Origin of the sequence: Lentzea sp., assembly GCF_036380075.1 — a bacterium.
Lineage (GTDB): Bacteria > Actinomycetota > Actinomycetes > Mycobacteriales > Pseudonocardiaceae > Lentzea.
In genome coordinates this window covers 1-43469 of the sequence record NZ_DASVFL010000248.1, presented here as the reverse complement: position 1 = coordinate 43469, position 43469 = coordinate 1, and the positions used below count along the sequence as shown (strand labels likewise).

Annotated in this window: 30 protein-coding genes; 16 read left to right on the top strand and 14 right to left on the bottom strand. The window is 71.4% G+C overall.

Annotated elements, in window-relative coordinates:
* The first annotated feature begins 97 nt into the window (after window positions 1-97).
* The gene (locus tag VF330_RS27235) at window positions 98-12571 is read left to right on the top strand and encodes a hypothetical protein (RefSeq protein ID WP_330854529.1); all 12474 of its coding nucleotides are present in this window, start codon (window positions 98-100) and stop codon (window positions 12569-12571) included.
* A 19-nt stretch (window positions 12572-12590) separates the two neighbouring features.
* The gene (locus tag VF330_RS27230; RefSeq protein ID WP_330854528.1) at window positions 12591-13436 is read left to right on the top strand and encodes an XRE family transcriptional regulator; all 846 of its coding nucleotides are present in this window, start codon (window positions 12591-12593) and stop codon (window positions 13434-13436) included.
* On the opposite strand, the gene VF330_RS27225 is transcribed toward VF330_RS27230, so the two are convergent.
* From VF330_RS27225 to VF330_RS27195, 7 genes are all read right to left on the bottom strand, one after another.
* Complete coding sequence (locus VF330_RS27225; protein WP_330854527.1) at window positions 13437-14645, bottom strand: MFS transporter; 1209 nt, start codon at window positions 14643-14645, stop codon at window positions 13437-13439.
* 114 nt (window positions 14646-14759) lie between these two features.
* Window positions 14760-15386 (bottom strand): hypothetical protein, encoded by a 627-nt coding sequence (locus VF330_RS27220; protein ID WP_414675461.1) that lies wholly within the window; start codon window positions 15384-15386, stop codon window positions 14760-14762.
* 631 nt (window positions 15387-16017) lie between these two features.
* Window positions 16018-16473 carry an SRPBCC family protein gene (locus VF330_RS27215; RefSeq protein ID WP_330854525.1) on the bottom strand — a complete coding sequence of 152 codons (456 nt, stop codon included), beginning with the start codon at window positions 16471-16473 and terminating at the stop codon, window positions 16018-16020.
* 34 nt (window positions 16474-16507) lie between these two features.
* On the bottom strand, window positions 16508-17437 hold the full coding sequence (locus tag VF330_RS27210) for a D-2-hydroxyacid dehydrogenase family protein (RefSeq protein WP_330854524.1): 930 nt from the start codon (window positions 17435-17437) through the stop codon (window positions 16508-16510).
* 36 nt (window positions 17438-17473) lie between these two features.
* Entirely contained in the window at window positions 17474-18604 is a 1131-nt protein-coding gene (locus VF330_RS27205) for a lipase family protein (protein WP_330854523.1), read from the bottom strand.
* A gap of 91 nt (window positions 18605-18695) precedes the next feature.
* Complete coding sequence (locus tag VF330_RS27200; protein WP_330854522.1) at window positions 18696-19796, bottom strand: ionic transporter y4hA; 1101 nt, start codon at window positions 19794-19796, stop codon at window positions 18696-18698.
* A gap of 120 nt (window positions 19797-19916) precedes the next feature.
* Window positions 19917-20309 (bottom strand): SSI family serine proteinase inhibitor, encoded by a 393-nt coding sequence (locus VF330_RS27195; protein ID WP_330854521.1) that lies wholly within the window; start codon window positions 20307-20309, stop codon window positions 19917-19919.
* A 232-nt stretch (window positions 20310-20541) separates the two neighbouring features.
* Here VF330_RS27195 and VF330_RS27190 point away from each other — a divergent pair, with 232 nt between their 5' ends.
* From VF330_RS27190 to VF330_RS27180, 3 genes are all read left to right on the top strand, one after another.
* The gene (locus VF330_RS27190; RefSeq protein WP_330854520.1) at window positions 20542-21129 is read left to right on the top strand and encodes a D-alanyl-D-alanine carboxypeptidase family protein; all 588 of its coding nucleotides are present in this window, start codon (window positions 20542-20544) and stop codon (window positions 21127-21129) included.
* Between the two features lie 90 nt (window positions 21130-21219).
* Window positions 21220-21837: a TetR/AcrR family transcriptional regulator gene (locus VF330_RS27185; protein ID WP_330854519.1), complete on the top strand. Its 618-nt coding sequence runs from the start codon at window positions 21220-21222 to the stop codon at window positions 21835-21837.
* A gap of 73 nt (window positions 21838-21910) precedes the next feature.
* A complete protein-coding gene (locus tag VF330_RS27180) occupies window positions 21911-23329 on the top strand; it encodes a hypothetical protein (RefSeq protein ID WP_330854518.1) in 1419 nt (472 codons plus the stop codon).
* Between the two features lie 160 nt (window positions 23330-23489).
* Here the strand turns inward: VF330_RS27180 and VF330_RS27175 are convergent, their stop codons facing one another.
* The 3 genes from VF330_RS27175 to VF330_RS27165 are packed head-to-tail and all read right to left on the bottom strand — an operon-like array spanning window position 23490 to window position 26094.
* Window positions 23490-24149 carry a response regulator transcription factor gene (locus VF330_RS27175; protein WP_330854517.1) on the bottom strand — a complete coding sequence of 220 codons (660 nt, stop codon included), beginning with the start codon at window positions 24147-24149 and terminating at the stop codon, window positions 23490-23492.
* Window positions 24146-25285, bottom strand: a complete 1140-nt coding sequence (locus VF330_RS27170) for a sensor histidine kinase (protein WP_330854516.1) — start codon at window positions 25283-25285, stop codon at window positions 24146-24148. Before VF330_RS27170 ends, VF330_RS27175 begins: the two co-directional genes overlap by 4 nt.
* The gene (locus VF330_RS27165) at window positions 25282-26094 is read right to left on the bottom strand and encodes a CPBP family intramembrane glutamic endopeptidase (RefSeq protein WP_330854515.1); all 813 of its coding nucleotides are present in this window, start codon (window positions 26092-26094) and stop codon (window positions 25282-25284) included. Before VF330_RS27165 ends, VF330_RS27170 begins: the two co-directional genes overlap by 4 nt.
* A 361-nt stretch (window positions 26095-26455) precedes the next feature.
* Between VF330_RS27165 and VF330_RS27160 the strand changes: the two genes are divergently transcribed.
* The 8 genes from VF330_RS27160 (at window position 26456) to VF330_RS27125 (ending at window position 34951) form a co-directional block, all read left to right on the top strand.
* Window positions 26456-27427 (top strand): TerC/Alx family metal homeostasis membrane protein, encoded by a 972-nt coding sequence (locus tag VF330_RS27160; protein ID WP_330854514.1) that lies wholly within the window; start codon window positions 26456-26458, stop codon window positions 27425-27427.
* Window positions 27428-27469: 42 nt separating this feature from the next.
* Entirely contained in the window at window positions 27470-28285 is an 816-nt protein-coding gene (locus VF330_RS27155; RefSeq protein WP_330854513.1) for an IclR family transcriptional regulator domain-containing protein, read from the top strand.
* 66 nt (window positions 28286-28351) lie between these two features.
* Window positions 28352-29785, top strand: coding sequence for an amidohydrolase family protein (locus VF330_RS27150; RefSeq protein WP_330854512.1), 1434 nt, complete (start codon window positions 28352-28354; stop codon window positions 29783-29785).
* Window positions 29785-30921, top strand: coding sequence for a CoA transferase (locus VF330_RS27145; RefSeq protein ID WP_330854511.1), 1137 nt, complete (start codon window positions 29785-29787; stop codon window positions 30919-30921). Before VF330_RS27150 ends, VF330_RS27145 begins: the two co-directional genes overlap by 1 nt.
* Window positions 30908-31684, top strand: a complete 777-nt coding sequence (locus VF330_RS27140) for a citryl-CoA lyase (RefSeq protein WP_330854510.1) — start codon at window positions 30908-30910, stop codon at window positions 31682-31684. Before VF330_RS27145 ends, VF330_RS27140 begins: the two co-directional genes overlap by 14 nt.
* Before the next feature lie 3 nt (window positions 31685-31687).
* The gene (locus VF330_RS27135) at window positions 31688-32554 is read left to right on the top strand and encodes a dioxygenase (RefSeq protein WP_330854509.1); all 867 of its coding nucleotides are present in this window, start codon (window positions 31688-31690) and stop codon (window positions 32552-32554) included.
* Window positions 32539-33462: a zinc-binding alcohol dehydrogenase family protein gene (locus tag VF330_RS27130; RefSeq protein WP_330854508.1), complete on the top strand. Its 924-nt coding sequence runs from the start codon at window positions 32539-32541 to the stop codon at window positions 33460-33462. Before VF330_RS27135 ends, VF330_RS27130 begins: the two co-directional genes overlap by 16 nt.
* A 43-nt stretch (window positions 33463-33505) precedes the next feature.
* Window positions 33506-34951 carry an FAD-dependent oxidoreductase gene (locus VF330_RS27125; RefSeq protein ID WP_330854507.1) on the top strand — a complete coding sequence of 482 codons (1446 nt, stop codon included), beginning with the start codon at window positions 33506-33508 and terminating at the stop codon, window positions 34949-34951.
* Here VF330_RS27125 and VF330_RS27120 read toward each other — a convergent pair.
* Entirely contained in the window at window positions 34948-35847 is a 900-nt protein-coding gene (locus tag VF330_RS27120) for a S1 family peptidase (RefSeq protein WP_330854506.1), read from the bottom strand. The two genes, VF330_RS27125 and VF330_RS27120, sit on opposite strands and share 4 nt — an antisense overlap.
* Window positions 35848-36781: 934 nt before the next feature.
* Between VF330_RS27120 and VF330_RS27115 the strand changes: the two genes are divergently transcribed.
* Both VF330_RS27115 and VF330_RS27110 read left to right on the top strand, forming a co-directional pair.
* Entirely contained in the window at window positions 36782-37381 is a 600-nt protein-coding gene (locus VF330_RS27115; RefSeq protein WP_330854505.1) for a sigma-70 family RNA polymerase sigma factor, read from the top strand.
* Complete coding sequence (locus VF330_RS27110; RefSeq protein WP_330854504.1) at window positions 37378-38097, top strand: anti-sigma factor; 720 nt, start codon at window positions 37378-37380, stop codon at window positions 38095-38097. The genes VF330_RS27115 and VF330_RS27110 overlap by 4 nt, the downstream gene beginning before the upstream one ends.
* 1 nt (window position 38098) lies before the next feature.
* Here VF330_RS27110 and VF330_RS27105 read toward each other — a convergent pair whose 3' ends face one another.
* The 3 genes from VF330_RS27105 to VF330_RS27095 all read right to left on the bottom strand — a co-directional run bounded on the left by VF330_RS27105 (window position 38099) and on the right by VF330_RS27095 (window position 42329).
* On the bottom strand, window positions 38099-38527 hold the full coding sequence (locus VF330_RS27105) for a GNAT family N-acetyltransferase (protein ID WP_330854503.1): 429 nt from the start codon (window positions 38525-38527) through the stop codon (window positions 38099-38101).
* An 82-nt stretch (window positions 38528-38609) separates the two neighbouring features.
* Window positions 38610-40889 (bottom strand): proprotein convertase P-domain-containing protein, encoded by a 2280-nt coding sequence (locus VF330_RS27100; RefSeq protein WP_330854502.1) that lies wholly within the window; start codon window positions 40887-40889, stop codon window positions 38610-38612.
* Between the two features lie 141 nt (window positions 40890-41030).
* Window positions 41031-42329, bottom strand: a complete 1299-nt coding sequence (locus VF330_RS27095) for an MFS transporter (RefSeq protein WP_330854501.1) — start codon at window positions 42327-42329, stop codon at window positions 41031-41033.
* Window positions 42330-42475: 146 nt separating this feature from the next.
* Here VF330_RS27095 and VF330_RS27090 point away from each other — a divergent pair, with 146 nt between their 5' ends.
* Window positions 42476-43405 (top strand): hypothetical protein, encoded by a 930-nt coding sequence (locus VF330_RS27090; RefSeq protein WP_330854500.1) that lies wholly within the window; start codon window positions 42476-42478, stop codon window positions 43403-43405.
* Window positions 43406-43469: the final 64 nt, after the last annotated feature.

Below are 43469 nucleotides of genomic sequence, written 5' to 3'. Positions count from 1 at the left end.
CGTGCCCGGCGCTCCCGGCCAGCAGGCGCCGGAGGTCACGACGGTCGCCAAGACCGGTGCCGGCCTCGACAAGATCGACGGCAAGGTCAACCTGTGGGTGTCGGACTCCTCGACACTCGACAACGACCCCGGTGACGGTTTCAAGCCGGGCGACCCGAAGTCCACGCCGATCGCGGACTCCCCGACCGTCAAGGACCTGCTGAACCCGAGTCAAGCCCGGCCGAAGTCGCCGGAGTTCCTGAACGTCGAGGCGGTCGCGAACACGACGGAGCTGCGGGACCAGGCGGTCGACGCGCTCAACCGCGCGGCCAAGGGCGACTCGGCGCTCACCACGCCGGGCACCGCGTCACGCGCCCAGATCGACAAGATGTTCTCCCCGGAGAACATCAAGGCGAACCTGCAGCGGCTCATCGAGACCGGTGTGCAGGAGCAGGGCCTCAAGTACGACCGCCGCGTCACCGACCGCTCCGGCGCGATCGGCATGTCGGTGAAGCTGGGCGAGGCGAAGCTGGTGTCCATCTCGGACACCACGGGCTCCGACAACTCGGTCAGCGGCGGCTACAAGGCCGGTGAGTCGTCCACGACGAGCCGGTCGGTCGACCTCACCGCGGGCATCAACATCCCGGTGCGCCCCAACGTCACCCCGCCGCCCGCCGGCCAGCCGTCGAACCCCAGCGGGTCCGGTGGTGCCGCGGTCACCGGCAAGGTGACGCCGTGGTCGGACAGCAAGACCCAGTCGAACGAGATCGGCGGCAACGTCGACCGCGGCAGGACGACGCCGGGTGACGCCAGGACCGTGCTGGTCCAGGTCGACGCCGAGTTCACGATCGTCGGCGAGAGCCGCGCCGGGAACTTCGTGCACGGCGGCACGCCGAACGCCGAGGGCGTCACGGTCTCCATGCCGAAGTCCGTGTTCGTGCGGGTGTCGGAGGACGTCGCACGGGAGATGGGCGTCCTGCCGAAGGTCGCGCCGAACGTCCCGAAGCCCGACTTCCCGAAGATGGCGCCGCCGTCGACGGTGGCGCCGGGTGAGCCCGGCGCGCTGGGTCTGTCCAACGTGGAGAAGGTCCCCGACCTCTCGGCGGCGGTCAACGAGCTCACGACGAAGCTGTCCCAGAACACCAAGAAGTTCGGCAGCGACTCGCTGGTCCCGGACTCGGTGCTCAAGGACTCGATGAGCAACCTCCAGCGCATCGTCGACCTCAACTCGCCGTCGAGCGTGAAGGCGATGATCGACAGCGCCCTGGACGGCGGCGTGCCGCTGCTGGTGCACCAGCCCGGCACGTTCGGCAAGGACTCCTACCAGGTCACGCTGCGCGCCAAGACGGGCGAGCCGAAGTTCGACCAGGTCGTCAACGACGGCGTCGACATGAGCCACAACGACGGCGGCTCCCGCAAGGAGGGCGACGGCAAGGGCCGCGGCACGGGCTGGGGCGTCGGCCTGCGGGCACCGGGCCTGGCCTCGCCGGGCAGCGCGAACCCGAACGTCTCGGGCACCGCCGGTCTCAGCGCGGGCGCGAACGTCGGGTCCAGCACGAGCAGCTCGGTCACCACCTCGACCAGCGAGGCCTTCAGCCACAGCCGCACGGCGAGCGGACCGGCGGCGCGCTACAACGTGCCCGTCGAGTTCGAGCTCGTCGTCGAGAAGGGCACGAAGGAGGTCGCGAAGGCGACCAGCGTCGAGCAGGACATGGTCGTCCGCACGCACGCGGACAACCAGAAGGTCTCCCAGCCGACCTCCGGTCACGGGACGCAGCAGCCGTACATGTCGGCGGCGAGCAAGCGCGGCAGCGAGTTCGGCACGCCGGAGGCGACGTTCGCCTTCCAGCAGGACACCCGCGCCACGCAGCTGCCGTCCACCGCGTCGGTCGAGAACCTGCGCGGCGCCGGCGACCTGCGCGACGCCGCCGTGAAGGCGATGTCGGAGGCCGGCGCGGGCAAGGGCCTCACCGGCAAGGGCACGGGCTCGCTCAACAGCCTGTTCTCCACCCTCAGCCCGGAGAACCTCCAGCCGCACCTGCCGTCCATGCTCTCCGGCCCGCTCGACGTGCCGGGGCTCAAGGAGGCGGCGCTGACGTTCGGCCAGGACGCCGACGTCAAGGTCTACGCGAAGCTGGTGAACCCGCAGCTGGGCTCGCTCAGCGACGGCGTGAAGATCGAGACCCCGCAGACGACGAAGACCACCGACGTCTCCAGCGAGGGCAAGGTCGCCGACACCGCCGACGTGTCCGTGGGTCTCGCCCAGGGCAGCGCGGCGGTCAAGCAGGGCGCCCCGGCGGACACCGTCAACGTCGGCACCGGCGGTGTCGAGCTGCGGCACGCGAACGAGGACTCGTCCGCGGTCTCCGGCGGCCCGGCGCAGGCCGAGGGCGGCAACGTCAAGCCCGCGGACGCGTCGCGCACCGGCCTCGTGCAGTTCGACGTCGAGTACCGCGTGGTCGCGACGATCGGCGGCAAGACCGGCGTCGTCGACCTGACGGTGCCCGGCTCTGCCGGCGTGCGCATGCCCGCCGCCGAGGTCGAGACGATGCTGAACCAGCAGTTCAGCGACTCGTTGAAGGACGCCCAGACCGAGGTCAAGAAGACGGCCGACGACTGGCGCGAGGCCGAGAAGAAGGTCGACGAGGCACGGCACGAGGCGCAGGAGGCCATCAACTCCTCCGCCGCGGTGCTGGCCAGGACCGACCAGCCGCTCGGCGACGCCGCGACGGACCTGAACACGGCCATCGAGAACCACGTCAACGCCGAGGCCGAGCTCCAGGCGCGGCAGACGGCGTTCGACAACGCCGTGGCGGACGTGGCGGCCACCCGCGCGACGATCCAGGACCTGACGCCGCAGATCGCGTCGCTCAGCCAGGACGCGCTCACCGCGAACAACGCCCTGGCCGACGCCGAGATCAACGGCGCGCCGAAGCCCGAGCTGGACCGGCTGGGTCAGGAGGCCGACGCGGCGCACACCGCGCTGACCGACGCCCAGCAGCAGCTCGCGGACGCGCACGCGGACCTCGACGCGCAGCGCCAGGCCGCCATCGACGCCCGCGCGCAGCTCCAGGCGCAGCAGCAGGTCGTCACCGACGCCGACGCCGCACGCGCCACCGCCGAGGAGAAGCACAACGCGCTCGCGGACGAGCGGGCGCAGGCCGAGCAGACGATCAAGGACGCGGAGACCAAGCTCGACGACGCCCGCAAGACGGCGGACGCCGAGCAGAAGAAGTGGTGGGAGGCGAAGGCGGAGGCGGACCACCAGGTCGACGCCTACAACTCGTCCCCGCCTCCGGTGCCGCCGAAGCCGGCACCGCCGACCCCGCCCACGCCGCCGCCCGGTGACGCCACCACGCGCACCACGGCGGACGCGGACGCAAAGCCGCTGCCGCCCACGCCGCAGCAGCCGTCCGGCTCCACGCCGGAAGCGAACCAGAAGCCGCTGCCCCCGCTGCCGGCGGAGTCGTCGGTGGCGGAGAGCAGCCGCGGCGGCGTCGAGACCGGACAGCCCAAGGCGTCCGGCTCGCAGAACCCGTCCGGCTCGCAGAGCCGTCCGGCTCCCTCGGCCGTCACCCCCGGTGCGACCCCGCGGTCCACGGCGCCGACGACCGACGTCCCGTCCGCGGCCACGTCGCCGGTTCCGGGTGCGACGCCGAGCCCGAACCTGGACGACGTGGCCATCCCGAACGTGGCGGACACGTTCGTCGAGGACCTCTTCGACGAGCTGGACGCGACGGTCGAGACGGCGCCGCGCCCGCAGCAGCTGCTCGACGGCGAGTGGACTTCGCCGCAGGACGCCAGTGGTCCGCTGACGCCGCAACGGCTGCAGGACGAGTTCGGCATGCCGCGGCTCAACCAGGCGCGGTTCCAGAACCTCGCGGACCGGTTCAACCTCGTCTACGACGTGCGGCCGACCAACGCGGACTCCGTGCGGTGGCTGGAACAGGGCGCGGTCCCGAAGCCGAAGGACATCAAGGCCAAGACGATCAGCCCCCTCGACGTCCACCTGGGCGCGGACCCGAACACGATCGGGCTCGTGGGCTTCTTCGAGCCGCGGCAGCCGGACTGGGACTCGGTGCCGCCGGAGGTCCGCGACAGCGTGCGGCAGCGCTTCGAGAACCGCACCAGGGAGTTCGCCGAGCTGGGCCCCGAGATGGCGGACCTCGAGGCGCAGGGCCGGTACCGCGTCGAGAACGGCATCGTGCAGGCCGACAAGTCCGGCGAGTTCAAGCAGATCACCGGTGACCACGACGTCTACGACATCCGTCGTCCCGACGACGGCAGCTCGCTGAGCGTGGAGCAGAACGGGGACTACGACCTCAACGTGTGGCTGCTGACCCAGCGGAACATGGGCGTGCAGCACGGCGCCCACATGTACTGGGAGCCGCAGGGCGCGTTCCAGGAGAAGATCTTCAACGACATCGTGTCGCGCCACCAGCAGACGGCGCCGAACGCGGAGCCGTTGATCCGGTTCAGCCCCGGACAACCGCCGTCACTGGTCTTCGCCGACCCACCGCCCGCCACCACGGAGCCCGGGACGAGCTCGTCGCGGCCCGCTCCGGCGGACACCGACGCGCCCCGGCAGGTCAGGGGCGGTGGCGCGCCGCCCGCGATGACGCCGCCGACGCCCGAGTCGCACCGGGGCAAGGACGTCCTCACCGACGAGTCGTGGCGGCACGACCCGGCGAAGACGGCCGACTGGTTCGTCCCGGAGAAGCCGGCCGACCGTTCCTCGTGGGCGGACCGCCGCAACGACAAGGACGTGCGCACGGTCGACGTCGTCGTCCACGACGTGAAGACCGACAGCACCCCGCGCGACATCAAGTCGTACCAGGGCCTGATCGGCTACGACCTGCGCCGCATCGAGACGAGCCCCGGCAAGTTCGTGCAGGAGTACACCGTCAAGGTGCACGTCGACCCCGCCGCGAACGCCTCCCCCGAGCTCGTCGCGCAGGTCAAGGAGAACGCCCGCAACGGCGTGAACTCGTTGCTGAACCAGGGTTTCCGGCTCCCCAGCGGTGACCAGTTCCACGTCAACCTCGAGTTCACCGACAACAAGGCCGACGCGCACACCAGCGTCAGGGTCGACCCGGACCGCAAGGGCATCGACCAGACGCACTGGAACGGCGACGCCAGTCCCGAGGTGCTCGCCCACGAGACGCTGCACTACCTGGGCGTCCCCGACGAGTACAGCGACAGCTCGCGCGTGTTCCAGCAGCACGACACGAACTCCGGTGTGCACAAGGGCGACGGCGGCCTGATGGGCGCCGACATCCACCTGCCCGACCCCGGCGTGCGGCCGCGCCACCTGTGGCTCGTCGAGCGCACCGCGAACAGCCAGGTCATGGTCCCCGACACCCGGCTGGAACCGGCCGGTCCGGCCACGGTCCCGCCGCCGGCCGGGTGGACCCCGCCGGCCCCGTCGGCCGAGACCACGGCCGACACCGCCGACCAGTCCCACGACACCGCGAGGTCCGACGACACGGCGGCCGCGCAGCAGAACTCCGCGTGGACCGAGCCCGAGGTCCAGACCCGCCCGGTCCACCCGACGCCGAACCCGGTCATCCCGATGACCACCCTGGCCAACCCCCAGGTCGGCCAGGTCATGCCGGGCACGCAGGCGCTGCCGGACTTCTTCCAGGGCAACAAGGGGCTCGGCTCGATCGCCCCCAGCGACGTGCGCGGCGCCGCGAACGTCACGGCCGGCATCCCGAACCTCAAGCCCGCCGACGCCGCCCGCATCCAGCAGGCGATCAACGGCGACTTCGAGTCGTTCCTCGACAAGGGCCGCAACTTCCAGGTCAAGATCGGCAACACCTGGTACGAGGCGAACCTCCGCGCGACCATGCAGGCGCAGACCGGCGTCGACCCCGTCGCCGCGCCGACCACCAAGACGGACATGACCGCGCAGTCGGGGAACACCTCCTCGACCACGCACACCGTCGCCACCGCGAACGACGTCGGCGGCTCGGTCACGGCCAGCCAGGGTCTCGGCCCGTACGGCTCGCTCGGCGGCAAGGCACAGCTCGCCACCCCGGGGCAGTCGCAGGTGATGTCGTCGTCGCTCACCGACCAGCGGATCATCAGGGCCGGCGAGGGCACCACGACCGCCACCGTCGGGGTGACCTGGGACATCACGCTCGCCGACGCCAACGGCGGCATCCGCAACCTGCCCCCGGTCAGCGACGGCACGTCCGTCACGCTCCACGTCCCGAACGACCTGGCGACCATCACCGGCTCCGGCACCGGTATCAACGCCGACTCGGTGCCGGTCAGGAACTGGGGCGCGAAGGTCGAGCACCCCGCGCCCGAGGTCGTGACGGTCGACAACCCGGCGAAGGCGTTCAGCGACGTCTCCCGGAACCTGCACCCGTCGATCGTCAAGATCGGTTCGCCGGGCCGCGAGGCGCTGCAGAACTTCCTGAGCCCCACCGAGATCCGCAACAACCTCGGCGCGATGCTCGGCGGAGCGGCCGTGACGTCGCCGGACCTCGTCAGCCCGCACGCGAGCAAGGGCGCCGCGGTGCAGATGACGGCGAAGCTGTTCACGGCGGAGCTGGTCGGCACGCACGACAGCTCGGTGCTGCGCCTGCACGACACCGCGGCGCACAGCAGCGGTGTGTCCTCGACGACCAAGTCCGGCGGCGACCTCACCGGCGGTCTCGGGTTCAACGCGGGTCTGCCCAACGTCGTCGGCGGCCAGGTCGGCGCCACGCTCGGCTACTCGGCGCGCGTCGCCGAGAACGTCAACGCGGGCATCAACACCAGCCACAAGAGCGGCATCCAGATCAAGGGCACCACCGGCCTGTACAAGGTGCGCGCCGAGGTCGAGGTGGCCTCGCCGAGCGGTGCCCCGGTCACGATCCCCGTCACCACCTACCTGCGCCTGGGCCTGCCCGAGGCGGCGGCGCTGGGCCTGCCGACCCCGGACGGCACCAGGGGCTCGACGGTCGACGACAGCGGCAAGGGCACGAAGTTCGCGCCGCCGTACCTGGGCGACGCGCTCGCCACCGGCAACGCCAAGGTCGGCGAGTTCGAGGTCGCGGCGGAGGTCCAGGCCCAGGTCGAGGGCGCGCTGCGCGGCCTGCCCGGCTTCGACAAGTTCCTGCCGAAGTGGAACAACCCGGACGCGAACCCGCGCTCGAGCAAGGGCCAGCACTTCTCCGACGTCGCCGAGCAGCTCGCGAACCAGCGCAAGCTCGCCTCGCAGCTCTCGCCCGCGGCGCTGCGGACGAACATGGACAGCCTGATGGGACCGGGCGTCCAGGTGCAGCTCAAGCAGAGCGGCGCGACCAGCAACACCTACGTCAACGTCACCGTCAAGGCGAAGGTGACGAACACCGAGCACCTCGGCCAGGCCGACGCGCGCAACATCCGCGACGCCTCCTCGACCGGCCCGAAGCTCGACAGCTCCACGACCACCACCAAGGGCTGGAGCGCCGGCGTCGAGGGCAAGGTCTCGATCCCCGCCGAGACCAAGATCGCCAAGATGACGCCGACGCCGCAGCTCGGCGCGAAGTACAACCACTCGTGGTCGGACAAGACCGCGGCCGGCCCGACGGTCAACAGCACCTCGCTCAACATCGGCAGCCCCGACGCCCAGGTGTTCCGCGGCGACGTGGAGTTCGAGGTCGAGATCACCACGTTCACCCGGCCCCGCGCCTGGGTGCGCCGCGTGACGCCCGGCCTGCCCGGCCACCACGTCCCCGAGCAGCACACCGTGGCCAAGACCGGCGACGGCGGTCTCGCGCCCATCAGGGGCGGCGTCAACCTGTGGGTGTCCGACAGCTCCACCCTGGACAACGACCCCGGCAAGGGCTTCGAGCCCGGCGACCCGGACGTGGCGGAGCTGGACAACTCGCCGACCGTCCACGAGCTGCTGACCACGCCCACCGCGACGAAGGCGCCGGAGTTCCTGCACGTGGAGGCCGTCGCGAACACGACGGCGCTGCGCGACCAGGCCATCGACGCGCTCAACCGCGCGGCGGGCGGCGACTCGGCGCTCACGGTGCCGGGCACCGCGTCGCGGGCGCAGATCGACAAGATGTTCTCCCCGGAGAACATCAAGGCGAACCTGCGCACGCTGACCGAGACCGGCATCGCCGAGCAGGGCCTCAAGTACGACCGGCGGGTCACCGACCGCTCCGGCGCGATCGGCGTGAAGTTCGGGCTGAGCAACCCGAAGATCGTGTCGATCTCGGACACCACCGGGACCGAGAACGCCACCACCGGCGGCTACAAGGCGGGCTCGTCGTCGTCGACGAACCGGTCGGTCGACGTCACCGGTGGCGTGAACCTGCCGATCAAGCCGAACAACGCTCCCCCGCCCGCCGGTGAGCCCACGCCCGCCAGCGGTGCCGGTGGTGTCGCGGTGGCGGGCAAGTACACGCCGTGGGCGGACTCGAAGACGTCGTCGAAGGAGATCGCCGGCAGCCACGACCGCAACCGCGTGACCCCGTCGGGTGCCCGCACCGTGCTGGTGCAGCTCGACGCGGACGTCACCGTGGTCGGCGAGAGCCGCTCCGGCAACTTCGTCTACGGCGGCACGCCGCGCGCCCAGGGCGCGTCGGTGTCGCTGCCCAACTCGGTGTTCGTCCGCGTGACCGAGGACGTCGCACGGGACATGGGTCTGCTGCCCGACGTCAAGCCGGACGTGCCCAAGCCGGCGCTGCCGTCGATGGCGCCGCCCGCGACGGTGGCCGACGGCGAGCCGGGCGCGCTCGGCCTGTCCACGGTCGAGAGCGTGCCGGACCTGTCCGGTGTGGTCACCGACCTGGCGCAGCGGGTCAACGCCGCCACGACGAAGCGCTTCGGCGGAACGCTGCTGCCCGACTCGGTCCTCAAGGACTCGATGAGCAACATGCAGCGCCTGGTCGACTTCAGCTCCCCCGCGAGCGTGAAGGCGATGGTCGACAGCGCCCTGGACGGCGGCGTGCCGCTGCTGGTGCACCAGCCCGGCACGTTCGGCAAGGACTCCTACCAGGTCACGCTGCGCGCCAAGACGGGCGACCCGAAGTTCCAGGACGTCGTGAACGACGGCGTCGAGATGGAGTCGACGATCGCCGGGTCGACCAAGGCCGGCGAGGGCCAGGGCCGCGGCACCGGCTGGGGCCTCGGCCTCAAGGCGCCGGGCATGGCCGCGCCGGGCAGCGCGAACCCGAACGTGTCCGGCACGGCGGGTGTCGTCGCGGCCGCGAACATCGGCGGGTCCAAGAGCACCTCGGTGACGACCACGACGACCGACCAGTTCGGCCACCTGCGGGCCGCGAGCGGACCGGCGGCGCGCTACGCCGTGCCGATCGAGTTCGAGCTCGTGGTCGAGAAGGGGAACAAGGAGATCGGCAGGGCCACCAGCGGCCTGCAGGAGATGACGGTCCGCCTGCACGCGGACAACCAGAAGATCTCCGAGCCGACCACCAGCCGCGGCACCCCGCAGCCGTACATGTCCGCGGCGAGCAAGCTGCCCGGCCGGTTCGGCACCGCGGAGGCGACCGCCGAGTTCCAGCAGGACCCCCGTGCCACGCAGCTCCCGCCGCACGCGTCGGTGGAGAACTTCCGCGGCGCGAAGGACCTGCGCGACGCCGCGGTGAAGGCGTTGACCGACGCCGGGGCGGGCAAGGGCCTCACCGGCAAGGGCACGGGCTCGCTCAACAGCCTGCTGTCGACGCTGAGCCCGGAGACCCTCCAGCCGCACCTGCCGTCCATGCTCTCCGGCCCGCTCGACGTGCCGGGGCTCAAGGAGGCGGCCCTGACGTTCGGCCAGGACGCCGAGGTCAAGGTCTACGCGCGGCTCGTCGACCCCGAGCTCGGGTCGCTGAGCGACGGTGTCGCCCTGGAGAACCCGAAGTCGCAGGTCACGGCGACCAGCACGGACGCGAAGGTCTCCGAGACCGGTGACGTGTCCGTGGGTCTCGCGGCCGGCAGCGCGGCGGTCAAGCAGGGCACCGACCCGAAGGACACCGCCAACTTCCTGCCGAGCGGTGTGGAGCTGCGGCACGCGGGCGAGGACTCGTCCGCGGTGTCCGGCGGGCCCACCGACAACAAGGTGAACAACACCAAGCCGAAGGTGCGGACCGGTCTGGTCCAGTTCGGCGTGGAGTACCGCGTGGTCGCGACGGTCGGCGGCAAGACCTCCGTGGTCGACCTGTCGGTGCCGGGCTCCGCCGGGGTCCGCATGCCGGCGACCGACGCGCAGACGCTGCTGGGCAAGGACTTCGGCACGGACCTGGACGCCGCCCAGACCGACCTGAAGAAGGCGGCGGACGACTGGCGCACCGCCGAGGTCACCGTCGACGGCCGGCGGCACGACGCGCAGAAGGTGATCAACTCCGCCGCCGCGTCGCTCGCGAAGAACGACGCGGAGCTCAGGCCGCTCCAGGAGCGCCACGAGCAGGCCGCCGGGACGCACCGGACCGAGCAGGCGAAGCTGCCGGAGCTGGAGACGCGGGCCGACACCGCCGCACGGGAGGCCGCGGAGACCCAGAACGCGGTGAACTCCCTGGACTCCCGCATCGACGGCCTCAGCTCCAACGCGGTGGCGGCTCAGCTCGCACTGGACGAGACCAGGGCCAACGGCGGCGACGCCGACACCGTGCGGGCCGCCCAGATCGAGGCCGACGCCGCCAGGAACGCCCTCCACCGGACGCAGCAGCAGCTGCGCGACGCCAGGGAGCAGCTGAGGGTCGACACCGAGGCGGCTCAGGCGAGGCAGGCGGAGCTGGAGGCGCAGCAGCGGGTCGTCGCCGAGGCCGACACCGCCCGCGCCGAGGCGGAGACCGCGCACAACGAGAAGATCGCGCGGAACGCCGAGGACCGTGCCGCCCAGCAGGCGCTCGTCGAGGACGCGGAGACGCAGCTCGACGACGCCCGCCGCGCCGCCGACGGCAAGCAGAAGGACTGGTGGGACCAGAAGTCCGTCGTCGACCGGCAGATCACCGACTACAACAACACGCCGGCGCCGTCCACCACCACCGACACCACGTCGTCCTCCAGCAGCGACACGGACAGCGGGCACGACGCCCCGCCCAGCGGGGACGTCGACCGTGGTGAGGGCCCGTCGACCCGTCCGGCGCCGGCGAACCCCTCGGACACCGGCGGCGACACGTCCAGGTCGGGTGACTCGACCCAGGACGCCGACAACCACTCACCGGCACCGGTGCCGGACGTGGTGGTCCGCAGCCACCTCCAGGCACTGGCCGCGGACGCGATGCAGAACGCTCCCCAGCTCGCCAGGAACGTGGAGGCCGAGCTGATCAGGCCCGGCGCGTACCTGGACCACCGAGCGGGCCGGGAGCTGCTGCAGCTGTCGGTCATGCTCGACACCAGGACCGACGAGGTCGCCGCGCTGATCGAGCGGCACGGCGTCCAGGCGGTCGCGGACGCGCTCAACGCCCAGTTCTCCCGGCCCGTCATCGAGCGCGAGCAGTTCGCCGCGTTCGGCGACTTCACCACGCCGGAGCACCGGGCCGCGTTCGACGACTGGGCGCACCGCATGTGGGCGACGATCGGCAGCACGCCGACGTTCGCGAACAACCCGGCCCTGCTGACGGACAAGGTCTTCGACCACGAGAAGGGCTACAACCGCGCCACGAACTTCGCCCAGGACCAGGCACGCCTGGACATGATCGGCGCCCCGCCGCTGGAAGAGACGATCGCCGACAACCCCCTGACGGGGTCCGACGTGGCGAGCCAGGCCGAGTGGACGCTCCGGATGCTGACCACCTCCGAGGTTCTCCCGGAGAACACCGTGGTCAGCGCGGAGGAGTTCACCAGGGCCGCGGCGGACAACAGGGCGGCGCTGCAGACCGGGCTGGGCGTCGAGCTCACCGACGCGAAGATCGCCGAGCTCAAGGCGGCGCTGCAGGCCCTGTACGTCGTCGACGACGACGTGACGCCACCGGCCAGCCCCGTGGAGACGGCCGCGCCCGCGACGCCGTGGGTGACGGGGGCGACGACCGAGGTCACGACCCCGCAGCAGGTCACCGCCCCGTCGACGGGCACGTGGGTCCGGCCGAACGCGGAGCCCCAGGCCCGTCCCCAGCCGGCCGAGACCCCCGGGGCCGGTTCGTCCACCGGGCCGGGCACGCTGCGGGGCGACCAGACCGACGCCGTCCAGGCGCAGCTGCGGTACCTGCACGAGCAGGTGCTGGGCGGTCCGACCCCGCCGCCGGTCACCCCGAACGGCCTCTACACGGCCATCGGACAGGCCACGGGTCTCGACCCGGACGGGCTGCGCCGGCAGGTGGTGACCCTCGCGGCGACCCACCGGGCGGTGACGAGGGAGGTCGCCGACTGGACCGCCGACCGGCCGATGCACCCGAACCACCTGGGCGGCGCGCTGGTGGAGAGCCACAACTGGCACCTGCAGACCGAGGCCGAGAACACCGGCGCAGGCAACGCGCGTGACCTGGTGGCGCACCTGATCGCGACGCAGCTCAGCGTCAACGTCCGGATCCACCCGCCGTCGGGTCAGCCGGTGCTGGTGCGGCCGATGGGCCCGCCGTTCGAGGAGACCGTCGACATCGACATGGTGATCGCCGGCCGCCAGGTGACCTACCGGCCGCACCAGCCACTTCAGCAGGACCAGTGAATGGATTAGCGTGACCTGCGTGGACGAGTTCGCGGAGGCGCTCCGGACGGCGATCACGAACCGTGGTCTCGGTCTGGAGCGCCTGCGCGAGCACCTGTCGCAGAACGGCGTGTCGGTGTCGCTCGCGACGCTGAGCTACTGGCAGACGGGCCGCAGCCGGCCGGAGCGCACGAAGTCGCTGCAGGCCGTCGTGCACCTGGAGCACATCCTGAAGGTGCCGCCGGGGCACCTGTCCGAGCTGCTCGGACCGCCCCGGTCACGGGGCAGGCGGCTGCGCAGGGCCCCGGCGCCGCTGTCGTCGTTCTGGCCGTCCCCCAGGCCCGTCGAGCACGCGTTGCACGACCTCGACACGCAGTGGGACGACCAGCTCGTGCGGGTCAGCCAGCAGGACTTCGTGACGGTCGGCGCGGACCGCACCGAGCGGGGCTTCCGGTCGCGGCAGGTGCTGTCGGCGTCGATGAACGGTCCCGACCGCTGGGTCGTGATCATGCACGTCGACGAGCGCGACCGGCCGCTCCCCCAGGTCAGGGCGTTGAAGAACTGCATGGTCGGCCGGGTGGTGACGGACGAGCCGGAGGGGCTGCTGGTCGCGGAGCTGGTGTTCGAGCGGCCGCTGCTGCACGGCGAGAGCGTCGTGATCGAGCACGAGCTCGTGAACCAGGCACCGGGTCCGCTCGCGACGAGCTACGAGCGCAAGTTCCGCCTGCCGGCGCGGGAGTACGTGCTGGAGGTGACGTTCGAGGGCGACGTGCCCGCGTCCGTCCTCCAGCTCGCCGACGGCTCCGCGGTCGACCCCGGCCGCACGTTGCTGGACGTGGCGCTGGACGTGCAGCCGGGCGTGCGCGGCTTCCGCTGGACCTGGTAGCTACCTCGTGCTGAACCGCCGCGACGACGGGACGAGCGCGGCCGCGGCGGGCACCGCGAAGCAGATCACCGCGCAGGCGCCGAGCACCGCGCTGACGCCGAACGCCTCGATCGCCGGCGCGATGAACGCCAGCCCGACCGGCGCCAGGCCGTAGGACAGCAGGAAGTCGAGCGAGGACACGCGGGCGAGCTTGGACGGCTCGACCTCGCGCTGCACGGCGGTGAACCACGGGACGTTGAACAGCTCGATGCCGATCCCCGTGACGGCATAGGCGGCGACCACCGCGACCGGGTGCACCGGCACCAGCAGGACGAGCGGGATGAGCCCGTACAGGGCGAGCCCGGCGAGCGCGACCCAGCCCGCCGCCTTCGGCCGCCAGCGGGCGATCAGCACCGCCCCGGCCAGCGCGCCGATCGTGTAGGCGGTCGTGGCGGCGGCCAGCACGGCCTCGGTGCCGTAGCGGTCCCTGCTCACCAGCGGCAGCACGACAGCCGTGGCGGAGTAGCCCGTGGCGATGACGGCGGTCAGCGCGCCGAGCCCGGCCAGCAGCCACGGGTGGCGGCGTGCCTCCCGGATGCCGTCGAGGAAGTCCGTCGCGAAGCTCGCGCGGGTGGCGGTGGCGGGTCCTCGCCTGCCCTGGCCCCTGGGCGGGACGAGCGCGGCGACCAGCCAGACGACGGCCGTGGCCGCCAGCAGACCGCGTGCGTTGACCAGCAGAGCCGCGAGCGCGGTCAGGCTCGGTGCCACGAGCGTCGTCACCCTGACCGCCAGCGTGGTGGCCGCGTTGGCCTGCTGCCGTCCCTGCTCCGGCACCACCTCGGCCACCATCGCCTGGAACGCCGGCCGGCAGGCACCCTGGCCCGCGCCGACGACCGTCGCGGCGACGGCCATGAGCAGCGGGGATTTCCCCATGCCGAGCGCGATCACCGGTGTCAGGAGCGCCGCCGTCAGGCAGGACCAGAAGACCACGACCCGGCGGGGGTGGCGGTCGGCCAGCACTCCCGCGACCGGGACCGCGGCCAGGAACCCGACGGTTCGCGCGGCCAGGACGACACCCAGGTCCACGGCGGTGATCGAGCGCTCCAGCACCGCCAGTCCCAGCACGAACGGCATCGCCCACATCGCCAGGCCCGACGCTGTCGTCCCTGTCCACAGCCGCAGGAACGCCGTGTTCCGGAAGACGGACGTCGGTGCCTCTTGCTCGGTCACGGGCTCACTCCGGGGTCGGGGGCCCTGCCAAGATCCCACCTGGCCCCGCACAGCACAACGGACGGCCACTCCCCCGCGTCTCGCCGGGAGTGGCCGTCCGTTGTGGACGGTCGATCAGCCGATCTTCTCGATGCGCGCCCGGCGGATCAGGAACTTGCCGGGCTCGCGGACCTGCTCGAACGCCGCGTTGTTCAGCAGCGCGCAGCTGCCGGACACCGACGCCACCTTCACGGTGGTGGACTTGTTGTTGTCCAGGTTCGTGACCTTCAGCGTGGTGCCGACCGGGAACGTGCCGCTCGACGCGGCGGGCGCGCCGCCCTCACCGGACAGCGTGACGGTCGAGCCGACGCAGACCTGCTGACCGGTGGCGCCGCCCTGGTCCGGCGCGGGCTGCTGGGCAGTGGGCTGCTGCGCGGTGGGCTGGGCCGTCGCCTGGTTGCCGTTGCCCTGGTTGCCGTTGCCCTGGTTCTGGCCCTGGCCGGCGTTGGCCGCGCCGCCGTCACCCGCGCAGCCCGCCGCCTTGCGCCGCTGCTGGATGAGGTCGACCACGGCCTGGCGGTTCGCGATGCGGGCCTCGGACTGGGAGTCCGGGTTCGCCTTCTGGCCCGCGATGAACGTCAGGTTGTTCTGCAACGCCTTGTCCAGGCCGCCGCAGTCCTCGCCCGACGTCGCCGCCTGGCCCTTCTCCGGCTGCGCCTGGACGTTGCCACCGCATCCCGCCGCCGCGCGCCGCTGGTTGATGAGGTTCACCACCGCCTGCCGGTTGGCGATGCGCGCGTCGGACTGGGCGTCCGGGTTGGCCTGCTGGCCCGCGATGAACGTGAGGTTGTTCTGCAGGGCGGTGTCCAGGCCGCCGCAGTCCTCCGCCGCGTTCGAGTTCGTGCTGCTGAAGGCGAAGATGCCGCCGGCGACAGCAGCGACCGCGAGCATGGCGCCCGCGCCGATCATGACGGGCTTGCGGTGTCGAGCGCCCATTCTGTGTCTCCTCGGGGTGGTCCGTTCGGTGTGTACCGATGACTACGGGGAGGTCACGGAGAGGGTTCAGGGTGGACTCGAAAGTTCCTGCTTTTAAATTGGTTTAAGGTTCTGGGGCCGGCGGTTCCCGGCGAGTTCCAGCGTGGTCCTGTTGGGTGGTTGCGTGCCTGTTCCAGCGTGGGCGTGCACCCCCGGACGAAAGAGCGGGGTTCATCGCCGCTTCACAACCGGCCGAGCCCGAAAGGGGTAGCACCTCGCACTCGAAGTCAAGCCTCAATCGCACAAGAACGGGTGGGTTCACCGGCTCTAATCGGCGCACGGAAAAGACTGCTCGCCTTCGGCATCGCTTGAAGTGCCGGGGCGACAGCATTTGCGGAAATGCAGATTGCGCAGGTGGTCAGGCGGACTCGGCGACGCTCTTCAGGCGCTCGAGCGTGGCCTCGATGTTGCGCTGGTTGGTCACCGCGCGGTTCGAGACGCCGGTCGCCAGCACCGTGAGAGGTTTGTACCAAGCGGGCCTGCGGTCCCAGGTCGACTCGGTGACCCGGCAGCCCGTGCCGGTCGGTTCGATGTCGTACTGCCAGCGCGACACGGCCAGGCCGAGTGACTTCACCTCGAAGGCGAACCGCGTGGCATCGCAGTCGGTGACGGTCGCGGTGGTCGGCCACACGCGCCAGCCGCGTTTGTTGACGCCGCGGAACCGGGCGCCGATGCGCGGGCCGGCGGCGTTCAGCCACTTGCCGCCCGCGTACTCCTCGGCGACCCCGCTGAGGCCGCGCAGGTCGCTGACCAGCTCGAACACCCGTTGCGGGGTGGCGGCGACGTCGATGTGCGCGGAGGCGTCGGGTGTCATGCCGGCGAACTTACTACCGGTAGGTAATGAGTGGCTAGAGCTGCCGGATCGGTTCACCCGCGACGAACGCGTGGATGTCCTCGACGGCCTCGCGGAAGTACGTGCGGTAGTTCGCCTGCGTGACGTACCCGACGTGCGGTGTCGCGAGGACGTTCGGCAGTGTCCTCAGCTCGTCGGTCAGCGGCAGGGGCTCCACGTCGAACACGTCGAGGCCCGCGCCCGCGATCCGCCGCTCCCGCAACGCTTTCAGGAGTGCGGCGGAGTCGACGATGCCGGAGCGCGAGGTGTTGACCAGGAACGACGACGGCTTGAGGCAGGCCAGCGCCGCCGCGTCGACCAGGCCGCGGGTGCGGTCGCTCAGCACGAGGTGGATGGACGCGAAGTCGCTCTGCCCCAACAGGTCATGCAGGCTCGACGCCAGGCGCACGCCCTCCGGTTCGACCCGGTCCTGCGTCAGGTTCGGGCTCCAGGCGACGACGTCCATGCCGAACGCCGTGCCGATGCGGGCTACCGCGGTCCCCAGCTTGCCGAAGCCGAGCAGGCCCAGGGTGGCGCCGGCCAGGTCGACGCCGACGGTGCTCTGCCACGGGCCGCCCGCGTGGAAGGCCGCGTTCTCCACGGCCACGTGGCGGGCGAGGCCGAGGACCAGCGCCCAGGTGAGTTCGGTCGGCGGGGTTTTCTCGCTGCCGGTGCCGCAGACCGTGACGCCGTGGTCGCGGGCGGCGGGGAGGTCGATCGAGGCGTTGCGCATGCCGCTGGTGACGAGCAGTTTCAGGTGCGGTAGCCGGGCGAAGAGCGAGGCGGGGAACGGGGTTCGTTCGCGCATGACCACGACGCACTCGGCGTCCGCCAGTGCCGGGACCGGGTCGGCGAGGTGCTCGCGCACCACGGTCACGTCGAGACCCGACCAGTCGGCGTTCGCGAGGGCCACGCCCTGGTAGTCGTCCAGCACCACACACCTCATGGGCCGATCATGTCAGAGCGGCCGCTCCCCGCCGGGTCAGCAGTTCGGGCGGGTCGCCCTGCCCGCGAACCGGTCGCCGAGCCAGGTGAGCGCGGTCGAGCCCCACGCGCTGACGGCGGTGACGTGCCCGAGCAGCGGCAGCGGTGTCCACTGCACGTCGGCGCCGAGCGCGCACCACTGCGAGCGCAGCTTCTGCCCGACGCCGAACGGGATCAGCTCGTCCAGCGTGCCGTGGTAGAGGTAGACGGGCGCGGCGGGCCTCACCGAGCCGAGCGCGTTCTCCGCCAACCTCTTCTGCCACAACGGGTCCTGGATGACGTCCGGCCGGGTGGCCAGCGAGTTCAGCCGCGTGAACGGTGCCACCAGGGCGATCTCGGCGACGCAGGAGTCGCGGATCCGGTCGACGACTTGCCGGCCGCGGGAGTTGAGGACCGAGGACAGCGGCAGTTCCGGATAGGCCGTGGCGTAGCCCGCGGCGGCAGCGAACACCAGTCCCGAACCGGCGCCGCCGTCGTTGGACTTCGCCACCGCGTTCAGGTCGGCCGGCACTCCGCCCGCGGCGACGCCGACCACGTTCAGCGAAGGCGCGTAGGACCGCCACTGCTCGGCGGCGGACGACGCGGCCTGACCGCCCTGGGAGTAGCCGAACACACCGACGGGCGCGTCCGCGGACAGGCCCGGGACCGAGACGGCGGCACGGGCGACGTCGAGCAGGGCGCGTCCCTCCGAACGGGACACCGCGTACGTGTGGTCCCCTGGCGTACCAAGGCCTTCGTAGTCCGTGACGGCCACGGCCCAGCCCTGGAACATCGCCTGCGCGAGGAACGCGATCTCGACTTCGGTGCCGTTCTGCAGCTGCTGTGAGGGCGCGCAGCGGTCGGCCATGCCCTGCGTTCCCATCGCGTAGGCGACGATCGGGCGCGGGCCGTCGGTCCACGGCAGTGGCGAGACCAGCACCATGCCGGACACGACGTTGCCCTCGCCCGTCGCGGACGTCGAGCGGTAGCGGATGTAGTAGGCCTTCACCGGCGCGGGCAGCAGCCGCAGCGGCTCCGGGTGCCACGCCACCTCCCTGCTGCTGACGAGCTCACCCGGTGCGGCGGCGTGCGCGGGTGTGACCAGCGAGAACAGCAGCAGAACGGCGGCGAGCACGGCGCGGAGCGGCATCGGTGGGACCCCTTTGTGGTAACCGGCGTTACCGCAACTTAGGGCTGAACGTCGCAACGGGGCAATACGACGTTCGGGTCGACGCCGTGCTCTACGGGTTGACGGCCAGGAACAGGAACGCCGCCAGCAGGACCAGGTGCACGCCGCCCTGGAGGCGGGTCGCGCGGCCCGGCACGACCGTCAGGACGCTGACCAGGACCGTGAGCAGCAGCAGGATCATCTGCGTCGAGCCGAGGCCGAGCATCAGCGGGCCGTCCAGCCAGATCGTCGCGAGGGCGATCGTCGGGATCGTGAGGCCGATGCTCGCGATCGCCGAGCCGTAGCCGAGGTTGATGCTCGTCTGGATGCGGTCGCGCAACGCCGCCCGCGCCGCGGCGATGGTCTCGGGCAGCAGCACCAGCAGGGCGATGACGACACCGACGAACGACTGGGGGAAGCCGGCCGCGCGCACGCCCGCCTCGATCGCGGGCGACTCGATCTTCGCGAGGCCGACCACCGCGACCAGCGCGACGACCAGGAAGCCGAGCGAGGCGAGCGCGGCCTTGCCGGTCGGCGCCTCGGCGTGCTCGTCGGCCTCGATGACGCCGTCCTCGTCGACCGGGAGGAAGAAGTCGCGGTGCCGGACGGTCTGCGTGAACACGAACATCGCGTACAGGGCCAGGGAGGCGAGCGCGGCGAACACGAGCTGCGGGCCGGAGAACTCGGGACCGGGCGTGGACGTGGTGAACGTCGGCAGCACCAGCGTGAGGGTGGCGAGCGTGATCACGGTGGCGAGCGCGCCGCCGCTGCCCTCGGCGTTGAAGAGGGTCGTGCCGTGCTTGAGCGCGCCCAGCAGCAGCGCGATGCCGACGATGCCGTTCGTGGTGATCATGACCGCCGCGAACACCGTGTCCCGCGCCAGCGAGGACGCGTCGGGGCCGCCGGACACCATCAGCGTGACGATCAGGGCCACCTCGATGACCGTCACCGCGACGGCGAGGACCAGCGACCCGAACGGCTCCCCCACCCGCAACGCCACCACCTCGGCGTGGTGCACGGCGGCGAGCACGGTCGCGGCGAGCACCAGGGCGACCAGCGCGACGAGCACGCCACCGAGGTCACGTCCCCAGGTCAGGGCGAGCAGGAGCACGCCGAGCACGGGGGCGATGGTCGTCCAGGAGAGCAGGGGGAAGCGGGAGGTGGTGGCGGCCATGATCCAACCTTCGCACACCGGAAGGCCCATCCGCCATTCGGCGCAGCACACGTCCGCGGCGCAAAAGAATGTGGGGCGGGGCGCCCCTGCCGCGCCCCGCCCCACATTGATGGCCGGTGCCTAGAAATCGAACAAGGCACCGGTGTGCGCCAGCATGACGCACGAGTTCGGGTAGGTGTGCACCTCGTTCACGGGCTCACCGCGCCAAAAGCCGAACAGCGAGACCTCGACGGGCGCGTAGAGGAAAGTGCACGCCCTGTCGTCGGACGTCATCGCCCCGAGGTCGGTCCCGGTGGCGGCCAGCGTCGCGCAGGCGAGGGCCCCGCGCGGATGATGGTCACCTCGTCCGCAGGTCAGGACGGTCGCCCGGAAGGCGCCGCCCTCGACGTCGGAGTACCGGACCGAGAGCACGAGCGCGGTCGCCCGGTGGGGTGCCGGGGCGGCCTGCGCGGTGCCGGCGAAGGCGAGAAGGGAGACGAGCACAGCGGCGAAAGCGGTAATGCGGCCGGACATGAAAGCGGTCCTCCTGAGACCTCACAAAAGCGGGCCGGTTCTCGGCCGACGCAGATGTTGCCAGCACGTTTCACGGCGGCGAAAGGGGCCAGAATTCGTTCACCGATCACAATTCCCGCGCCCACTGGGCCGAATGGATGTGGTGCGTGACACGTTCGCCGGGACACAGCTGCAGACGGACTGTTACGGGTTGCTGACAGAGCCCTCCGCTCCAACCCGTATTATCCGATTCATGTCCAAGACCTCCAGACGCGTCGTGCTGGGCGTGCTCGTGATCGTCGCACTCGTGGTTTCCGCCGGCGGTGCGCTGGGATACCTGGGCAGATTGACGCTCGTGTTCGACCGTCATCCGGGAAAGGCGCTCGCCATCCTCGCGGAAGTGCCGGGACCGCCGAACGGACCGCCGTGCCCGATCGACGCGCGGTACTTCGACGAAAAGCCCGAGGGCCTGGCGCCCGAGGTTCTCAAGGCGTGGCTGGCGCTGCGCGCGAAGGCCTCTGAGCAGGGCGTTCAGCTCTGCCTGAACGACGGCAAGCGCAGCCGCCAGCAACAGCAGAAGGAGTTCGACGAGGCGGTGAAGAAGTTCGGCACCGAAGAACTCGCCTCGCGCTACGTGCTGAACCCGCCGGACCGTTCGATGCACGTTCTCGGAATCGCCGTCGACATCCAGCCGATCGAATCGGCTGTATGGGTCGAGAAAAACGGCAGCACCCTCGGCTGGTGCCGCCGTTACGAAAACGAGCAGTGGCATTTCGAGTTCAACACCCGCTACTCCACGAGCGGCTGCCCCGCACTCGAGCCGAGTGCGACCGGCAGCTGAAGGCCCGCGCACAGGTCTAGACGCCCGGAGTGCGCGGCAGGTTGCACGCACGTAATCTGGCAATCCCAGTTACCAGATGGGGGTACGCGGGTGGCACGGGCCTACGCCGGCATCTCACCGGAGCAGCGCAGGGCGGACCGCCGCGCCCGGCTGCTGGAAGCGGGCCTGGCGCTGTTCACGTCGACCGGCTTCACCGCCACCCGGATCTCGGAGCTGTGCACGACGGCCGGTGTCTCCACGCGCAACTTCTACGAGGAGTTCGCCTCGAAGGAGGAGCTGCTCCGCTCGCTGCACGACCTGGTCAACGCGACGGCGTTCGCCGAGGTCCGCACGGCGCTCGCCGCGCTGGACGCGTCGGACCTGGACGCGCGCGTCACGACCCTGCTGGACGTGTTCGTGTCGAGCGTCGTCGCCGACCCGCGGGCGGCGCGGCTCGCCTACGTCGAGGCCGTCGGGGTGACCGCGGAGATCGAGCGGCAGCACGTGCGGTGGGTGAGCACGTGGGCGTCGTTCATCGAGTCGGAGGCTCGGCGGGCGGCGGAGGCCGGGACTGCGCCCGCGCGGTCGTACCGGCTGACGGCGATCGCGCTGGTGGGGGCGATCACCGGGTTGCTGCGGGAGTGGCAGGCGCACGAGCCGCCGCTCGCGGTGGAGGAGATCGCGGCGGAGATCCGGGAGCTGGTGCTCGCGGCGATCACGCGCCGGTAGGGCGCTGGTCGCTTCGGGCGATCCCGCCGCGAACCGCCTCCCCCGTCGCCCCGGCCGTGATCAGCTACCGCCCGTGCGAACACTGACCAGGGTCGTCACGGCGGCAGCGGCTGTCGTCGCCTACGCGGCGTTGATGCTGGCCATCACGGCCGGCCAGGACCTGCGCGCGAGCGTCGGCTTCGGCGACGCCCCCGAGCGGTACGCCGCCTACCTCGCCGCACTGGACCGCCGGGACCTCGCCGCGGTGCGGGAGATCGATGCCTGGTTCGACGAGCACCGATCGGACGAGAGCACGGTCCGGGCGTCGTTCTCCCTCGCCACCGGGTCGGCCGAGGACGGCGACTTCGACCTCGCCCGCCGGTTCGTGGACGACGTGCCCCGCCGGCTCACCGAGGACCAAGACGCGCTCGACGCCGAGACCGCGCGGACCTGGGAGCTGGCCTGGCCGTGGCTGGTGGCGGCCGCACTCCTGGTGGTGGCGGCGGGCGTGCTCCTGCACCGCAGGCGGGCCGCGAACGCCGAGGTCGTCGCGCTGGTCAACCGGTTCGTGCCGAAGCGGCCGGCGTGGCGGCGGCCGGTGTTCACGGTGGTCAGCGGTGCCGGGTACGTGGTGATGGTCGCGGGCTTCCTGAGCGTCGTGGCGGCCACCCGAGCGCAGCACATCCCCTGGGGCGTCAGGGGTCTCATGGTCGTGGGCGGGTTCGCCGGGTTGGCGGTCGCGTTCTTCGTCCTGCGGTACTCGCGGCCGCGCTCGGCGCGGAGCGCGGCGCAGGCGGTCAGCTCCGACTTCCGCGAACCCGTGCTGTACCTGCGGGGTTTCGAGGACGACCGGACCGCCGCGGTGGTGGACGACCTCCCCGGCGCGCTGTCGTCCGGGTTGCTCCCGATCCACTCGCGGGAGGAGCAGCTGGTCGGCGCGCTCGGGGCGTTCGGGCCGGTGGTGGCGGTGGGCCGGCCGCAGGAGCGGCTGCCGCACCTGGGGGCCGCGCGGTTCTACCTGCCGGGCGACGACTGGCAGGACGGCGTGCTCGCGTTGATGGACCTGGCCCAGTTGATCGTCATCAGGCTCGGCGAGGGCGAGGGGTTGTGGTGGGAGGTCGAACAGGCCCGCGCGAACCAGCCCCCGGCCAAGCTGGTGCTGCTGGTGCCGGGAGGGCACGACGTCGACCGGCTCGACGCCCTCCTGCCCGCGCCGACCGGGCTGCAGGGCGGCACCGCCGGGAAGTGGACGGCGGCGGTCGTGGTGTTCGACGACGACTGGCGCCCGCGCGTGCGGGAGGTGGGACCGTTCCCCGGCGAGAAGAACCGGTACGGCTCACCGGTCTTCTACGTGGCACGCGCCATCCAGGCGGCGCTCACGGAGACCGGGCTGCACAGGCGGGCGCTGGGGGTTCGCAGCAACCGCGCGATGCTCGCGGTGTTCGGCAAGGTGGCGCTGATGGTCCCGGCGCTGTTCCTGGTCGTGCACCTGTGGCGGCTGGTCTGGCCTTAGGCCTGTGTCGAAGTCCCGTTCGATGATAGCCGCGCCTGAGGTGGTTCCTGGCGGTGCGGCCGGACGACCCGCGTACCGGTGTTGTACGTGGGTAGCCCGGCCGTGCCCCCAGGGGCCGCCTCAGGCCCGGCTGTCGCGGACATGGACTTCGACACAGGCCTCAGGTCACCAGGCCGCGTCGGTAGGCGTAGACGACGGCCTGCACGCGGTCGCGCAGGTCCAGCTTGGTCAGGATGCGCGAGACGTAGGTCTTCACCGTCTCCTGGCTGATCACCAAAGCGGCGGCGATCTCGCTGTTGGACAGGCCTTCCGCGATGAGCCGCAGCACCTCCAGCTCCCGCGGTGCGAGCGGGAGCTCGGACTGGGTGCCGTTCGCCGGGCGGATGCGGGCGGCGTAGCGGCCGACGAGCTGGCGGGTCACCTCGGGAGCGAGCAGCGCGGCACCGCTCGCGACGGTGCGGATGCCCTGCAGCAGCTGGGGAGGCGGGGCGTCCTTCAGCAGGAACCCGCTCGCGCCCGCGCGCAGCGCCTCGTAGACGTACTCGTCGAGGTTGAACGTCGTCACCACCAGGACCTTCACCGGGTCGGCGACGCCGGCGCCGGCGAGCAGCCGGGTCGCCTCGATGCCGTCGAGCACCGGCATCCGCACGTCCATCACCACGACGTCGGGCTTCAGCCGTCGCGCGAGGTCGACTCCCGCGCGGCCGTCACCGCACTCCCCCACCACCTCCAGGTCGGGCTGCGCGTCGATGATCGTCGCGAACCCGGTGCGGATGAGGGCCTGGTCGTCGCAGACCAGGACGCGGACCGGTGCCGTCACGACGGGTTCCCCGCCGGAATGCGCGCGCGGACCACGAAGGCGCCTTCCCGTTGCCCTGCCGTGAACTCACCGCCCAGCACGTCGACGCGGTCGCGCAGCCCCGCCAGGCCGCGTCCGCTGCCGCTGGCCGCCGCCGACCTCCTGGCGCCCTCCGTGCCGACTTCCACGGTGATTTCTCTTTCTCCGTAACGGACGTGGACGTTGGTCGGGTTGCCGTGCGCGTACTTCAGCGCGTTGGTCAACGCCTCCTGCACGACCCGGTACGCGACGACTTCGGCGCTGCCCGCGTCGCGCACCGCCTCGCCCTCCTCCGCGAACTCCACCGGCTGACCGGCCTGCCGCGTCTGCTCGACCAGGCTGCGCAGGTCGCCGACGGACTCCGGGTTGTGGTCCGGGTTCAGCAGGTCGAGCAGGTGCCGGAGGTCCGTCAGCGACCGGCGGCCGGTGTCGGTGATCGTCTGCAACGTCCGGTCCAGCCGCTCGGGAGCCGCGGTCAGGTACCGCGCCGCCTCGGCCTGCACGACCATCGCCGTCACGTGGTGCGTCACCACGTCGTGCAGCTCGCGGGCGATCGACGTGCGCTCGGCGATGCGGGTGGCCTCCGCGACGTGCTCGCGGCGTTCGGCCTCGGCGCTGCGCGACAACCGGAGCCACGCGCCGATCGCCCACGCGGCGACCAGGGCGAGGTAGAAGGTGACGAACCCCGCCACGGTCTCGTCCGACGGGCCCCGGTCCAGCGCCACGGCCAGTGCCACGTAGGCGGCGGACAGCACGACCACGGCCGTCCACCGGAAGCGCGTCAGGTGCAGGCCGGCGCTGACCAGTGCGAAGGGCAACGCGGTTCCCGCGACGGTGTGGTAGCCGGTCAGCTGGTCCGCGGCGAACGCGGCGGACACGAGCGCGATGGACACCAACGGCCACCGGCGGCGCACGATCAACGGCAGGCACTCGAACGCGATCACCACGAGCGCGAGCGCGTCCATCGGACGGCCGGGCACGTCACCGAGGTGCGTGCCCTTGTCGTCCAGCGCGGGGACGAAGGAGGCGAGCGCCAGCGCCAGCGCGAGCGGTGCGTCCTGCACCGTGACGTCCAGGCGGCGCCACAGATCGGGAATCCGCCGCAGGAGGCTGATCACGCGACGAGGGTAGCGGTACGGCGCGGGACCACGGTGCCCCGTCGCTTGGCCAGCCACAGGAAGACGACGGTCACCACGACACCGGCGGCCAACGTGTACAGGCTCGCCTCCGGACCGAACTCGCCACCCGAGACCAGCACGGGCCCGGAGGTCGCGCCGTCGAGCAGGCCCTGGGGCGCGTCCTTGCCGGAGACGCTGGTGCTGAAGATGCCGCCCTGGGCGAAGTTCCAGGCGAAGTGCACGCCGATCGGCACCCACAGGTTGCGCGTCGCGGCGTAGACGGCGGCGAGCATGAACCCGGCCTCGACGGCGATCGCGAGCGAGCTCCACAGCGTCGCGTTCGGGTTGAAGAAGTGCATGAGCCCGAAGACCACACCGGTGACCGTCATGGAGATCCAGGTGCCGAACCGTTCCTCGGCGATGCGGAACAGCACGCCGCGGAACATCACCTCCTCGGTCACGGCGGCCGCCGCCATGAACCCGAAGATCGCCACCGCGCCGCCGAACGACCCCCAGCCCTTCACCTCGTACCCGCCGAGCAGCGCGATGTTCAGGATGACGGCCAGGAACATGCCCAGTCCGATCAGGACACCGCGGCCGAGGGCCTTCGGTGCGGTCTTGAAGTCCACCTCCTCCGGTTCGCGGTTCTCCGTCTTGCGCACCACCCAGCGGTACGCGAGCAGTGCCAGTACCGCCGTGGCGATGCCGAGGACGAGCGTCAGGGGCGGGTTCCAGCCCATCGCCTGGGTTGCCGCGCTGCCGGCCGCGGAGACCAGTACCACCACCACGAGCTGCTTGAACAGTCGCATGAGCGTTCCTTCGTCAGACGTTCGCGGCACCGTGCCGCCGTTGTCGGGAACGCTATGGATTTCGGTGCCGCCGAACGTCACCACGCGGTGGACATCCGCGTGTAGCTCGCGCGGGGGACAAGATCACGCGGCGCGTCCGGACCGTCGGCTGACGGCGTCCACCCTGTGATCTCGGCCAACTTCGGACGCAACCCTTGGGGTCGAGTTTACTTTTCCTTTAAAGACGGTGATACTGTCGGCGCCGAGGGGAGTACTTCCCAAGCGCCTGCCCGGTCAGTACGGACGCTCCGCAGCGTCCCCGGGAGGCCGCCCGCCCAGCGGGTGAAGGAGACCTCGAACGACCGCGTTCGAGGAGAGCTCTGTGCCCGGTTCCGTGGCATCACCCGCACTGTGGTTCATCAGCATCGCCGTGCTGGTCGCGTTGCTGGTCGTCGACTTCCTGGTCACCCGCCGCCCGCACGAGGTGTCGTTGCGCGAGGCCGTGGGCTGGTCCGTGTTCTACCTGGCGCTGCCGTTCGTGTTCGGGCTCTGGCTGTGGTGGGAGTTCGGCGGCGGGCAGTCGCTGGAGTTCATCACCGGTTTCGTCGTCGAGAAGTCGCTCTCGGTCGACAACCTGTTCGTCTTCATGCTGCTGCTCGCGGCGTTCAGCGTGCCGCCGGCCGTGCAGCAGCGCGTCCTGCTCTACGGCATCGTCGGCGCGTTGGTGCTGCGCGGCATCTTCATCGCCGCCGGCGCCGCGATGCTCTCCGCCGGCACGTGGGCGTTCCTCGTCTTCGGCCTGGTCCTGCTGGCCTCGGCGGTGAAGATCCTGCACGCGGCGATGACCGGTGAGGCCGCCGCCGAGAAGGACATCTCGAAGATGCGGTCCGTGCGGTTCATGCGCAGGCTCATGCCGGTCACCGACGACTACCGCGGCACCCGCATGACCGTCATCGAGAACGGCAGGCGCGCCCTCACCCCGCTCGCCATCGTGGTGGTCGCGATCTTCGCCACCGACGTGGTCTTCGCGATCGACTCGGTGCCCGCCGTCTACGGCATCACCGAGGACCCGTACCTGGTGTTCACCACCAACGCGTTCGCCCTGCTCGGACTGCGCGCCCTGTACTTCGTGCTGCACACGGCGCTCGCGAAGCTCGTGCACCTCAACCACGGCCTGTCGATCATCCTGGCGTTCATCGGCGTGAAGCTGGTGCTGCACTGGGCGCACGGCATCTGGCCCGCGGTGCCGGAGATCCCGACGCCGGTCTCGCTGGCGGTCATCGTGGTCACGCTGGGCGTCGTGACGCTGACGAGCCTGCGGGCGAACCGCAAGGCCGAGACGCTCTCCAGCTAGACGAGGGCCGCCGAGCGGACAGGTGTCCGTTATCTTGGGGCCATGCCTGCTCGACCTGACACCGGCCCCGACTTCATCGAGGCGCTCGCCCGCGGACTCGACGTGATCCGCTCGTTCCGGCCGTTGCGTCCGGTGATGCCGCTCAGCGAGGTGGCGTCGGTGACGGGGCTGGCCAGGCCGACGGCGCGGCGGATCCTGCTCACGCTGGTCGAGCTCGGGTACGTGCGGCAGAGCGAGGCCGGGTTCGCGCTCACGCCGAAGGTGCTCGAGCTCGGCGTGGCGTACGTGCGGTCGATGGGACTGTGGGACGTGGCCCGGCCGCACATGGAGCGGCTGGGTGCCCGCACGGACGAGTCGTGCTCGATCGCCCAGCTCGACGGGTCGGACATCGTCTACGTGGCGCGGGTGGCGGTGCCGAAGATCGTCACGCTGTCGGTGCAGATCGGCACGCGGTTCCCTGCCCTGCCCACGTCGCTGGGGAAGGTGCAGCTCGCGGCGCTGCCGCCGGCCGAGCTGGAGGCCGTGCTCGCACAGCCGACGCGGTCGGGCCTCACGGCGCGGTGGCGGCCGGACGCGGCCGAGCGGGACGCCGTGCTGCGGGAGGTGCGGGCGCGCGGGTGGGCGCTGACCGACGAGCAGCTCGCGCCGGGGATCCGGTCGGTCGCGGCGCCGTTGCGGGACGGCAACGGCACGGTCGTGGCGGCGCTCAACGTCAACTGCCACGCGGCCGAGACGTCCGTCGAGCGGATGCTGGAGCACCACCTGCCGCTGTTGCTGCAGGCCGCGGGCGACATCAGCGCCGACTTCGCGCGCCTGGACTCGGTGCCGCACGTCGAGTTCCGGCCCGGGGTGGCTTGACGGGTGCCCCGAGAAGGTTGAGGATTCAACGGACACTTGTCCGCCTGTCGGTCACGGAGGCCCGTCATGGTCGGTGGAAGACGTCCTGTTGTCCTCAGAAACGGCACCGTCCTGACGATGGACGGTCAGCACCGGGTGCTGGCCGGCCACGACGTCCTGGTCGTCGGTGACCGGATCGCCGCGATCGGGCCGGGGCTGGAGGTGCCCGAGGGGACCGAGGAGGTCGACGCCGCCGGCGGCCTCGTGATGCCCGGCATGATCGACACCCACCGGCACCTGTGGCAGACCGCGATGCGCGGCTACGGCGCCGACTGGACCCTCACGCAGTACTTCGTCTGGTACTACCTGGAGTGGGGCAAGGTCTTCCGGCCCGAGGACGTCCACGCGGGCAACCTGCTCGGCGCCGCCGAGGCGCTCGACGCCGGGGTCACCACCACCGTCGACTGGTCGCACGGACTCCGGACGACCGACCACGCCGACGCCGCCGTCGACGCGCTGCAGGCCGTCCCCGGCCGGTTCGTCCTGGCGTACGGCAACATCCAGGACAGCCCCGCTGCCTGGACGGCGACGCCCGAGTTCCGCGACTTCGTCTCGCGGCGCATCACCGGCGACGACATGCTCGGCTTCCAGCTCGCGTTCGACGTCACCGGCGACCCGGCGTTCCCGGAGAAGCCCGCGTTCGAGGTCGCGCGTGAGCTCGGTGTCCCCGTGACGACACATGCGGGCGTGTGGGGCGCGACGAACGACGACGGCATCAAGCTGATGCACGACAACGGGTTCATGACGCCGGAGTCGATCTACGTGCACGCGGCGACGCTGTCCGCCGACTCCTACCACCGCATCGCGGCCACCGGCGGGTCGATCTCCGTGTCGACCGAGAGCGAGCAGAGCGCCGGCCAGGGCTACCCGCCCACCTGGGCGATCCGCGACCACGGCATCCCGGTCTCGCTGTCGATGGACACGTCGGTGTGGTGGAGCGGCGACCTGTTCTCCGCGATGCGCACGACGCTGGGTGCCGACCGGGCGCGCGAGCACATGGCGGCACACGGCAAGAACGACACCGTCACGCACTCGTCGCTGAGGGCCGAGCACGTCGTCGACTGGGCGACCATGGGCGGTGCGCGCGCGTTGGGCCGTGACTCGGACATCGGCAGCATCGAGATCGGCAAGAAGGCCGACATCGTGGTGCTGCGCAACGAGAACTCCCCCGCGATGTTCCCGATCCTCAACCCGTACGGGCACGTGGCGTTCCAGGCGCAGCGCTCCGACGTCGAGACCGTGATCGTCGACGGACGGGTCGTGAAGCGCGACCACAAGCTCGTCGGCGTCGACCTGAAGGCGATCCGCACACAGGTCGAGCAGACCGTCGACCACCTCAGGGCGCAGCTCGGCGAGGAGGCGTGGCACCAGGGCATGAACCCGGACATCCCCGAGTCGAAGGTGCTCGACAACCCCTACACGTACACGGACTACCGCGGCGACACCCGGACGTCCGTCTGATGGGGCCGTTGGACGGACTGCTCGTCGCCGACTTCTCCCGCGTGCTCGCGGGCCCGTACGCCACCATGCTCCTCGCCGACATGGGCGCCTCGGTCGTCAAGGTCGAAGGCCCCCAGGGGGACGAGACCCGCACGTGGATGCCGCCCGTGCGGGAGGACGTCTCGACCTACTACCTCGGGGTCAACCGGGGCAAGCGGTCGATCGCCCTGGACCTGCGCAAGCCGGAGGACGCCGCGCTGGGCCGCGAACTGGCCCGGCGGGCCGACGTCGTGATCGAGAACTTCAAGCCGGGCGGCCTCGCGAAGTACGGGCTCGACCACGCCTCGGTCAGCGCCTCGAACCCGGAGGTCGTCTACGCGTCGATCACCGGGTTCGGGTCCGGCGAGGGCAGTCACGTGCCCGGCTACGACCTGATGGTGCAGGCGATCTCGGGTCTGATGAGCCTGACGGGCGACCCGGACGGGCCGCCGTACCGCGCGGGCATCTCGGTGTTCGACGTGATGGCGGGCAACCACGCCGTCATCGGCATCCTCGCCGCGCTGCGCCACCGCGACGCGACCGGACAGGGCCAGCTCGTCGAGGTGAACCTGCTGTCGTCGGCGTTGACGGGCCTGGTGAACCACAGCTCGGCGTTCGTCGCGGGCGGCACCGTGCCGTTCCGGATGGGCAACGCGCACCCGAGCGTCTTCCCGTACGAGCCGCTGCCCACCGCCGACAACGACCTCATCGTCGCGGCGGCCAACGACGGCCAGTTCCGCAAGCTGTGCGAGGTGCTCGGGCTGCCCGACGTGCCGGACGACCCGCGGTTCGCGCGCAACGCCGACCGCACCCGCAACCGCGAGGAGCTGCGGCCGGTGCTGGAGGAACGGCTGCGGACCCGCGGCGCCGTCGAGTGGTTCGACCTGCTCGTGGCGGCCGGGGTGCCGTGCGGGCCGATCAACACGATCGACGGCGGGTTCGCGATGGCGGAGCGGTTCGGGCTCGACCCCGTCGTCGTGGTCGGGGACGTGCCGACCACGCGGCACCCGATCCGCTTCTCGGAGACGCCCGCGGTGTACGAGCTGCCGCCGCCGGGACTGGACGAGCACGGCGCCGAGCTGCGCGCCTGGTTGGAGGAGGACCGTGACGGTCTATGAGACAGCGCTCGGCGCGTCGACGCCCGACACGATCACGTTGCTGGGCGAGGACCTCGCGCGTGACGTGATGGGCAGCGTCGGGTTCGGCGAGCTGGCGTTCTGGCTCGCCACCCAGCGCAGGCCCTCGCCGGGCGAGACGAGGTTGTTCGAGGCGGTGCTCGCGGCGCTCGCCGACCACGGGTTCACGCCGACCGCGATCGTCAGCCGCCTCACCTACCTCTCGGCGCCGGACTCCGTGCAGGGCGCGCTCGCGGCGGGGCTGCTGGGCGGCGGGTCGCGGTTCCTCGGCGTCACCGAGGACGCGAGCCGGTTCCTCCACGCCGTGGTGACGGCCGCGGAACCGCCCTCCGACGACGAGGGCTGGGACGCGCTCGCGCTGAAAACCGTTCAGGAGCGAGGAAAAGCCCGCATCCCCGGTCTGGGGCACCACGTGCACAAGGCCGGCGACCCGCGCACGCCGCGGCTGTACGAGATCGCCGAGGAGGAAGGCCTGGTCGGGCCGCACCTCTCGCTCTTCGCCGCGATCGGCCGCGTGCACCCGCAGGTGCTCGGCAAGACGTTGCCCCTCAACGGTGCCGGGACGTGCGGTGCGGCGCTCGCCGACCTCGGGCTGCCGCTGGAGCTGTTGCGGGGCTTCGCGTTGCTGGCCCGCACGGCCGGCCTGATCGGGCAGCTCGCCGAGGAGCTGCGCAACCCGGTCGCCAACGACATCTTCCTGTCCGTGGACTCGAACACGCGGTCGGTCGCGCCCGCAGAGGAGTGAGCAATGCAGCTCGTCACCGAGGACAACATCACTGAGCTGGCGCGGCAGCGCTGGGCCACGGCGAAGGACCCGCGGACCGCCCAGCTGCTGACCTCGCTCGTGCGCCACCTGCACGACTTCGCCCGCGAGGTGCGGCTCACCGAGGCCGAGTGGATGGCCGCCATCCAGTGGCTCACCGCGACCGGCCGGATCAGCGACGCCAAGCGCGAGGAGTTCATCCTCGCCTCGGACGTGCTCGGGCTGAGCATGCTGGTCGTGCAGATGAACCACCGGTTCGACCCCGCCGCGACGCCCGCGACGGTGCTCGGCCCGTTCCACATCGACGGCTCTCCCGAGCTCGGCTTCGGCGGCGACATGTCCGACGACGTCGAGGGGACGCCGCTGTTCATCAGCGGGACCGTGCGGTCGCTCGACGGCTCGCCGGTGTCCGGCGTGGTGCTGGACGTGTGGCAGGCCGACGCCGACGGCGCGTACGAGTCGCAGCTCGGCGTCGACGAGGCGCGGTTGCGGGCGAAGTACCACCCGCGCGAGGACGGCACCTACTGCGTGCGGACGATCGCGCCGAAGGGCTACTCGATCCCGATGGACGGACCGGTCGGCGCGTTGATCGAGCAGACCGGGATCAGTCACTTCCGGCCCGCGCACGTGCACTTCCTGGTGACGGCGGAAGGTCACGAACCGCTGATCACGCACCTGTTCGAGGAGGGTGCGGAGTACCTCGACAGCGACGTCGTGTTCGGCACCAAGCAGGAGCTCGTGGTCACCTTCGAGCCGCGTGAGCCCGGCACCGCGCCCGACGGCACCACGGTCGACGTGCCGTGGGTCGAGGCCCGCTACGACTTCGTGCTGCAACCGTGCGCGCAGCACTGATCGTCCGTCCCGGTGAGCCGCCGTCGCTCGCCGACCGGGACGAGCCCGTTCCTACCGACGGCGAGGTGGTCGTCGACGTCCTGGCGGCGCCTCTGACGCCGCTGGACCTGTTGTGCGCCACGGGAACGTCGTACTTCGGCGTTCCCGCCACGCCGTACGTTCCTGGCGTGCAGGGTGTCGGGACGGTCGACGGGCGTGCCGCGTGGTTCCCGTCTTCCGCTGGAATGGCGCCGGGTGACGGGAGCATGGCGGCTCGGGCGTCGGCACGGCGGGAAGACCTCGTGTTCCTGCCGGAGGGCGTCGACCCCGTGGCGATCGCCGCTCTCGGGCTCTCCGCCGTCGCCGCGCACCTGGCGTTGACGTGGCGCGGTGAGCTCGCGCCCGGTGAGACGGTGGTCGTGCTCGGCGCCGGAGCGGTCGGGCAGGCGGCCATCCAGCTCGCGCGCCTGGCCGGTGCCGGACGGGTGGTGGCGGCGGCCCGTTCCGATGCCGGGCGGGAACGGGCGCGCCGAGCCGGTGCCGACGCGGTGGTCGGGCTGGACGCCGACTTCACCGAGGTGGCGGCCGGGGCCGACCTGCTGCTCGACCCGTTGTTCGGTGCTCCCGCCGCCGCGGCCGCGCAGGCGCTGCGTCCCGGCGGCCGGTGGGTGAACCTCGGGGCGTCGGCCGGCGAGCAGTGCCCGATCACGTCGTCGGTGCTGCGCAGCCGTTCGCTGCGTTTGTCCGGTTACACCAACAACGAGCTGACGGCGCGGCAACGGGCCGACGCGATCACGACGATCGCCCGGTACTCGGTGGAGGGCTCGCTCGCGGTCGACCACGAGGTGGTGCCGTTCGCGGACGTGTCCGACGCGTGGCGCCGCCAGGCGGACGGGGTGGCCGGCGGGAGGATCGTGCTGGTCCCGTAGCCGCCGCGGGCGGGAGTGATCAAGTCGTGCCAGTATCGGCCGGGTGGATCGACGCGGGTTTCTGAAAGTCGCAGGGCTGGCCGGTGCCGGTGCCGCCCTCGCGGCCTGCACCACCACTCCCCCTCCTGGCACCGGTCCCGCGTCGTCGAGCCCGGCACCGTCCAGTTCGTCCGTCCCGAGTGGACCGCCGGACTGGGCGGCGCTCAAGGCCCGCCTGAACGGCCGGCTCGCGCTGCCCGGCGGGGACGACTTCGCCTACCGCGGCTTCAACCCGGTGTGGGACAGCCGCCGGCCGGCCGCCGTCGCCCGCGTCGCCTCCGCCGCCGACGTGCAGGCCTGTGTCGAGGCAGCCCGGCGGCGCGTGCCCGTCGCGGCCCGCAGCGGCGGCCACAGCTACGCCGGCTACTCCACGCCGGAGAACGGCCTGCAGATCGACCTGCGCGACCTCGCGGGCATCGAGGTGCTGCCCGGCGACCGGGTCCGCATCGGCGCGGGCGCTCCGCTCGGCGAGGTGTCGCGCGTGCTGGCCGCCTCGGGGCGATGCCTGCCCACCGGCACGTGCCCGTCCGTCGGCGTCGCGGGGCTGACGCTGGGCGGCGGAATCGGCGTGCTGGCGCGCAAGTACGGGCTGACGTGCGACCCCCTGGTGTCGGCGCAGGTCGTCACGGCGGACGGCCGGCTGGTGACGGCGTCGGCCGACGAGGAGCCCGACCTGTTCTGGGCGCTGCGCGGCGGTGGCGGCGGCAACTTCGGGATCGTCACCGAGTTCGTGTTCTCCACGGTGCCCGCGCCTGAGGTCACCGTGTTCTCGCTCGAGTACTCCGCCGGCGCCACGGCGGACGTGCTCGGCGCGTGGCAGACGTGGATCGCGCAGGCGCCGAACGAGCTGTGGTCCAACCTGAACATCCGCGGCGGCGCGCAGCCGACGTGCCGCGTGGGCGGGTGCTTCGTCGGGTCGGCCGGAGGCCTGTCGTCGTTGCTGTCGGGTCTGCCCGCGCCCGCCGGCCGCTTCCTCGAGCCGCGGAGCTACTCCGGCGCAGTGCAGTACTTCGCGGGCACCGGTGTCCATCACGAGTCGTTCGTCGCGTCCTCGAGGATGGTCCGCGAGCCGATCGGCGACCCGGCGCAGGCGGTCGCGTTGATGAACGGCCGGTCCGACGAGTCGTACCTGATCTTCGACGGCCTGCGCGGCGCCGTGGCCGACGTCAAGCAGGACGCCACGGCGTTCCCGCACCGCACGGCCCTCGCCTCGGCGCAGATCTACTTCAAGACGCCACCCGCGGGCGCCACCGAGACCGCCCGCGCGATGGGACAGGTGCGGGACGGCCTCGGCGCCCTCGTCGGGGACACGGGGTACGTCAACTACATCGACCCGCAGATGCCCCAGTGGGCCGAGGCCTACTACGGCGGCAACCTCGCGCGGTTGCGGGACGTCGCCGCGAAGTACGACCCGGACAAGGTGTTCGCGTTCGCGCAGTCGGTCCGTTAGGGAATCCGCGCGCTCACGGCGGCCAGCGCCTTGGTGACGGGCTGGAAGAACGTGACACCGCCGCGGCGGCAGTCCCCGCTGCCACCCGAGGTCAGCCCGATCGCGTCGCCGTTGCCGGTGAACAGCGGGCCGCCGCTGTCGCCGCCCTCGGCGCACACCGTCGTCTGGATGAGGCCCGTGACGCGGCCTTCGGGGTAGTTCACCGTGGCGTTGAGCGCGGTGACGCGGCCGGAACGCAGGCCGGTCGTGCTGCCCATGCGCTGCACCTGCCGGCCGACCTGGGCCTCGGCGGCGCGCCGGATCTGCACCCTGCCGCCGTTGCCGGTGTCGACCTCGCTGGGCGCGTCCACGTTGCGGTTGTTGTAGGTCAGCAGGGCGAAGTCGCCGTTGCCGGGGAACGTCGACCGCGCCACGGTGGCGGCCGCGCGGCCGCCCGCGTTCAGCGAGAACTGTCGTCCGGCGGCGGTGCAGTGGCCGGCCGTGAGGATGGCGGGCCGGTTGTCGTTCGTGACGACGTTGAAGCCGAGCGAGCAGCGGCTGTTGCCGGCGAAGATCGCGTCACCGCCCTCGGCGAACAGCCGGAACGTGCCCTCGGCCCGTTGGAGCCGCACGCCGCGACCCATCTTGTCCACCGTGGACTTCAGGTTGTCCCACTTGGCGCCCGTGACCGTGCTGTCCGCCGTGACCACGACCTCGTTCGTGCTCGGGTCGACGGCCCAGGCGGTACCGGGTGTGGAGGCCTTGTCCCGCAACGTCTCCGTGGCGCGCTCGGGCGTCGTGCTCACCTCGGGCGCCGCCTGGCTCGCCGTGAACGTGGCGGCGGTGATCGCGACGGCCAGGAAGCCGACGCTCGCCGCGATCACCTTGGTCCGGCGGTTGTCGTGGTGTTGGCCCATGTGTGCCCTCTCGTGGTTCCGCGAACGGGTCGAGCGGGAGCGGCGGACTTGCCCACTCACATGGGGGTACGTACCGGGCGGCTGTCCGGTTTAGGTGATCACGTCCGGGCTGGTCTGGGCGGTCGCGACTGGCCGTTGCCGCGGCCAGGTTGGTTGGCCCGGTCCAGCTGGCCGGTCCTGGTTGGTCCGGCCTTGATGTTCGTGTTCGACCTCAGCAGCGGGCGCGGTCGGTGGCGCAGCCCAGGAGCAGCGCCGTCGTGGTCGCGGCCAGCAGCAGGTCTCCGCTGTGCGCGCACAGGCACGCCAGGGTGATCCACAGCACAAGCCTCATGGGTTGAGGTTAGGGACCGTACGAGGTTGATGCATCTCAATTGGGGAAGGCTTGAGCTGCGGTTCGTGGGCCCTCGGTTCCAGCGTGGTTGTTTTGCGTTGGGCCGTGGCTGTTCCAGCGTGGGCCTGCACCCCCGGACGAAAGATCTGGGTGCATCGCCGCTGCGCGACGATCCGCGATTGGGGCTTGACTTCGGGGCCCTTGCGAGATGCTGAGTCGGCCGGAAAAGGCCGGACGCGTCGCGACCGGCCGAGCCCGATATGGGTAGCACCTCGCACCCAAAGTCAAGCCCCAATCGCCAAACCACTGGTGGGTTCACCGGCTCTAATCGGCGTAAGGGTTGACTGCTCGCCTTCGGCTTCGCTTGGAAGTACGGGGGTTTTGTCGGCTCGCCTTCGGCATCGCGTCAGAGAGGAAGTAGGTGGGTGGTTATCCCCGCCACCGGCTCCCATCCGCACCGCCGCGCGCCCCTCCCTCGCCACTCCACTCCCTCCCGTGCGACCCACGCCACCGCGCCTGTCGCGACGAATGCTCATTCAGCACCGATCCAAAACGAGCGCCGCTCCGAACACCTCATGTCCACGCTTGAGAAGAGGGAGCCAGATGCCGAAGCGCGAGCGGGCGTTGCAGAGCATTCCGCCCGACGTCGGACTGGCCGAGCCGACGGCCGACGACTTGTTAGCGCTTGTCGCGCGGGGGGACGAGTCCGCGTTCGAGCGGCTCTACGACGTCGTGTCCGGTTCGGTGTTCGGGCTGATCAGACGGGTTGTCCGGGATCAGGCCCAGTCCGAGGAGGTGTTCCAGGAGGTGATGCTCGAGGTGTGGCGGACCGCCACCCGGTTCGACCCTGCCAAGGGCAAGGCCATGACCTGGGTGCTCACGCTGACGCATCGGCGGGCCGTCGACCGGGTTCGGTCGGCTCAGGCCGCGAGTCACCGCGAGGAGCACGTGGCGCGGCTCGATCCCAACCGGCCGTTCGACGAGGTGAGCGAGCAGGTGTCCGGGCGGCTCGAGCAGCGGCAGGTTCGCCGGTGTCTGAGCTTCCTCACCGGGCTGCAGCGCGAGTCGGTGCTGCTGGCCTACTACCAGGGTTACTCGTATCCGGAGGTCGCGAGCTTGCTGGGCCTGCCGCTCGGCACGGTCAAGACGAGGATGCGGGACGGACTGATCCGACTTCGGGACTGCATGGGGGTGACCGGATGAGAAGCACATCCGCAGATCTGCACACGCTCACCGGCGCCTACGCCGTCAACGCGTTGTCCGATGGTGAACGGGCCGCGTTCGAGACGCACCTCGCGCGCTGTGAGAGTTGTGCCGCGGAGGTCGCCGAGCTGGCGGCCACGGCGGCGCGGCTGGGTGAGGCCGTCGAGTTCCCGCCGCCCGCCCATCTGAAGGCGCGGGTGCTCGCCGCCGCGGCCGAGACGCGGCAGCTCTCGCCCCGCACGGCTCGGGTGCCCCGGGCTCGCGGGTACGGGCGGGCCGGTGCTTTGCTCGCCGCCGCCTGCCTGGTCGCGGTGGCGTTCGTGGCGGTGCAGACCGTGCAGTCCGGGCAGGAGAAGCAGCTCGCGCAGCTGTCCAGCCAGTACGGGCGGTTCTCCGACCTGCTGTCGACGCCGGACGCGAAGATCTTCAGCGCCAGCGGGGCGAACGGGGCGACCGGCACGGCCGTCATGTCGCCCAGCCGCAACGAGATGCTGTTCCTCGGCAAGGACCTGCCCGCTCCCTCCGGTGACCGGGTCTACCAGCTGTGGATGATCAACGCCGAGGGCCCGCACTCCGCCGGGGTGCTCTCCTCCCCCACCTCGCCGCTCGTGGCGAGCGGTGTGCCGGGAGCGCAGAAGGTGGCGCTCACGGAGGAGCCGGAGGGCGGGTCGCCGAGTCCCACCGGTCAGGTCGTCGTCGAGATCGGGCTGGCGTGAGTCAGAGCTTCTTCGAGAAGTGGAAGGCGGGGATGACGTACCCGGAGCTCAGGTAGAGCCGGTGGGCGTCGTGCCGCTGCGTCCCGGAGTCGAGGTGGACGCCCGCGCAGCCGAGGCGGCGGGCCTCCTCGTCGACCCAGCGCAGCAGCGCGCCCGCGTGGCCCTGCCCGCGGGCCGGCGGGAGGGTGATCAGGTCGTCGACGTAGAGGTGCGGCCCGGCGTACAGGTTCGTGACGTGCCGGAACCCTGCCACCGCGGCAACGCGGCCTGCCGAGTCGAACGACGCGGCGATCCGGTATCCCTCCCGCCGCTGGGCCCGCACGAGATCGACGAACTCGTCGGCGGAGGTCAGGTGGGGCCGCAGCTCGCGGAGCGCGTCGAAGGCCAGTGCGGTGTCCTCGGCGGCCAGTTCCGCCACGGTGGTCGTCACGAGGACGATCGTCGCCCGAGCAAGTGGCCTCCCAGAAGACCCAGTGAGGCCGTAAACCAAGAGGCCACTTGCCGCTGCGGGACTACGGCGTGAGGTTCACGCCCCACGTGTCGATCGTGCCGACGTCGGACGAGGCCAGGTCGCGGACCCGGAGCTTCCACGTGCCGTTGGCGGTCTCGCTCGACAGGTCGGCCGTGTAGGTGCGGTCGATGTTGTCCGCGCTGCCGCCGCTGCGGTTGTGCAGCGTGTACGCCGTGCCGTCGGGTGCGATCAGGGACACCGTCAGGTCGCCGATGTACGGGTGGACGATCCGCACCGTCACCACGGAGGCCGTGGACGGCGTCGCGGAGCACCCGGAGATCACGACGTCGCTGTCGACCGCGGCGCCCGCGTCCGGGATGGCGACGTCGTTCGGGTTGGTGCCGGAGCAGCTGCCGCCACCGCCACCCGTGACGGTCAGCGAGTACGTGGCCGTGCGGGTCGACGACCCGGCCGCGGTGACCGTGACCGGGTAGGTGCCCGCCGCGACGGACGCCGTGGTGCTGATCGTCAGCGTCGAGCCCGACCCGGTGGCGACGGCGGCGGGGCTGAACGAAGCCGTTGCGCCGGAGGGCAGTCCGGACGCCGTCAGCTGCACGGTCTGCGCGTCACCGCTCACCGTCTGGGTGCTGACGGACGCCGAGACCGAGGACCCCGCCGCCACCGAACCGGACGCCGGCGAGACGGCGACGGAGAAGTCGGCGCCGGGCGTGCCGCTGCCGACGGCCGACTTCCACAGGGTGTAGGCGATGCCGTCGATCGCGCGGTTGAGGTGGGTGTCGCTGATGTTGGCCGTGGTGTCGCACGACGAGTGGTAGCAGGGGTCGAACGCGCCGCCCGACGTGCCGCCCCACTTCGTCGCCTGCGCCGCGGTCTTGCGGGCGCTGGCGCCCATCGCGTACCCGGACGCCGGGATGCCCGCGTTGGTGAAGGACGCGTCGTCGGACCGGTTGCGGCCCTCGGTGTTCTCCTCCGGCTGCAGGCCCAGCGAGTCCCAGTACGCCTTCATGTGGACGGACTGGGCGCTGCTGATGTTGTTGATGAAGTAGCCGCCGTTGACCGACCCGATCATGTCGAAGTTGTGGTAGGTCTTGATCTTCGCGCGCTCGGTCGAGGAGAGCTGCGAGACGTAGAAGCGCGAGCCGTTGAGGCCCTGCTCCTCGTCGGTCCACCAGCCGAAGCGGACCTTGTTCAGCATCGACGGGGTGGTGCGCGACAGCACGAGCGCGGTCTCCAGCAACGCCGCCGAGCCCGAGCCGTTGTCGTTGATGCCGGGTCCCGCGGACACGCCGTCGAGGTGGGAGCCGAACATGTAGACGTTGTTCGCGTTGCCGCCGGGCCATTCCGCGATCACGTTCGGGCCGGCGCCGGACGTGCAGCCCGAGGTGCAGGCCTGCTCGGTCACGGTGAACCCGGCCGCGGTGAGCTTGTCCTTCACGTACGCGACGGACGCGCGGTAGCCGGCCGTGGTGGAGCGCCGGTTGCCGCCGTTCTGCGAGGCGATCGTGCCGAACTGGGCGAGGTGCTGCTTGACCGCCGCGATGTCGATGTCCGGGATCTGCGGGCCGGTGCCGCCGGTGACGGTCAGCGTGTAGGTCGCGGTCTTCGCCGTGGCGCCCGCGGCCCGCACGGTGATCGGGTAGGTGCCCGACGAGATCGACGCCGTGGTGCTGATCGACAGCGTCGAGCTCGACCCGGTGGTGACCGAGGCCGGGCTGAACGACGCGGTGGCACCGGAGGGCAGGCCGGTGGCGGTCAGCTGCACGGTCTGCGCCTGGCCGGCCGTGGTCTGCGTCTGCACGGTCGTGGACGCGGCAGAGCCCGCCGCGACCGAGCCGGACGCGGGCGAGACGGCGACGGAGAAGTCGTTGGCGGGCGTGGACCCGCCGAGGTTCAGCGTCCAGGAGTCGATCCGGCCGACGTCGTTGCTCGCGTTGTCGTTGACCCGCAGCTTCCACGTGCCGTTCGAGGTCTCGCTCGACAGGTCGACGGTGTAGGTCTGGTCGATGTTGTCAGCAGAGCCGCCGGTGCGGTTGTGCAGGACGTAGGCGGAGCCGTCCGGGGCGATCAGGCTGACCTGGAGGTCGCCGATGTAGGTGTGCACGATCTTCACCGGCACCGTGGCGGTGGTGGACGGCGCCGACGGGCAGTCGGAGATCGTGAGCGGTGACTCGACGGTCGCGTTGTCGTTGATCGTCACGTCGCCGTCGTTCGTGCCGGAGCAGCCGGCCAGCGCGTTCGGAGCGGCGGCCGCGGGGACGGCCATCGCCGCCACGGCCACCGTCACCAGGGCCGTGGAGAGCAGGGATCTTCTTCTTCGCACGATCGGGCTCCTTCGCAGGGATCGCAGAGATCGCAGGGTGACGCGACGGTAGCTCCAGCGGGTGCGATCGACATCCGGTCATTCGGATGGAAGCCACTTCGGACGTTCACATTTAAGCGACGGGGTCCGCCGCTCCCGCGTTCACGGCCAGCGGGAGTGGTGGTCGTCGATGCGGAACTCGTGCGCGTGCGTCCACACTCCCCCGGCCGGCACCGCGTCGTGCAGGTGCTCGTGGTGCGGGTCGAGGTCGCGGTGGTCGTGCTCGATCACCGCCGGGTCGTGCGTGGGCCAGAGCCGTACCGCGGTCACCGCCCCCGCCGACGCGACCACTCCCAGCACGAGGAACGCCGTGGTGAGGCCCGCTGCGGTCGCCACCCACCCGGCGAGCGGGTAGCAGACCAGCCAGCAGGCGTGGGACAGCGCGAAGTCCGCGGCGAACAGGGCGGGCCGGTCCGCGGGGTCCGCCGAGCGGCGCAGCAGCCGGGCGCCGGGGGTGAGGGCGAGCGAGCAGCCGGCCCCGACCACCGCCCACAGCACCAGCAGCATCTGCAAGCTCCAGGCGAACGCGCCCAGGAACAGCACCCCGGCCAGCACCACCGCGGCCCGGGAGACGACCACGCGGTCGGTGAAGCGTTCCAGCACGCTCGGCAGGACGAGAGCCGCCACCAGGGAGCCGGCCCCGTTGACCGCCAAGGCGATCGCCACGTCCGAGGCGTCCCGGCCGAGCCCGTCCCGCACGGCCGCCACGGTGTTCACGAAGACCATCGACCCCGCGGCCGCCGCGGTGAGGTGCACGGCGAGAAGACCGCGCAGCCGGGGCGTGGCGAGGTAGATGCGGATGCCGTGCGCGTCGTACCGCTTGCGGGGCAACGACTTCGGAACGACGACCGAGACCACGAGCAACGCCGACGCGGCGAACCCGAGCGCCGTGCCAAGGAACAGCTCGTGGAAGCTCACCACCGCCAGCGCGGCAGCCGCGAGCGCCGGGCTGAGCAGCCCCTCCAGGTCGTAAGCCGTGCGGGACAACGTGACGGCGCGGGTGTAGTCGCGTTCGTCCGGCAGCACGTCGGGGATCGTGGCCTGGAACAACGGCGTGAACGCCGCGGAGGCCGCCTGCAGCAGGAAGATCAGGACGTAGACCTGCCACACCTCGCTCACCCACGGCAGCACCGCCGCCACCGCGACCCGCACGAGGTCGAGCGCCACCAGCACGGCCCGCCGGGGCAACGCGCAGAGCAGGGCCGTCGCGATCGGCGCCACGCCGACGTAGGCGATCATCTTGATCGCCAGCGCAGTGCCGAGCACGGCGCCGGTGCCGGGTCCGGCGATGTCGTGAGCCAGCAGGCCGAGCGCGACCGTGGCCAGACCCGTTCCCGTCAGCGCGACGACCTGGGCGCCGAACAAATGGCGGTACGTCTTGTCGCGCAGCACGGAAATCACGGCGGAACAGTAAGGCAGGAAACAGGTTTGCGTCGACGCTGCAACAGCAATCCCGTGGCAACAACCAATTCTGCTCAATTGCACATCCGGTTTGTTTGCGGCACAACTCCCTGGTGGACGCGCGACGGGCGTGGGATGGTCAGGCGGTGGACACTCTGGGGGCCGTGGCACATCCCGGCGGCTTGGTCGTGCGCCGGCCGGAACTGACGGTGGGCGTCGTGCTTGCGGTGTCAAGGCTTTCGGGCTTGGAGATCGAGCTCCTGGCCCGCCACTCGGGAGACGGGCCCGGCACTCCCGCGCCCCGCCGGTTGCTGCCGGCCTACGACGAGGGCATAGATCTGCGGGCGGGCTTGCTCGACCACACCGGCCGCGTGCGTTGGGAGTTCGCCATCTCCTGCTCGTCGGACAGCAACGGGGACGGCGAACACCACCGGCCCGTGTTCCGGTTTCCTCCCGTGTTCGACGAGATGTCGCTCGTGCTCGCGTGGCCGGAGATCGGTTTCCCGGAAACGGTGCTGAGGCTGCCGCTCCCCGACCGGCAGACCGTCTCACTCGCCACCACCTCCATCTGGCAAGCGCCTCCGGACGTTCGTGCCGTGCCGGAAGGCCTCACCCACCGCGCCGACGAAGACCGAGACCCACCGGCCGTCGAAACGGGCACGAACCTCACGCCGCCGCGCGTGCTGCACAGCCGCGACCACGAGGTGGCCGTCGTGCTGACCCGGCTGACCGCCGTGGATTCCCTGCTGTCCCTGGAACTCCTCAGTGCCGCCCGTGGCGGTACCGCGGACGCGGTCAACGCCCGTGCGTTCACCCCTCGGCGACGGTCCTTCGGCGGGTTGGGCGACGTGGCCCGGATCCGGGCGAGGGCGCAGGGCGCATCGGTCGCGGCCGTGAGCGGGCACGAGGCGGTCTGGCTCCGGCCGGGTGACGGTTCCGCCTCCGGTGGCGACCAGAGCTTCTCCTGCCTCCAGGAGTTCACCCTCCAGCGCCCGTCCCGCGACGTGCTCGACCTGGTCGTGGGCTGGCCGCTCGCCGGACTCGACGACGTGCGGATCTCTCTCAGCCTGACGTGAGGGTCAACGCAGGACGAACACGCGCAGCAGACCCCACAGCGCGGTCAGCAGGAGGGTGAGTCCC

Excerpts from the sequence above, each read along its gene's own strand:
- VF330_RS27215 (WP_330854525.1), bottom strand. The coding sequence starts at position 16,473 with ATGACACCCGACGCCTCCGCGCACATCGACGTCGCCGCCACCCCGCAA.
- VF330_RS27210 (WP_330854524.1), bottom strand. The coding sequence starts at position 17,437 with ATGAGGTGTGTGGTGCTGGACGACTACCAGGGCGTGGCCCTCGCGAAC.
- VF330_RS27205 (WP_330854523.1), bottom strand. The coding sequence starts at position 18,604 with ATGCCGCTCCGCGCCGTGCTCGCCGCCGTTCTGCTGCTGTTCTCGCTG.
- VF330_RS27200 (WP_330854522.1), bottom strand. The coding sequence starts at position 19,796 with ATGGCCGCCACCACCTCCCGCTTCCCCCTGCTCTCCTGGACGACCATC.
- VF330_RS27195 (WP_330854521.1), bottom strand. The coding sequence starts at position 20,309 with ATGTCCGGCCGCATTACCGCTTTCGCCGCTGTGCTCGTCTCCCTTCTC.
- VF330_RS27190 (WP_330854520.1), top strand. The coding sequence starts at position 20,542 with ATGTCCAAGACCTCCAGACGCGTCGTGCTGGGCGTGCTCGTGATCGTC.
- VF330_RS27165 (WP_330854515.1), bottom strand. The coding sequence starts at position 26,094 with ATGCGACTGTTCAAGCAGCTCGTGGTGGTGGTACTGGTCTCCGCGGCC.
- VF330_RS27155 (WP_330854513.1), top strand. The coding sequence starts at position 27,470 with ATGCCTGCTCGACCTGACACCGGCCCCGACTTCATCGAGGCGCTCGCC.
- VF330_RS27150 (WP_330854512.1), top strand. The coding sequence starts at position 28,352 with ATGGTCGGTGGAAGACGTCCTGTTGTCCTCAGAAACGGCACCGTCCTG.
- VF330_RS27145 (WP_330854511.1), top strand. The coding sequence starts at position 29,785 with ATGGGGCCGTTGGACGGACTGCTCGTCGCCGACTTCTCCCGCGTGCTC.
- VF330_RS27135 (WP_330854509.1), top strand. The coding sequence starts at position 31,688 with ATGCAGCTCGTCACCGAGGACAACATCACTGAGCTGGCGCGGCAGCGC.
- VF330_RS27120 (WP_330854506.1), bottom strand. The coding sequence starts at position 35,847 with ATGGGCCAACACCACGACAACCGCCGGACCAAGGTGATCGCGGCGAGC.
- VF330_RS27115 (WP_330854505.1), top strand. The coding sequence starts at position 36,782 with ATGCCGAAGCGCGAGCGGGCGTTGCAGAGCATTCCGCCCGACGTCGGA.
- VF330_RS27110 (WP_330854504.1), top strand. The coding sequence starts at position 37,378 with ATGAGAAGCACATCCGCAGATCTGCACACGCTCACCGGCGCCTACGCC.